Below are 55519 nucleotides of genomic sequence, written 5' to 3'. Positions count from 1 at the left end.
GGGCGGCGCTTTCGATTACATCCGGGCTGCCCAGCAACACCCCGCATATCTCCTGATCGGGGGATAAAGCGGCGGCTTCGAGCAATTCCATCAACAGCGTGCTTGCAATCTGAACCTGCATGCGGCCATGGCTAGGCAATGGAACATCAAGGTGCAAGTGTAGAACATGTCGATATTCATGCAGATTGGGCCGGGTGGCGGCTCGATCGCGCATTGGCGGCGGCGTTGCCTGCTTATTCGCGGGAACGGTTGAAGACGCTGATCTCGTCCGGACAGGTCGAGGAACAAGGCAAGGGCGCGGCCCGCGATCCCGGCCGCAAGGTCAAATTGGGCGATCATTTCGCCGTCCATTTCCCGGCTGCCGTGGCGATGGATCTGGTCGGGCAGGATATCCCGCTCGACGTGGTATATGAGGACGACCATCTGATCGTGATCGACAAGCAGGCGGGGTTGGTGGTCCATCCGGCGGCGGGCAATTATGACGGGACACTCGTCAATGCGCTGTTGCACCATTGCGCCGGGTCTTTATCCGGCATTGGCGGCGTGGCGCGGCCCGGCATCGTGCATCGGATCGACAAGGATACAACCGGACTGATGGTCGCCGCCAAGACCGACAAGGCGCATGAAGGGCTGGCCGCGCAATTTGCCAAGCACAGCATCGAGCGGCGCTATCAGGCCATCGTCGCCGGTATGCCCATGCCCTTATCTGGCCGCATCGATAACTGGATCGGTCGTTCCAGCCAAAATCGCCAGAAAATGGCGGTGCAGGAGGAAGGGCGGGGCCGACATGCCGTCACCCATTATAAGGTCGTGACGCCGCTCAAAAATGCCGCATTGGTTGAATGTCAGCTTGAAACCGGGCGGACGCATCAGGTGCGCGTGCACATGACGAGCATCGGCCATCCGTTGCTGGGCGATCCGGTCTATGGCCGCACGCGGTCGGATCATAAGTCGATTCTGACCGATTTGGGCTTTGCCCGACAGGCGCTGCATGCGGCGGTGTTGGGCTTTATTCATCCGGTGACAAGGGAAACTTTGCGGTTCGAAAGCAAAATGCATCAAGATATGCAGGAATTATTCAGCAAACTGGTGTTATAAGACTGTCTTGAAATGAACGACGGCATATCCATATCGTCTGTCGGTCAGGGAGAAACACGAACAATGGCAAGCGGCAAAAAGATGCCCGCGACAATTCCGGCTCTGGCGACGGATCAGGGGCTTAACCGGTATCTTTCGGAGATTCGGAAGTTCCCGATTCTTGCGCCGGAAGAGGAATATATGCTGGCGAAACGCTTCAACGAGCACGGTGATCCCGATGCGGCGGCGAAGCTCGTGACCTCGCATCTGCGGCTCGTGGCCAAGATTGCGATGGGCTATCGCGGCTATGGCCTGCCGACGTCGGAACTGATTTCCGAGGGCAATATCGGCCTGATGCAGGGCGTGAAGAAATTCGAACCGGATCGCGGTTTCCGCCTCGCGACCTATGCGATGTGGTGGATCAAGGCGTCGATTCAGGAATATATCCTGCGGTCGTGGAGCCTGGTGAAAATGGGCACCACGGCGGCGCAGAAGAAATTGTTCTTCAACCTGCGGCGGATGAAGTCGAAGATCGAGGCGTTGGAAGAGGGCGATCTCAAGCCTGAAGACCTCAAGCGCATCGCGACCGACCTTGGTGTGTCGGAAGAAGAAGTCACCAATATGAACCGGCGCATGTCGATGGGTGGGGATGCCTCGCTCAACGTCATGATCGGCGAAGATGGCGACAGCCAATGGCAGGATAGCCTTGCCGATACCGGCCCGCTGCAAGATGAGCAGATCGCCGATATCGAAGAGCGGACCATGCGTCATGCGATGCTGGTGTCGGCAATGGGCGTGTTGAATGACCGGGAAAAGCATATTCTGGCCGAACGGCGTCTGACCGACGATCCCAAGACGCTGGAAGAATTGTCCGAACAATATGGCATCTCGCGCGAACGCGTCCGCCAGATCGAAGTGCGCGCATTCGAGAAATTGCAAAAGGCGATGATCGAATCGGCGACTGAAAAGATGCTGCTGCCTGCGGATTGATTATTTGACGTAATGACGGATTGGCCTCATGCCAGCCCTCAAATGAGGGCAGGTGTGGGGCCATTTTTGGGTTAACCAGTTTTCAGTCTGGCGCATCTGGTAAATGATCGGTTAACCAGTGTGCATGAAACGCGCGTTGGTCCTTGATAGCGAGCATGACGGCATGTACCGCGCTGCGCCAATTGTCGATGCGACCGGAGAGATGGGTCGTTTCAGCCCCGATAGATCATCGGATATTCGGCTGTTTCTTCTCGCCTTCGGTGCGGGATTTCTGTTCTTTTCAGCCCTGATCGCCTGATGATGCTTTAGTCACAGGCGCGGTGCAGGCGCTGTGCCAGATAGGCGGCGATGAGGCTGGCCGCTGAGACCATCAGCAACGTGCCGCCAATCGAGACCCCGATCTTCATCAAGACGGCGAGCAGTAAGGCGGAAAGCACCATTGCGCCGCTGTTGACGATATTGTTTGCAGCCACCGTCCGCGCCGTTTCCGATTTGGGGACGGTCGTGGTGAGGAACGCATAAAGCGGCACGACGAACATGCCACCCGCCACCGCGACGCCGAACAGGTCGAGCAGCACACGGTCGGCATGGCCGAGGCGGATGAATTCGCCGACCGTCAACAATGCGCCATTGCTTATCGGCCAATGGCTGACGGACCAATAAAGGTCCAGCACGAACAGGCCCATGACAATCGCGGAAATCGGAGAATAACGCGCCGAAACATGGCCGCTCAACAGCCGGTTTACGGCCACCGAGCCAATGGCAACGCCTATCGAGAAGATGCTGAGAAACATGGTGGCGACATTTTCATCGCCGTGAAATTCATTCTTCACTAGCGGCGGGAATTGCGCTGCAAGGATCGCACCCATCGCCCAGAAAAAGCTGATTGCCCAGATCGCAAGGAACAGCCGTGGGATATGCATGGTCGCAGACACAAGGCGGATCGATTGGCGGATCGGATGATGATCGACCGGCAGATTCGGCACTTCCGGATGGGCGGGCGGCACCATGCCGCCAATCCAGCGCCCGACGACTGCCACCGCGATCACCGCCGCGCCGACCGACCAATGGGGGAGGTCGCCGCTATTGACGGCGCCCTGCATCAGTCCACCGAAAATCGTGCCGCCGAGAATCGCGATATAGGTCCCGGCCTCCACCAGCCCGGTGCCGCCCAGCACTTCATCGCTTTCCAGATGTTGCGGCAAAATCGCATATTTGATCGGGCCAAAGAAGGTCGAATGCACGCCCATCGCGAATAAGGCGAGCAGCAGCAACGGCAGATTGCCGAACAATAACCCCACTGCGCCACCGATCATGATGATAATTTCCGCCGTCTTGATGATGCGGATCAGTCGCGCCTTATCGCGGAAATCCGCCAATTGTCCGGCAGAAGCGGACAGCACCAGATAAGGCAGGATGAAGATTGCCCCGGCAAGTGCGCTGAATGCCATTTCCGTCGCCGGATCGGAGTAAATCCGATAGACGACAAGCATGACCATCGCCGATTTGAACAGATTGTCGTTGAATGCGCCCAGTAACTGCGTGGCAAACAACGGCAGAAAACGGCGGCGAGTCAGGAGCCGGAGCGAACTATGCATAATATGAAAATAAGCTCCGCAATTACTGGTTGGTCGCTCTTATAGTGCAGGGTCGGTGGAGAAAAGGGCCAATCACGCTTCCCTGATAAGATCAGATGCGCTGCAACCCCTGACCGACCACACGACGATAAAAGCAGCTTGTGGCACCTGTATGACAGGCCGGGCCGTGCGGCTCGACGATCAACCAGACCGCGTCCTGATCGCAATCGATCCGAATGTCGGCAACGCGCAATATATGGCCGCTGGTTTCGCCTTTTTTCCATAAGGATGCCCGGCTGCGCGACCAGAACCATGCCTCGCCAGAGGAGATGGTAAGGTCCAACGCCTCGCGATTCATATGCGCGAGCATCAACACCTCGCCGGTGTTCTTATCGGTCGCAACGGCGGTAATCAGGCCGTCAGCGTTGAATTTCGGATCGAGTTCCAGTCCGGTTTCCCGGTTATTGTCAGCCATTAAATCATTCCGGTTCGAGAGGCGTAAATCAGGGGAGGACAAATCAGTCTTACCGCTCTATAGGGCTTGCAACTTCGGCGTGCAGCCCCAAATTGCGGCTGTAGCTGCAACTGCGATCAGGCGGGACCATTTGATGTTCACCACTCATCCTTTCGACGATGACAAGCTGCGCGAAGAGTGCGGCGTTTTCGGCGTGTGGGGCTCTGCGCCCGGCGCGGCGGCGATGGTCGCCCTCGGCCTTCATGCGCTTCAACACCGTGGGCAGGAAGCTGCCGGCATCACCAGCTGGGATGGCAAGGAATTCCACAGCCATCGCGCCATGGGCCATGTCGCGGGCAATTTCGACCGTCCGGAAGTGATCGACCGTTTGCCGGGTATGGTTGCGGCGGGCCATGTCCGTTATTCGACCTCGGGCGAAACCGCGCTGCGCAATGTGCAGCCGTTGTATGCCGATTTGTCGTCGGGCGGCTTTGCGATTGCGCATAATGGTAATATTTCGAACGCCATCGCGCTGAAAAGCGAATTGGTGAAGCGCGGGTCGATCTTCCAATCGACCTCCGATACCGAAGTCATCATCCACCTTGTCGCGACCTCCAATTATCGTACGCTGCTTGATCGCTTCGTCGATGCGTTGAAGCGGGTGGAAGGAGCCTATTCACTGATCTGCATGACGCCGGAAGGGATGATCGCCTGTCGTGATCCGCTTGGCATCCGGCCCTTGGTGATGGGTAAATTGGGCGACAGCTATATCTTCGCATCGGAAACTGTCGCGCTGGACGTGGTGGGCGCAAGCTTTATCCGTCAGATCGATCCGGGCGAAATGGTGATCGTGTCCGAAGCGGGCCTGCGTTCGATTCGCCCCTTTGGCGATTTGTCACCGCGCCCGTGCATATTCGAACAGGTCTATTTCTCGCGCCCTGATTCGCTGGTCGACGGTTCCTCGGTCTATTCGGTCCGCAAGAGCATCGGCGCGCAGCTCGCGATTGAAAATCCGGTCGAGGCCGATCTCGTGGTGCCGGTGCCGGATAGCGGCACCCCTGCGGCGATTGGCTATGCCCAGCAATCGGGCATCCCGTTCGAACTCGGCATCATCCGTTCGCATTATGTGGGCCGGACCTTCATCCAGCCGGGCGATCAGGTGCGCCATTTGGGCGTCAAGCTGAAGCATAATGCCAATAAGGCGCTGATCGACGGCAAGCGGATCGTCTTGATTGATGATTCGATTGTGCGCGGTACGACCAGCCTCAAGATCGTGGCGATGCTGCGCGAGGCCGGTGCGCGCGAAATCCATATGCGGATCGCCAGCCCGCCGACCAAGCATAGCTGCTATTATGGCGTCGATACGCCAGAACGCGCGAAATTGCTGGCCGCGCAGATGACGGTCGCTGAGATGGCCGACTATATCAAGGTCGATAGCCTGTCCTTCATCTCGGTCGATGGCCTCTATAAGGCCGCAGGCGTCGCCAGCCGCAACGCCGCGCGTCCGCAATTCTGCGATGCGTGCTTTACCGGCGAATATCCGACGACTTTGACCGATGCCGATGATGTCGGCCCGGCAGATCAATTGTCACTGATCGCGGACGCTGTTCACTGATGGCACTCGCACTAAAGGGCAGGACCGCGATCGTCACCGGCGCTTCACGCGGCATTGGCGCGGCCATCGCGCGTGAACTGGGTCGGGCCGGGGCGCATGTCATTCTGGTCGCGCGCAGCAGCGCCGATCTGGAGCAGGTCGAAACCGATATTCATGCGGCAGGTGGTACGGCGACGATTGCGCCGCTCGATCTGGCGGATGGTGATAGCATCGCCCGTCTGGCGGTGGCGGTGCAGCAGCGCTGGCCGGTGATCGATATGATCGTCCTCAATGCGGCGATGCTCGGCACCTTGACGCCGGTCACGGCGATTGACGGGGCGGAGTTCAACCGCGTGCTGACGCTCAATGTCCTCGCCAACCAGGCGTTGCTGCGGGCATTTGATCCGTTGCTGCGGGCATCCGAACAGGGGCGGGTGATTGCGATTACCTCTTCGGTCGGGCGCAAGCCACGGGCCTATTGGGCGGCTTATGGCGCGTCCAAGGCAGCACTGGAAACGTTGGTTTTGTGCTATGGCGAAGAGGTGAAGAACCTGTCGCCGGTGCGGGTCGCGGTGATCGATCCGGGCGCGACGGCCACCAAGATGCGCGAAAAGGCGTTTCCAGGTGAAGATCCTGCGACCTTGCGTTCGGCAGAGGCGTTGGCAGTAGCGCTGATGAACAATCTTGCGCATGACGCCATCTGGGGCAATGTCACCCGGATTTGAGACCTGAAAACGGGCGTGCCATGTGGACGCCCGTTATTCAATAACTGCGCTGAAGATGCGCGGCGGCAGAGGCAAGCCCGTCTGCGCGTTCATTCTCGACATGGCCATTATGGCCGCGCACCCACACCCATTCGACCTTGTGGCGGGCGACGGCGAGATCAAGTTCCTGCCATAATTCGCCATTTTTCACCGGCTTTTTATCGGCGGTTTTCCAGCCATTGCGTTTCCAGCCGTGAATCCATTTCGTCATGCCATCCAGCACATATTTGCTGTCGGTATGCACCACGACATCGCAAGGGCGGGTGAGGGCTTCCAATGCCTGAATAACCGCCATCATTTCCATGCGGTTGTTGGTTGTTGCCGGTTCGCCGCCCGACATTTCCTTTTCATGCGCACCAAAGCGGATGATCGCGCCCCAGCCGCCGGGGCCGGGATTGCCCTTGCAGGCCCCGTCGGTGAAGATTTCGACGCGTTCGCTCACAGGCCCATCGCTCACAGGCCAAGATCCGCCAGTGTCGCATCCGTGTAAAAATCGAGGCGGCGGAGAAAGGCGAGGGGGTCTTTGCGCGTGACCATTGCATCCGCCGGGGTGTTCAGCCAATCCCACGCCCGCGTCAGCGTAAAGCGCAGCGCCGCGCCGCGCGCGAGCGTCAGGAAATGGGCGCGCTCCTCCTGCGACAGGCCGAAGGTCGCATCATAGCCATCGAGCAAGGCCTGCGAACGCGCCGCATCAAAGCCGGTGCCGTCATTTTCAAAGCACCAAGCGGCATGGGTGACCGCCACATCCCACGCCCGGACTTCCGAACAAGCGAAATAGAAATCGATCAACCCGGTGACCTTGTCGCCCTGCATCAGGACATTGTCCGGGAACAGATCGGCATGAATGACCGAACGCGGCAAATCGCGCGGCCAATAACGGTCGATATAGGCGATTTCATCCTCAATGCGGGTGGCGAGGCCGGGCTGAATCTGATCAAGACTGGCGCCGCATTGGACCGCCAAAGATTTCCAGCCTTCCGGCCCGAGGCTGTTCGGACGTTCCAGATGGAAGCTGCCGACCGCATCATGCATCCGGCCCAGCGCCTCACCCGCCGCGCGTGATTGGGCGACATTTGGATGGGAGAGCGACACGCCGGACAGAAATTCAATCAAACAGGCCGGACGACCCTCGACCGTCTGGATTTGCACCCCGTTGCGGTCCGGAATGAAACGCGGCACTGGCAAGCCTGCGGCGGCGAGATGATCGAGCAGCGCCATGAAAAATGGCAAATCATCGGCATTCACCCGCTTTTCATAGAGCGTGAGGATGAAGCGCTGGCGATCGGTATCGACCAGATAATTGGTGTTTTCGACGCCTTCGGCAATGCCCTTGGCGGATTTCAACTGCCCGGCATTATCATATTGCGCCAGCAGGGCTGACATGGCTTCGGCGGAAACCTGCGTATAAACGGCCATATTCGCTCCTCAGAGTGATTTCGAGGGAAATGGAACATTTCCCGGCTCGGAAATAACGGTAAACATGACAGCCTCTAGGCCTGATCGAGGCCGCGCGGCAGCTTGAACGAAATCGTCTCGCGCGCGGTTGTGATTTCTTGTTCGGTGACATCGAAATATTGGGCCAGATGTTCGACTACTTCGCGCACCAAAATTTCGGGTGCAGATGCCCCGGCGGTAATGCCGAGCGACGTTACCCCATCCAGCCAATCCAGATCGATCTCATCGGCGCGGCGGATGAGGCGCGATTTCACACCTTCGCGCGCCGCGAGTTCGGCAAGTCGCATACTGTTCGATGAATTGGGCGCGCCGATGACGAGAAAGGCCTGACATTGTGGGGCAATCGCCTTGACTGCGGCCTGACGATTGGAGGTGGCGTAGCAAATATCCTCGCCGCGCGGGCCTTGAATATCAGTAAATCGCTGTTGCAACGTCGCGATGATCTGGGCGGTATCATCGACCGACAAGGTCGTTTGCGTCAGAAAACCGAGCGCGTGCGCATCATCCGGAGTGACGTTGCGAGCGTCTTCCTCTGTCTCGATGAGCGTCATCGACCCTTCCGGCACTTGACCGAATGTCCCGATCACTTCCGGATGCCCGGCATGGCCGATAAACAGGATGTGGCGGCCCTGTTCGACCATGCGTTCGGCCTGGCTATGGACCTTGGAGACCAATGGGCAGGTCGCGTCGAAATAGGACAGGCCGCGCGCCTCCGCCTTGGCTGGGACGGCCTTTGGCACCCCATGGGCGGAAAATACAACCGGTACGCCATCCGGCACCGCATCCAGCGTTTCGACAAAGATCGCGCCGCGCGTCTTCAACCCATCGACGACGAATTTATTGTGGACGATTTCATGGCGCACATAGACGGGTGCACCATATTTTTCGATCGCAAGTTCGACGATCCGGATCGCGCGGTCCACGCCCGCACAAAAGCCACGGGGGGCGGCGATCATCAGTTGCAGCGGTTTTTTCTCGACGGCCATGGGCGTTGCCTCTACGCGATTGCTTGCCTGCTTGAAAGCGGCTTCCTATGATGACCGCAAAACAACGCCAAGGATGTTCACGTGCGCCCCACCAAAACTTTAGCCCTGATGCTCTCCCTCACTGCCCTTGCCGGATGCGGCGGCAATGACATGCTGGATGAAACCGGGGGGCTGCGGATTACGCGTTCGGCCTGTCCGGCGGTTGCGATTCCCGCATATACTGGCGATGTAACCTTGTTCAATCCGGCCAACAGCCGCGATAGCCGCGCCATCGATGTGGTCGCGACGATCACGAACGTAAAGTCGACCTGCGTGACCCAAGGCAGCGACCTTGTCGTCACCACCAGCTTTGATGTGCTGGCGCGTCGCACGGATGCAAGCGGTGTGCGGTCGATTACGCTGCCATATTTCGCGACGGTGATGCGTGCTGGCACCAAGATCGTGTCCAAGCATATCGCCAATGTCGAACTGAATTTCCCGGCGGGCGATGAACGCGCGGCGACCACCGGTTCCGCCTCGGCCCATGTCGCAGTGGCGGATGCCAGCCTGCCGCCCGCCATCGAACAGCGGATCAACAAAAAGCGCAAGGCGGGCGATGACGATGCTGCCGTCGATCCGATGTCCGATCCAGAGGTGAAGGCTGTGCTTGCCAATGCCAGCTTTGAACTGCTGGTTGGGTTCCAACTGACGGCTGATCAGTTGAAATATAACGCCACGCGTTGATTCGCATAGTTTGGGTTTCGCCGGATCATTGGCGCATCCCCCAAATGAAGAACGGCCCGGCAGTTTGTGACTGCCGGGCCGTTTTATTGGAGAATGGCGGTTACGCTGCCAATTTCAGCATACCGGCCAGATCCGTCTGGACATTGCCGGTGGGCTTCAGAGCGAAATTATCGCTCAGCACCTGCAGCACCTCTGGGGTCAGGAACTGCGGGAGGGTGGGGCCGAGGTGAATGTTGCGGATGCCGAGCGAAAGCAGGGTCAGCAAGACAGCCGTGGCCTTTTGCTCGAACCAACTGATCGCCATCGACAAAGGCAGGTCATTCACCCCAACATTCAATGCGCCAGCGACTGCCACGGCAATCTGGATGGCGGAATAGGCATCATTGCACTGGCCCACATCAAGCACGCGCGGCACGCCGTTGATGTCACCCAGATCTTCGCGGTTGAAGCGGAACTTGCCGCAGCCGAGCGTCAACACCAGGCTGTCGGACGGCGTCGCCATCGCGAGATCATGGAAATAATTGCGCCCCGGACGCGCCCCGTCGCAACCACCGATCAGGAACAGGTGCTTGACCTCGCCCTTGCCGATCATGTCGAGCAACGTGTCGGCCACGCCCATCACCGTGTTGCGGGCAAAACCGGCGATAACGGTTTCTTCCGAGGCATCGGCCTCAAAACCCGGCAATTCCAGCGCACGCGCAATGGCAGGCGAGAAATCATGATTGGTGAGATGGGGAATGCCTTCCCAACCCACCGGGCCTGCGGTGAAGATGCGGTCGGCATAGCCGCGAATTTCCGGGTTGATCAGGCAGTTGGACGTCATGATGATCGCGCCGGGGAAGGCGGCGAATTCGCGCTGCTGATCCTGCCATGCGCCGCCATAATTCCCCGCGAGATGGGCATATTTCTTCAGGCCCGGATAGGCATTGGCGGGCATCAATTCGCCATGGGTATAGACGTTGATGCCCTTGCCCTTGGTCTGTTCGAGAATGGCTTCGAGATCGCCCATGTCATGGCCGGATACGAGCAGGCATTTGCCGGCTTTCGGCGACATGCGCACATGGGTGATTTCCGGATGGCCGAAACGCCCTGTATTGGCCGCATCAAGCAATTCCATCACCTTGAGGTTCAACTCGCCGACCTTCATCGATTCCGCGACCAATTGGCCGACATCACTTGGGTCACTGGCCAAAAACGCGGCGATGCGATGGAAACCGGCGCTGACGGCGGCTTCTTCATTGCCCAGCACGCGGGCATGTTCGGCATAAGCGGCGGTGCCTTTCAGGCCATAAAGGATGAGCGCGCGCAGGCCCACCACTGTCGGGCCATCACGGTCCATGTCTTTCTGGATAGCGACCATCGGCGCGGCGGCGAGCAGTTCTTCTTCGCTGCGGCCCACGGCCCAAGTGGCGGGCTGGGGGAGGTTGCTGAGGTCAGCCCCCGCTTTTTCAGCCAACGCACGGGCGCGGTCGCGCATGTCCAATGCCTGATTGATCAGGGTTATGAAGCGGGTCCGGTCGAAATTGACGTTGGTGAGGGTCGTGAACCACGCATAAGGCGTAAAGGCATCGACCTCCGCATCACGCGCGCCCTGTTGCGCCGCGCGGTCGGCATAAACCGACACGCCGAGCATTAGGCGGAGCAGAATATCTTGCAGATCGGCAACGTTAGACGTCTTGCCGCAGGAACCGACTTTGACCGCGCAACCACCTTTGTTGCTCTGTTCGCACTGGACGCAATACATGATGGCCTCTCCTTGTTGGTTAAATTTGCATCACAGATGCGGGGTTGCTTAAACATGCATAATGGATGCTTGATATATCCAATTTGGAAAGCTGTATTTGATCTGCATCAAATTGGTGTCTTCACCAACATATGTTATAGGACGCGATAAGATGAGGGACCGTCTATGCAATTAACCCGCCACACCGATTATGCCCTGCGCGTGCTGATCTATCTCGCCACGCATCCGGATCGGCTGTGTTCGATTCATGAGGTCGCCAGCGTCTATCGCATTTCGCAGAATCATTTGATGAAGGTGGTCAACCATCTCTCCCACAGCGGCCTTGTCGAGGCGCTGCGCGGGCGTTCCGGCGGCATCCGCCTCGCGAAATTGCCGGTGGAGATCAATGTCGGCGCGGTGGTGCGTTCGACCGAGGCGCGGTTGGACCTGCTCGATTGCGATGCCTGCCTGATTTCGCCGGTCTGCGTGCTGCAATCGGTGCTGGATGAGGCGATGGCCGCGTTTTTTCGTGTGCTTGATGCGTATACGCTGGAAGATGTGCTGAAAAGCCGTGGGGAAATGCTGAAACTCTTCGCGCGATCCCTGTCTAGCGCACAGGCGGAAGAGGTGTTTGCGATGGATGATACGCCAAACTGATTGCTTTTCACTTTATGCGAGGTTGACTCGAATCGGTCTGACCTCCAATTGACTCAACATCGCTGACCGCGCGGGAGAGTGTGGTATGTTGGTTCGTCCTACATGCCGCCGCCGAAGGAGCAACCGCCCCGGAATCTCTCAGGCACAAGGGACCGCACGGGCAAATGCGATACTCTGGAAAGAGGTTGGGCGGCTGAAAGGCTGCGCTGATCCGCCGAAGGGGTAAGTGATTGGGCGCATGTATTTGCCTCCTGTCATCAAAGCTCTCAGGTTCCGTGACAGAGGGGGCAGGAACTTCGGTTGCCTATCTGGCATCGGGGCTCTTGGACCTGTCATGGAAAGCGATGAAATGAGCGATCAAACACAAAATACGTCCGATGATGACATTGTGGACGAAATTCTCGAACTGCCGCTCGATAGCTGGCATCGGGCCAAGGGCGCGCGGATGGTGCCGTTTGCGGGCTATTCCATGCCGATTCAATATGAAGGCATTATCGCCGAACATCGCTGGACCCGTGAAAATGCGGGCCTATTCGATGTCAGCCATATGGGCCAGTTGATCGTTTCCGGCGAGGGCGAGGATCAGGCTTTGGAAGCCATTCTCCCCGGCGACATCATGGGTCTGGCCGAAGGCAAGATGCGTTATTCGCTGCTGCTGAACGAAGATGGCGGCATTCTCGACGATCTGATGATCACCCGCACGCCCACCGGCTTTTACCTTGTCGTCAATGGTGCGGTGAAATGGGAAGATATCGGCCATTTGCGCGAATATCTGCCGGATGAAATCACGCTCAACCATCTCGATGATCGCGCCTTGCTGGCGTTGCAGGGGCCAAAGGCTGTCGATGCGCTCGAACGCATCGTGCCGGGCGTGCGCCGCTTGTGCTTCATGGAGGCGGATAGCTTCCTCTGGGGTGAAGAGCCTTTGTGGATCAGCCGTTCGGGCTATACCGGCGAAGATGGCTTTGAAATCTCCGTGCCGGCTTCGCATGTCGAGGCGCTGGCTTATGCCCTGTGCGTCCAGCCTGAAGTAAAGCCGATTGGCCTTGGCGCGCGTGATTCGCTGCGGTTGGAGGCAGGTCTGCCGCTTTATGGCCATGATCTGGATGAAGAGATCGACCCAATTTCCGCCGATCTGTCCTTCGCTGTGTCCAAGCGTCGTCGCATGGATGCGGGCTTCCCCGGCGCTGTACCGATCATCAACGCCATCGCCAATGGTCCCAAGACCAAGCGCGTCGGCCTGTTGGTCGAGGGCAAGATGCCGGTGCGCGAAGGCGCATTGCTGTTTGCAGGGGCCGAGCAGATTGGCCGTGTCACCTCCGGCGGCCATAGCCCGACGCTTGATCGCCCGATTGCGATGGGCTTTGTCACCGCCGCTTATGCCAAGATCGGCACGTCATTTGAGGCCGAAGTGCGCGGCAAGCGCGTGCCGGTGCAGGTGACGGCCATGCCATTTGTTCCCCATCATTATGTCCGCAAAGGAGCCGCCAAATGACCCGCTATTTCACCGATGAGCATGAATGGATCGACGTAGACGGCGCGCAGGCGACCGTCGGCATCACCGATTACGCACAGGGCCAGTTGGGCGATATCGTGTTCGTTGAATTGCCCGTCATTGGCGCGACCGTGACCAAGGGTGGCGAAGCCGCCGTGGTGGAATCGGTCAAGGCCGCATCGGATGTGTACGCGCCGGTCAGCGGTACCGTGACGGCGGCCAATGACGCGCTCGGCGATGATCCCGCACTCGTCAACAGCGCACCGGAAGCGGACGGCTGGTTCTTCAAGCTGACGCTCGCCGATGCGGGCGAGTTGGAAGGCCTGATGGATGCGGCTGCATATCAGGCGTTTGTCGCGGCTCTTTAAGGGTTAAGGCCCTCCCATAAGCGGGAGGGAGGAGAAGATTGAATGCGTTATCTGCCACTTACCCCTTCTGATCGCGTCGAAATGCTGGCCAAGGTCGGTGCTGGCTCGATCGATGATCTGTTCATCGATGTGCCGGACGTTGCCCAGCATGACGGCCCGATTGCGGGTCTGCCGCTCCATGCCAGCGAAATGGCGGTCGAACGCCATATGACGAAGCTCGCGCGGCAGAATTTGTCGGCGGCAGAGGTGCCATTCTTTCTTGGTGCAGGCGCATATCGTCACCATGTCCCGGCGAGCGTCGATCATCTGATCCAGCGCGGTGAATTTCTGACGGCCTATACGCCGTATCAGCCGGAAATCGCGCAAGGCACGTTGCAGATGCTGTTCGAATTCCAGACGCAGGTTGCGCGGTTGTTCGGCTGCGATGTGGCGAATGCGTCGATGTATGATGGCTCGACCGCGTGTTGGGAAGCGATCAGCATGGCCCGGCGCGTGACGAAAAAGGCGCGCGCCGTCCTCTCCAACGGCCTGCACCCGCATTATGTATCGGTCGCGCAGACGATGGCGCGTTTCACCGGCGATGAATTGGTGAGCGATGTGCCGGATCTGTCGGCGGAGGCCGATACGGACCGCGTTATTGCGGCGATTGACGATAAGACGAGCTGCGTCGTCGTCCAATATCCCGATATTCTGGGCCGCATCCCCGATTTGCGCCCGATTGCCGATGCCGCCCATGCCAAGGGCGCGTTGTTGATCGCGGTGGTGACGGAGCCGGTGGCACTTGGTCTCATCCGTTCGCCGGGTGAATTGGGTGCGGATATTGTCGTGGGCGAGGGGCAGTCGCTCGGCGTCGGCCTCCAGTTCGGTGGGCCGTATCTCGGCCTGTTCGCCTGTAAGGAAAAATTCGTGCGGCAGATGCCGGGCCGCTTGTGTGGTGAAACCGTCGATGCCGAGGGCAAGCGCGGGTTCGTGCTGACGCTCTCGACCCGCGAACAGCATATCCGCCGCGAAAAGGCGACGAGCAATATCTGCACGAATTCAGGCCTTTGCGCATTGGCCTTCAATATTCATCTCACCTTGCTTGGGGGTGGTGGTTTGGCGAAATTGGCCAAGCTCAATCATGGCCGCGCGATTGCTGCCGCCCAGCGCCTTGCGCAGGTGCCGGGCGTGCGATTGATCAACAGCAATTTCTTCAATGAATTCACACTGGAATTGCCGAAGGAAGCCCGTCCGGTGATCCGCCTGCTCGCAGATCGCGACATTTTGGGTGGTGTCTCCTTGGGACGGCTGTATCCGGGCAATGATCAACTTGGCCAAGGTCTGGTGGTGGCTGTGACCGAAACCGTGTCGGATGAGGATATTGAGGCCTTTGCAGCCGCATTGCAGGAGGTGTTGGCATGACGACGATCAACAAAAGCGGCTGGCGTCCCGAAATAGGCGAACGTAGCGCAGACAGTGTCGCGACCTTCACCGGCAATCGCGCATTGATGCTGGAAGAGCCGTTGCTGTTCGAAATTGGCCGCATTGACTCCACTGGCGTCGATCTGCCGGATACCGTCATTGACGATAACCGCCTTGGTGGCCTGATGCGTGCGGCCCCGGTCGATCTGCCGGGCCTGTCGGAACCGGAAACGGTGCGGCATTATACCCGTCTGAGCCGCCAGAACTATGCTATTGATTTAGGGCTGTTTCCTTTGGGAAGTTGCACGATGAAGCATAACCCGCGCCTCAATGAAAAAATGGCGCGATTGCCCGGTTTTGCCGATCTCCATCCGCTCCAGCCGGTGCAGACGACCCAAGGCGCACTTGCGGTCATTCATGAACTGGCCGAATGGCTGAAAACCCTGACCGGCATGGCCGCCGTCGCGATGAGCCCCAAGGCGGGCGCGCATGGCGAATTATGCGGCCTGTTGGCGATCCGCGCCGCCCATGATGCGGCGGGATCGGAGCGTTCGGTCATTCTCGTGCCGGAAAGCGCGCATGGGACCAATCCGGCGACGGCGGCATTCTGCGGCTATAAGGTCGAAAATATCCCGGCAACGGCAGAAGGCCGCGTCGATCTGGCGGCGCTGATGACGCGGCTCGGGCCGGATGTGGCGGGGGTGATGATCACCAATCCGAACACCTGCGGTTTGTTCGAACGGGATATGAAGAAAATCTCGGATGCCGTTCATAATGCAGGCGGATATGTCTATTGCGATGGCGCGAATTTCAACGCCATCGTCGGGCGGGTGCGTCCGGGCGATCTTGGCATCGATGCGATGCACATCAATCTTCACAAGACATTTTCGACGCCGCATGGCGGCGGCGGTCCGGGTTCCGGGCCGGTCGTATTGTCGGCGGCGCTGGCACCTTTCGCGCCTTTGCCATTCGTCGAGAAACAGGGCGATCATTTCGTCCTGATCGAAGAAGAAACCGCCGAAGACCATCATGCCGAAACCTTTGGCCGCATGGTCGCGTTCCATGGCCAGATGGGCATGTTCACCCGTGCGCTGACCTATATTCTCTCGCATGGCGCGGATGGCCTGCGTCAGGTCGCCGAAGATGCGGTGTTGAACGCGAATTATGTGCTGCGGTCTTTGGACGATGTGCTGGTCGCGCCATTTGGGGCGAGCGGCCCGTGCATGCATGAGGCCTTGTTCTCGGACGATGGCTTTGCGGACGGCTTTTCGACGATTGACCTCGCCAAGGGGCTGATCGACGAGGGCTATCACCCGATGACGGTCTATTTCCCGCTCGTCGTTCATGGCGCGATGCTGATGGAGCCGACGGAAACCGAAAGCAAAGCGGCGCTCGATCAATATATCGGCGCGGTGCGGTCCTTGGCGGAACGTGCGCGGGCGGGCGATCCGGCGTTGAAGGCCGCCCCGATTTTCGCGCCGCGTCGTCGTCTCGATGAAACTTTGGCAGCACGCAAGCCGGTGCTGAACTGGCAAGCGCCGGTCGATGCGATGGCTGCCGAATAATACTGTTCGACCTTTGGCTTAGGCTGTAGTGCGGGGCCGTGACCAAATTTGATTCGTCCCGGCGCCGCACCGCCATTGTCGACATTGGGTCGAATAGCGTCCGTCTCGTCATTTATGACGGTCCGGCGCGCGCGCCCAATACCCTGTTCAACGAAAAAGTGCTGGCTGGCCTTGGCAAGAATATGGGGGCGGACGGCACGCTCGATCCGGCGGCATGGGCGCGGACTATCGGCGCGTTAAAGCGCTTTGTCGCGATTTTGCATGATATAGCGGTGGACGATGTTCAAACGGTCGCCACGGCGGCGGTGCGCGATGCGCTGAACGGTCGCGAGTTGCTCGATGAAATCCGCGCGCTCGGTCTTGATCCCCGCATCCTCTCCGGCAGCGAAGAAGCACGCACGGCGGCGCTCGGCGTTATTGCGGGCATGCCGGATGCCGATGGCATTGTAGGCGATCTGGGCGGCGGCAGTCTCGAACTAGCGCGGGTCCAGAATGGTGAGATCACCGATGTCGTGTCCTTTCCGCTTGGTGTGCTGCGCCTGTCGGCCTTGCGCGAAAAAGACCCGAAATCGGTCGAACATCTGATCCGTCAGGCGATCACCGATGCGGGCTGGGCCGGGCGCGGCAAGGATCTGCCTTTATATCTGGTCGGCGGTTCATGGCGGTCGCTTGCCAAGGCGCACATGTATTTCAACCAATATCCGCTGCCGATCGTTCATGCCTATAGTTTTTCCGCCGAATCCGTGCCGTGGTTGCAGGTGCGCCTCGCGACGATGGACCGGCAGGTCATGCGTCAGGTCGCCAATGTCTCGTCTGCCCGCCTGCGGATGCTGGGTGAGGCGAGTGAGTTGCTGGCACAATTGGTCCGGGCATTGGGGACCAGCCAGTTGATTGCATCGGCCTTTGGCCTGCGCGAGGGGCTGTTATATGCGTCGCTCGATCCCAAAATTCAGGCGATTGATCCGCTGATCGCATTGTGCCGGGAAGAGGCGTTCCGTCAGGGCCGCTATCCGGAACATGGGGCGGTGCTCGACCGCTGGATCGCACCCGCGCTCGAATATGGTCAAACGCCCGATCCCGCGCTGGCGAGGTTGCGGCTGGCGGCCTGCACCCTTGCCGATGTGAGTTGGCGCGCGCATCCGGATTTCCGTCCCGAACGTGGGGTTGAGATTGCGCTGCATGGCAATTTGGTGGGGATTGATGGCGAGGGCAGGGCAGTGCTTGCCGCCATTTTGTACGCCGGGCTTGGCGGCCATCCGAAGCGGCTGGACCCGATCATCACCGAATTGGCATCGGTGACCGAAATCGATGTGGCGCGGCGTGCTGGCATGGCGATCCGGCTGGCGCAACGCTGGAGCGCCGGCACTGCCGCCCCCTTGGCGCGCAGCCGGTTGATGAATAATGGCCGGGAACTGATCCTCTGCTTCGACCCTGCGGATCAGGCACTCTATGGCGAGACGGTGATCAAGCTGCACGAAGCATTGGCCGCGGAACTGTGCCTTGTCGCGGCAACGGCGCCAATGGATGCCGCCCGGGCCTGAATAGCGCCGGGCGCATCACGCAACGGCTTTTATTAAAGGCCCGGTTCTAGCAATTTGTGGAGATGTACAACGACATAGCGCATTTCGGCGTCGTCGACAGTCCTTTGCGCGGCGGAGCGCCATGCCTTTTCGGCGGAGCTGTAATCCGGGAAAATGCCGACGACATCCAGATTGGAAGGGTCGGTAAAATCGAGATCCTGGGGGTCTTTCACGCGACCGCCAAAAACGAGGTGCAATTTACTCAAACTCTATCTCCCGTAGGTGCAGCGATATGACGCAGCGACAAAATATGCCGGTTCAAGCTGCCAATCCCGCGCCTACGGGGACGAATGCTGAGCTTTCAGTCTTTAGCGCGGAGTCTTCATAAACTTGACCAGCGCATCGAAACCGTGACGCTGGATATAGCTATCAAAATCCGCCGATTGAGTCACCGACAAATTGATCCCGCCCACGGTCAGATTGGTGACGCGGTAATTCGCACCCGCGCGCTGAACGGCCCAGATCGAATTGATCGGCTGAGCCGCACCGGGCTGGCGTACCGAGGTCGATACTGCGCCAATATTATTGCGTTCGACCGCGCGAATGATGCGGAAATCAGCCTTGGCAAAGTCGAACAGACGGTCGGCATAGAGGTTCAGCACATAATCCGGGAATGCAGCCTTATAAGCCTGATATTGCGCCGGGGTGATCTTGTTGCGCCAACGGTTGATCAGGCGGTCGCCAATCGCATCGACAGCAAAATGCTGTTGCAGCAAGCGGCGGAATTCCAGCCGTCCAGCCTTGCGATCATTGTTGCGAAGAATGACGAACCCTTCTTGGGCCAAGGTATCGATAAAGGTGCGCGCATCCTTGTTAGCCACAACTTCGGCCATCGCAGGCAAGGGAGCAATAACCATCGACAAAGGCGCAAGCGCAAACAACAGGGCCGATATTTTCGGGAACTTCATTCTCATCTCCAAAAGCAACATCACGGCTATTTCTAGCCAATAGACCTAATGATCATGGCTGATAGTGTGTGAATGGTGCTTTAATCAACCCGTATCCAATAAGTTGAGGCAGGGTTTACGCGCTGGGCGTGTTGTCATCATCCTTGGATACGGTCTTGCGCGCTTGAGCAGCGACATCCTTGATCCCGGCGACCAGGCGGTCGGCCTGCGCCTTGGCATTGTCGCGATTAAAGCCCAACTCATCAAGCTTTGCCTTGCCGCGTTCCGTGGCGACATGGGCCGCTTCGCGCGCCTTGTCAGTGACTTTGCGGCCCAATGGTCCTAATTTCTGCCGCTCTTTCTGTGTCACAGGAAAAACCGCGCCCAATAATGCACCTAATGCCACGCCGCCAATCAATGCGGCGATGGGGTGGTGGTCAATCCGTTCGACGGCGGCCTCCGCCAGACCCGGTTCCTCATTCAGACCATGTTCGTCGGCAATGTCGAGTGGCGTGCCGGGTGTGTCGTTCATTTCAGTCCCTCATCGGTCTCATGTAATTCATGTGCAGTTTCAGATGCGTGTTGATGCACCGCCGTCATTGCCCAAGTGACGATCCGCGCAATGTCTTTGCGGAAAAACCACATCACGCCCGCCACCGCAATCGCGATGAATGTCGGTTTGCGTTCGCGCACATAATCGGCGGCATGCTCGGCGAGCGCACTGCTTTGCGAGCGCATTTTCGCGAACGCGTTATCTGCCAATACTGACGGGTCCAGCCGATGCTGCACTGTGGCCAAAGTTTCCGACAGACGCGCCCGTGCGGCCAAGCGCTCGGCAGCGGCCAATTGGATGCGCGCGTCAATGTCGCTGGTCATGCCGGCTCATCATTTTGGAGTTTGGCATCCTGCAATATCGCCATATCGGCCTTGGCCTGCGCGAACAACAGGCTCACATTAATCCATGCCCGCCGCGCGAGAATGTAACCGGCAAGACAGGCGAGGGAGGCCGTTACAATCGCCGCCACCGGCAAGGGCATATATTCGGCCAGCGACAGGCCCAGCAGCATGATCGTCGCAACCAGCCCAGCCATAGCAATGGCAAGACCGGTCGCGCCCAAGGCGATAAACGGACGGGCTTCATAAATGCGACGAGTCGCGAGCAGGCGGCGATGATCGAGTTCAGCGCGGACGAGATCCGTGCCATCATCGATCAGCCGACCGAACAGTTCCTTTACGCTCTCCTCATCCTCGGGCGTGTTGCCTTCGGCAGGTTGATCGTCGCTATGTTGCCCCATATGTGTGCGTTGCCTATTCGTTTATGATGCAGATCAGGCCGCGCCTGTGTCGCTTGGTTCAGACGCTGCGCCATTGCCCGATTTCACCAGTCGCGCCAGCAGGAAACCAGCTGCTGCGGCAGCGCCAATCGCGACGGCGGGGCGCTTGCGGACGAACTCGCGGGTGTTCTCGACCATCTGATCGACATCCTTGGCGCGCAAATCGACCGCCATCGCGGCCATCTTGCCTGCCATATCGGCGAGATAATCGGGATATTTATCGCCAAAGCGCTCGCGCATCTTGGCGGCGACATCATCGGTGAGGGCGGTCAGATTTTCCAACATGGCGCTCGCTTTGTCCCTGCCGACTTCAGCAAGCTCATGAGCCTTGGCGGTGGCCTGATCGCGCAGGCTGGGCGCGGCATCAGTTTGTTCGGCTGGCTTGGCCGTTTTGGCGGGCTTTTTCACGGCGGGCGCTTTGGCTTTGATCAAAACAGGGGGTGAGGCGGGGCTAGGCGTCGTTGTCGTCGGTTGTTCCATCATCGACCTCCATCGCAAAAATTTGGCATCGCAAATTGGACGGCAATATGCCGCTATGGTTCATGATATGGGCCGTATTCGCGTCAGATGCCAGTGGGCCACCCAAAGATGATGCGAAAAATTATGGCGTTTTGCGACAAAATGCCTATGGAGCGCGATCAAGAGTTTGAACGGGCAAACGCGCCATTAGCATGTGGAGAAATCGAACATGACTGCCATCATCAATATCCATGGTCGCCAGATCATCGACAGCCGCGGTAATCCAACGGTTGAAGTCGATGTATTGCTTGAAGATGGCAGCTTTGGACGTGCCGCTGTGCCATCGGGCGCATCGACCGGCGCGCATGAAGCTGTCGAACTGCGCGATGGCGAAAAGAACCGCTGGCTCGGCAAGGGTGTGACTCAGGCTGTCGCCAATGTGAACGGTGAAATCGCCGATGCAATCACCGGCATGGAAGCCGAAGACCAGAGCGACATCGATTATCGCATGATCGATCTCGATGGCACGCCCAACAAGGGCCGCATCGGCGCGAACGCCATTCTCGGCGTGTCGATGGCGGTGGCCAAGGCTGCTGCCGAAGCGCGCGGCCTGCCGCTCTATCGCTATGTCGGCGGCGTGTCGGCCCATGTGTTGCCGGTGCCGATGATGAACATCATCAATGGCGGCATGCATGCCGACAATCCCATCGATTTCCAGGAATTCATGATCATGCCGGTCGGCGCGCCGACTTTGGCGGAAGGTGTGCGTTGGGGTGCGGAAATCTTCCACACGCTGAAGAAGAAGCTGCACGACAAGGGCCTGTCGACCTCGGTCGGCGATGAAGGCGGGTTTGCGCCGAACCTTGCAAGCGCCCCTGATGCGCTTGATTTCGTGATGCAGTCGATTGAAGCGGCGGGCTATCGTCCGGGCGAAGACATCGTGCTGGCGCTCGATTGCGCATCGACCGAATTCTTCAAGAACGGCGCTTATAATTTCGAAGGCGAAGGCAAGGTTCGCACCCCTGCGGAAATGGCCGATTATCTCGCGGACCTGTGCAAGCGTTACCCGATCCTGTCGATTGAAGACGGCATGAGCGAAGATGATTTCGAAGGCTGGAAGCTGCTGACCGACAAGATCGGTGATAAGGTGCAGCTGGTCGGCGACGATCTGTTCGTGACCAACCCGGCCCGTCTTGCGGACGGCATCAAGGGCGGCCTCGCGAACTCGATCCTGATCAAGGTCAACCAGATCGGCACGCTCACCGAAACGCTCGAAGCCGTCAACATGGCGCATCGTGCGCGTTATACGGCTGTGATGTCGCATCGTTCGGGTGAAACTGAAGATTACACCATTGCCGATCTCGCGGTCGCCACCAATTGCGGTCAGATCAAGACCGGGTCGATGGCCCGTTCGGACCGGTTGGCCAAGTACAACCAGCTGATCCGCATCGAGGAAGAATTGGGCGATGCTGCGCGTTATGCGGGCAAGTCGATTTTCGCGAAATAAGCCTTGAAACTGAGACTCTGGTGTGATTCACTGAACCTATGACGACACCCCGTGAAAAACTCGCTTTGCTGCGCAAGGTTGCCGGTCCCGCACTGGCCTTGCTCGTCATCGCGAATTTCGCGGGGTATGCGTTGCTCGGCTCCAACGGCCTGCTGGCGCTAACCGATTATCATGATCGGATCGCCGCCAAGCAAAAAGAGCTGGTGGTGGTGGAGAAGGAGCGGGCGCATCTCGCCAATCAGGTGCGCTTGTTGAATCCCTCCAACGTCGATCCTGATTTTGCCGATGAACTTGTCCGCAAAAAAACGGGGCAGGTGCGCAAGGATGAATTCATCATGCCGGTCAATTAAGACCGGTTCGATGCACCTTTAAAATTCATTGATATCATCAGATAAACTCCCCGGCCTAAAACCGGGGCGTATCTGTATTTAGAGGGCTTTTTTAGCTGCCCATCGTCAGGAATTTATCCCGACGCTGTTGGCGCAGCTTGGCAGGCGAAACGTTGCCGAGCGATTTCAGCTCATCCGCAATCGCATTCTTCAAATTGTCGATTGCCAATTCGCGGTCGCGATGCGCGCCGCCCACTGGTTCCGCCACGATCCGGTCGATCACGCCAAGCGTTTTCAACTGCGACGCGGTGATCCGCATGGCCTCTGCCGCGTCTGCGGCCTTATCCGCCGTACGCCACAGGATCGACGCGCAGCCTTCCGGCGAAATCACGGCATAGACCGCATGCTCGAACATCAGCACCCGATTGGCCGCCGCCAGCGCCACCGCGCCGCCCGAACCGCCTTCACCGACAATTGCCGCGACCATCGGTACACCAAGCTTGATGCAGGCCTCGGTCGAACGGGCGATGGCTTCGGCTTGGCCACGTTCTTCGGCCTGAATGCCGGGGAAAGCGCCTGCGGTATCGACCAAGGTCACCACCGGAATGCCGAAACGGTCGGCCAATTCCATCAGGCGAATCGCTTTGCGATAACCCTCCGGCTTGGCCATGCCGAAATTGTGGCGCAGGCGGCTGGCAGTATCATCGCCCTTTTCATGGCCGATGACCATGACGCGCTGGCCGTTGATGCGGCCCAGGCCACCCAGAATGGCCTGATCGTCGCCAAAGGCGCGGTCGCCTGCCAGCGGCATGAAATCATCGACCATCCCGGCGACATAATCGCGGAAATGCGGGCGATCCGGGTGACGGGCGACCAGCGCCTTCTGCCACGGGCTCAGTTTCGCATAGAGGTCGGACTGAAGTTTATCAGCCTTGGCCTGAAGCTTCTTGATCTCCGCATCGATATTGATCGAACCGCTTTCGCCGGTTTCGCGCAATTCCTCAATCCGGGCATGAAGTTCCGCCAGCGGCTTTTCAAAGTCGAGATAGCTGATCATGTCTGACCGCTTAAGGTTTGGGGGCTGTCTCGTCAACGAGTGGGTGTCGGCTGTTGACTAGTTCTTCGAGATGCTGCGTCCCGACATGGGTGTAAATCTGGGTCGTCGCGATGTCCGCATGGCCGAGCAGCGTCTGCAACGCACGCAAGTCCGCGCCTCCTTCCAGCAAATGGGTAGCAAAGGCATGGCGCAGGACATGCGGGCTGATGCGTTCGGGCGCGATGCCCGCTTCTGCCGCCAAGGCGCGCACAATCTGAAACAACCGCACCCGGCTGAGAAATGATTTGCCCGATGGGAAGAGATAAGGCGATTCGGGCGGCACCGTTTCCCGCCAGCGGATCACGGCATGACGCGCGCGATCTGAAATCGGCACGAGCCGTTCCTTGCCGCCCTTGCCGCGCAGGATGATGAACGGCTGATCGACGCGCACGGCCTCGCGCGGCAGGCTGACCAATTCGGTCGCGCGCATGCCGGAGCCGTATAAAAGCTCGATCAGCGCCGACAGCCGCAGGTTCGCGACATCCGGGCGTTCGGACAAGCGTTCCGCCAGCCGCTGGAAAATGGCGTTTACATCCTCATGGCTCAATGTGCGGGGCAGGCCGCGCTGTGCGCCGGGGCGGGGCAGGGCTGCCGCCGGATCGTCGGCGCGATGCCCTTCATCGACCAGAAACGCGAAAAAGCGGCGCAAGGCCGATGATTTGCGCGACACGCTCGATGTCGCAAGCTCGGCCCAACTCGCCGCCAGCCGCACGAGATCATCGCGCGTCGCTTCTGCCAGCCTACCGCCCAGCAACGTCGATGCGCTGTTCAGATCGGTGCGATAGGCGAGCAATGTATTAAGCGCACAGCCCCGTTCCGCTGCCAGCATCTCGGCGAATTGATCGATCAGCCGCCGGTCCATCGATGACGCCGGGGCTGCGGCCTCGCTCATGCCCCGCTCATGTCCGGCTAATGGCCTCAACCGCGATCATCCGCGCCGCCGATTCCAGCCCGACCTGATTGAGCGCGCGGACGATGTGGAACAGATGGTTAGCGGGGATGCCTTGCCAGCTTTTCGCCTGCATGCCTGTCGCGGCCAACAAGGCGACCGTGCCGGGCTGGCCACGCTGGGCGGCGAGCGCGATGGCCTTGCTCCATGCGCTGTTCGCGGAAATGTCGAGGCCACTATCGTCAATCGCGGCCTTGACCTCGGATGCGGGCAGGCGTCCCAGACCGACCAATCCGGCGACGAGCATGCGCGACCGGCGGCCATCGCTGCTGTCATCGTCGGAGATGAAGTCCTTGACCCGGTTGATGCGCGTGGTCGTGCCAGTGCGCGGCATCGCCAGCGATAGCGCAGCCCAAGCCATGCTGACCTTGCTGTCTTCCATCTTGGTCAACGGCACCGCCCATTTCGCGGCCTGATTATCAAGACCGGCACTCAGCATCGCAGGGATGATCTGATTGATATCACCTTCAAACGCGACATGGGGCGGCAAATAGGCTGCGGCACGGGCGGTTAGCAACATCGCGGCATAACGCGCCTGATCGTCCTCGGCATCGCCCCAGATCATGCGCAGCGTATCCAGCCGTTCTTCCAAATTGCCGACATAGCAGCGGCGCAAGAGATCGCCGGGGCTATCGACAAATTCCACCGGGTCCATGCCAAGCGCGGCACCCGCATAAAGATCGACCAAATTCTGCGATGAAAACACGCCCATGACGGCGGCCTTGCGCGCGGCCTCCATCTTATTGGCGAACGGCACAAAGGGGGCGCGCGCCTGCCATGCCAAGGCGCGGGGACCGATGGTATCGAACAATGGGGCCGGAATCTCGACCGCGACCGCATTGGCCAAGCCGAAACGCCAGTTCGTCAATTGATCGACCCCGGTCCATTCGATCTTCACCGCGCGGCGACCATTCACGCCTGCGCCGACGACTTTTTCCGCCAGCAAGACATCGATCGAGCCATTGCCCTGTCGCATCTTCTGCCGGTCGATCAGTGCGGTCGCGGTCGCGGCCTCACCGGAAAGGGCGGCGCAAATTGCTTCTGACAATTGCCATTTCGGGTCCTTGCTGACCGCCAATGCAGGCTGAACCAGCGGGCAAAGCGCGGCAGGATCGGCGGTGGCGAGTGCCGTATCCGCGCCGACTTCCAGCAATTTCGGGGTAAAACGATGGACATCGACCGATTGCACCAATGCGCGGGCGGCATCGGCTTCACCCATGCGCAGCAACAAGGCAGCGCGTTCGGCGACCCAATCGGCGGGCTTGACGTCGCGTGGCGTGTTGATCTGGCTTAGCAATGTGCGGCGCAACAGGATCGAGGCCCAGCGCGAGGCAATCGGCGCGTCCATGTCGTGCATCAGCGATATCAGATATTTGCCGTGCAGACCGCCAAAGGCATCTGCATTCAGCCCGCCATTGGCCGGAACCAACCGTCCGATCTTATCGACCCGGCGCAAGGATGACGGCGGCATTTCATAAGTGGCAGGCTTTTCCGCGAGCGTATCTTCGCTGGCCGCCAGATCGCCGGTTTCTTCAATAACGCCCGCAACCGCAGGCGCGCCTTGCGTTTCCGCAGCATTGCTTGGCAGCTTGATATCCGGCAGGCCGGTTGGCTGGGCACGACCGGGCGCTGCTTTCGTTGGCCCGGCAGGTTGCGCGGGGGCTTGCTCTACCGGATCGCCAAAACCTTCGGGCAGCAAGGATTCGGGATTACCCTGACCAATCGCAGGCACACCGAATGCCAAGAGGCTGACCCCCGCGAATGTCGCAAGGGCGATAGGCACGACAGCTTTACGGCGCAAAAAATCAGACCGCATTATTGACCGGCACATTAATTGTCTGGATCGGTTGCTCGGTATTGATGCTCGCAAAATAAAATGCGCCACCGACAATTGCCACCAGCAAAATGAGCCAAACCCAAGATGAACGCATGATGCTGTTCCCTTAAACCGAAATTTTGATCGAGACCCTTTTGCCCCAATCACTCGTCCTGTGTATAGCCCCTACAACATGACGACAGAAGACGCCCCACTGATTGATAGCCGACTGAAAAAGCCGGACCGCCCGATTGCGCTGATCGGGATGATGGGCTGTGGCAAATCGACCATCGGCAAAAGGCTGGCGGCGGCGCTCGACATTCCGTTTATCGATTCGGACCATGCGATTGAAGACGCGGCGGGCTGCACCATCCCGGAAATCTTCGCGCAATATGGCGAGAGCGAATTTCGCGACGGCGAACGCCGCGTGATCGCCCGGTTGGTCGATGGCCAGCCCAAGGTGATCGCGACCGGTGGCGGTGCATTCATGCAGGCGGAAACGCGGCAATTGTTGCTGGATAAGGCGATTGTGATCTGGCTCGATGCCGAATTGGATACATTGGTCGAACGCGTGGGCCGTCGGGCAGGCCGACCGTTGTTGGACGGCAAGAACCCGCGCGATGTGCTGGCAATGCTGCTGAAAGAACGTAACCCGGTCTATGCCCAGGCCCATATCCGTATTCCGAGCAAGCCCGTGCCGCATGAAGCGGCTGTCCGGGCGATTGTAGAGGCCTTAAACCTGTATGATAGTTGAATCCAAGATCGTGCCGGTCGCACTGGGTGGCCGCAGCTATGACATTCATATCGAAGCAGGCGCGATTGATCGTGCGGGCGTGCTGCTGACACCCTTTATCAAACGGGGCCGCGCGATTGTCATCACCGATCGCAATGTCGCTGATCTGTGGCTGGATCGCCTGACGACAGCGCTGGGCACGACAGAGGTCGTGGTCGAGCCGATCATCCTGCCCGCAGGCGAAAGCACCAAAAGCTGGGCACAACTGGAGGCGTTGACCGACCGATTGCTGGCATTGGGGGTCGAACGTTCGGACGCGATCATCGCGCTTGGCGGCGGCGTGATTGGCGATCTCGTCGGTTTTGCGGCGGCGATCCTCAAGCGCGGTTGCGATTTCATCCAGATTCCAACGACCCTGTTGTCGCAGGTCGATAGCAGCGTTGGCGGCAAAACCGCGATCAACAGCAAGGCGGGCAAGAATCTGATCGGCGCATTTCATCAGCCGGTCCATGTCCTGATCGACCCTGATGTGCTGGATAGCCTGCCAATTCGCGAAGTGCGGGCGGGCTATGCCGAGGTCATCAAATATGGCCTGATCGGAGATAAGCAGTTCTTCGATTGGTGCATTGAAAATGGCGCGAAATTGCTGGCGGGCGACGCCCAAGCGCGGATATATGCGATTGCGATGAGCGTGGCGGCCAAGGCGGCGGTGGTGGCCGAAGATGAACGCGAAACGCTGGATCGTCGCGCCTTGCTCAACCTCGGGCATACATTTGGCCATGCGCTGGAAGCGGAAATGGGCTTTTCCAGCCGCTTGCTGCATGGCGAGGCGGTTGCGGTCGGCATGGTGTTGGCCTTGCGTTACAGCGCACGTATCGGGATTGCGACAATGGCGGAGGCGGACCAGCTTGCCGCGCATTTCCGCAGCCTCGACATGGCCTATGACCTCGCCTCATCCGGTGTGCAGGCCAGCGGTGCGACATTGGTCGAACATATGCTGCATGACAAGAAGATGACCGGCGGAAAACTGCCATTCATTCTGTGCCACGGCATTGGCGATGCGCGGGTGGAAAAGGGCGTCGACCTTGCCGATGTCACTGCGTTTCTCGACGCTGAGGCATAAAGTTACAGGCGGCACGCGTTCCAGAGGAGCGCGAGCCAGCCAAGCACCAGCATCACCCCGCCGATTGGTGTGATCGCGCCGAGCCAATGCGGTGCGCCCAGCGCCATTGCATAAAGCGTCCCCGCGAACAGCCAGCCGCCGCCGACAAGCATCGCCAATGTCTTGTGGAGGGGGCGACCGCCCTTTGCTCCCAGCAATACCACCAGCGCCACGGCCAGATGCAGCAGTTGATAAGCTGCGCCCGTTCGCGCCCATTCTGCCGCTTTGCCGCTTAGGCCATGTGCGCCAAATGCCCCGGCAAGGACCGCGAGTGCGCCGGACAGACCGATCAGTCGCAGCCAATTCATTCGGGTCATAGATCATGTCCTTGCAAGGCTTGCACTACGGCCTCTGCCAAGGCCTCGAACGGCAGGCGGATGGAGGGGTGTCGTGCCACATGGGGGCGGGCGGGGGCGAAAATCTTCAACCCCGGCCATGCGCCCGGATCATCACGCTTGCCCGCGAGGAAATCTGCCAGTGCATCGCGCGCGGCCTCAATATCCTGCAATGCCATGCCTATCGCATGTGCGCCCATCAAGGATGCCGCTGCTTGCCCCAAGGCACAGGCGCGGACCTCTTGCCCCAATGCCAAGATACGGCCATCGGGGGCGAGAGACACATCGACGACAATCCGGCTGCCGCACACCGGGGAGCGGCGCTCTGCCGTTGCGTGTGGCGCGGTGAGCCGTTGATGATGCGGGATGTTGGTGGCGAGACGCAAAATGTCCGCATTATAGAGCGGCGCGCTCATAGCAGATCTTTGATCAGGCTCTTTGCAATGTCGCCATTGGACTTGCCCTCGGTGTCCGAGTTTGGCTCACCTTGGGATTTCGTCACGGATTTATCGGACTTGCCCTTGGATTTCGATTTGCCCTCGCTGCCGCCATTGCGGCGATGATCGACAAAGTCGATGATCGCGCGGCTGCTTGCCTGCAACAGCGGGTAGGTCTTGGACGAGGCGATCCATTCGGGGCGTTCTGAATCGCCGCCCCAGATGATGTCGGTGCCAAGATTGCCGACCAGATAGATCAATGTCGCCGCAATCAGCCCTTTGATCGCGCCAAAGCCGACGCCTAGCACCCGATCAAATGGCCCCAACAGGCTTTCCCGCGTCCCTTGGCCGAGTCTGCGGGCGAAATAGCGGCCCAGCCCGCCAATGACGACCACCACTGCCGCAAAGGCCACGACAGATGCCGCGCTGTGATTGGTGCTGCCGACTGCCTCTAATTTATTGGTCAGTGGTTCATGCAGGAATTTCAGCCCGACAATCACCAGCCCCCATGCGGCGAGTGAGAGCGCCTCCTGCACAAAGCCGCGCATAAATCCCATGAAGGCGCCGAAGCCCATCAATAGAATCAGGATCATGTCGAGTGCAGTGAATTTGGTCATCGCGTTTTCTCTATGCCCGTCCCAAAATGCCGTCAACGAGACGATCAAGCCGTCCAACCGCGTCCAATGTCAAGTTTGCACCCTCATTGACGGTGCCGGACGGTAGATAGGCGCGTTCGAATCCGAGCTTGGCCGCTTCCTTCAATCGTAAATTGCCATGGGCCACCGGCCTGATTTCACCCGATAGCGCGACCTCGCCAAAGGCGATGCTGGTCGCGGGCAGGGGGCGCTCTCCCAGCGCCGACACCAAGGCGGCGGCCACCGCGAGATCGGCAGCCGGATCGGTAATGCGATAGCCGCCGGAGATGTTGAGATAGACTTCGCAGGTGGAGAAATTAAGGCCGCAGCGCGATTCCAGCACCGCGAGGATCATCGCCAAACGCCCGCTATCCCAGCCGACGACCGCGCGGCGCGGCGTTGCGCCGCTCGCTAATCGAACGGTAAGTGCCTGAATTTCCACCAGCACGGGTCTGGTCCCTTCCAATGCCGGAAAGACCACCGCGCCCGCGACAGATTCGCCGCGCTGGGTGAGAAAGAGCGAGGAGGGGTTGCCGACCTCATCCAGCCCGCCCTCATTCATTGAGAACACGCCGATTTCTTCGGTCCCGCCAAAGCGGTTCTTGATCGCGCGCAAGATCCGATATTGATGGCTGCGCTCGCCTTCGAACGCGAGCACCGTATCGACCATATGTTCCAACACGCGCGGCCCCGCGATCGTCCCGTCCTTGGTCACATGGCCGACCAGCACCAGCGCCGTGTTGCGTTCCTTGGCAAAGCGGATCAATTCCTGCGCCGAGGCGCGAACCTGGCTGACGGTGCCGGGTGCGCCTTCGATCACATCCGAATGCATGGTCTGAATCGAATCGATAATCAGCAGGTCAGGGGCGGGCGCGGCCTCCAAAGTGGTGAGAATATCGCGTACCGAGGTGGCGCTCGCGAGTTGCACCGGCGCATCGCCAAGACCGAGCCGCATCGCCCGCAGCCGCACCTGATTGCTCGCCTCTTCGCCGCTGATATAGACGACATTGCCGCCTGCGCGGGCAATCCGCGCCGCCGCCTGCAACAATAAGGTGGATTTGCCGATGCCGGGATCGCCGCCGATCAAAATCGCGGACCCTGCAACCAATCCGCCGCCCAATGCTCGGTCGAATTCACCGATGCCGGTCGGGCAGCGTGGGGGCAAGGGGGTTGGCACATCCAGACCGGACATCTGGATTTTCTGCCCACCGGCGCGCAGATGATGCTTGGCGGCAAAGGGGGTAGCAGCGGCGGGCGATTCCTCGCTCAGTGAATTCCACGCGCCGCAATCCGCGCATTGGCCCTGCCAACGGAGCGTGACCGACCCGCATGCAGCGCAAACATAACGTTTTTGAACCTTTGCCATCCATCAGCGATAGCAGAACAATAAGGGAACGAAAAGCCGATTATTTCGCTTTGGCCGCGTCCTTTTTCGCCTGCATCGCCTTGCGGAAACGGGTGGCCCAGCCGCTGTGTTCGCTCTGCTCGCCACGCGCAACCGCCAATGATCCGGCCTCGACATTGCGGGTCAGCACCGACCCCGCGCCAATAATCGCGCCCTCGCCAATATTGACCGGGGCGACCAGCGCGGAGTTTGACCCGATAAACGCATGCTTGCCGATCACGGTCTTATATTTGAAGAAGCCGTCATAATTGCAGGTGATGGTGCCTGCGCCGATATTCGCCTTTTCACCGACGTCCGCATCGCCAATATAGGATAGATGATTGGCCTTTGCGCCCGCGCCGAATGTCGCGTTCTTGACCTCGACAAAATTACCGATCTTGGCTTTTTCCCCGATCTTCGCACCGGGGCGCAGCCGCGCATAAGGGCCGACTTCCGCACCGGCTGCAATCGTCGCGCCCTCGATATGGCTGAAGCCGTGGATCGTGACATTGTCGGCGATGGTCACGCCGGGACCGAAGAACACCTGCGGCTCGATCACCACATCGCGTCCGATCACGGTATCATGGCTGAACCATACGGTTTCCGGCGCAATCAGGGTCGCGCCATCGGCCATCGCCTGTTGGCGGCGGCGATCTTGCCATGCGCGTTCGACAATCGCGAGTTCGGCGCGGCTGTTGATCCCCGCGACCTCATAGGCTGCCGCCTCAATCACCGCCGATGATCGCCCATCCGCCAGCGCGATCATCACGACATCCGGCAGATAATATTCCTTGGCGGCATTATCATTGCCGACGCGATCCAGAAGCGGCCACAGATCATCGGCGCGGAGCGCCATCAGCCCGCTATTGCACAGATTGACCGCGCGTTCGGCGGAGTTCGCATCCTTATATTCGACCATCTTGACGATCCGCCCATCCTCATCGGCGACGATCCGGCCATAGGCCAAGGCATCCTCCGGGCGGAAACCGAGCACGACGACTGCCGGGCTGTCATCGGCATGCAGCCGTTCGATCATCCGCGCCATGGTGTCGGCGCTGACCAGCGGTACATCGCCAAACATGATCAGTACATCGCCGACAAAGTCCTTGAGCGCCGCTTGCGCCTGTTGCACCGCGTGGGCAGTGCCGAGTTGTGGTTCCTGCGTCGCGAAATCTGCGCCGGTCCCGGCCAGCGCTGCCTCCACCTGTTCGCGTCCGGAACCAGTAACGATGATCTTGCGGGCGACATCAAGGCTATCGAGATTGCCGAGCAGATGCGCGACCATCGGATGACCGGCCAGCGGGTGCAGCACCTTGTGCAGGTCGGATTTCATGCGGGTGCCCTTGCCTGCGGCGAGGATAATGGCGGCAAGCGGGTAGTCGACGGACATCGGCAGAACACTTTCTAGATAAGCACAGGCTTGAACGGATATTGTATCACCCCATCTCTGTCATCAAATTCTTGCCAATTCCATCGCTTCCGGGGCATGGGTTTCGTCATGACACAGGCATTTCCTTTTCAGATCGTCGGTTTCGACCTTGATGGCACCTTATTGGACACGAGCGGTGATCTTGCCGCCGCGATGAATCACGCGCTCAATCATGTTGATCGGCCTTCGGTGCCGGTCGATGAGGTGCGCCATTTGGTCGGGCGGGGTGCGAAGGTCATGCTCGAACGCGGGCTGGAACGCACGGGCGGCATGGATGATGCCCTGTTGGCGGTCGCGCTGCCTGCGCTGCTTACTTATTACGAGGCGAATATCTGCGTCGAAACCCATGCGTTCGACGGCATGGAAGCGGCACTGGATCGCCTGACCGCGCGCGGGGTAACGCTCGCGGTCGTGACCAATAAATATGAACGCTTTGCGGTGAAATTGCTGAACGAGATCGGGCTGGCCAGCCGCTTTGCCACGATCATCGGCGGCGATACCATGGGGCCGGGCAAGGCCAAGCCGGACGCCGCGCCGATCCATGAAATGATCGCCCGCTGCGGTGGCGGTCGCACGGCGTTTGTCGGCGATAGTACGGCAGATACGGGCGCGGCCCGTAATGCCGGGATTCCGTCCATTGGGGTGGGCTTCGGGTTCCTCAACGGCACATTGGCCGATTTGCAGGCAGATGCGACCATCGATCATTTCGACGAATTGCACGATTGCCTGATCCGGTTGGGCTAAGCCCAAAAGAAAAACCCCGCCCGGTTGGGAAACCGGACGGGGTCTTTCAGCGATAGGTCTGAAGTTCAGACAACGCCGTGCGCGAGCGCCGCCAACAGCAGCAACGCGACGATGTTGGTGATCTTGATCATCGGATTGACCGCAGGACCTGCGGTATCCTTATAGGGATCACCCACGGTGTCGCCGGTCACCGCCGCTTTGTGCGCGTCGGAACCCTTGCCACCGTGATGGCCGTCTTCGATATATTTCTTGGCATTGTCCCATGCGCCGCCGCCAGATGTCATCGACAGCGCGACGAACAGTCCGCTCACGATCACCCCCAGCAATAATGCGCCAAGGGCAGCAAAGCCATTGGCTTGTCCCGCTACCGCGGTGATAACAAAATACACGACAATCGGCGCCAGCACCGGCAACAATGACGGGATCACCATTTCCTTGATGGCGGCCTTGGTCACGAGATCGACGGTGCGGGCATAATTCGGACGGCTAGTGCCGGCCATGATGCCCTTGTCATTGGCGAACTGGTCGCGCACATCCTTGACCACATCACCGGCGGCACGACCAACGGCGGTCAGCCCCATTGCCCCGAACAGATAGGGGAGCAATGCGCCCAGCAGCAATCCAACGATCACATAGGGGTTTTCAAGGCTGAAATCGACCATCAGCGCCGGGAAGAACGCCTTGAGGTCGATAGTATAGGATGCAAACAGCACCAATGCGGCAAGCCCCGCCGAACCGATGGCATAACCCTTGGTGACGGCCTTGGTGGTGTTGCCGACGGCATCCAGCGCGTCGGTGCGGGTGCGGACTTCGTCATCTAGCCCCGCCATTTCCGCAATGCCACCGGCATTGTCGGTCACCGGCCCATAAGCATCGAGCGCCACGACCATCCCGGCAAGCGCCAGCATCGATGTCGCCGCAAAGGCGATGCCGATCAGCCCGGCCAGTTGATACGCAATGATGATGCCCACGCAGATGACGAGCGTCGGCAGCGCCGTAGCTTCAAGGCTGATTGCCAGACCTTGAATGACATTGGTGCCATGGCCGGTTTCCGAGGCCTTGGCGATGGAACGCACCGGACGATAAGCGGTGCTGGTGTAATATTCGGTAATCCAGACGATTAGCCCGGTAATCGCAAGGCCGAGCAACATGCAATAAAACAGGCTGCGCCCGGTAAAGCCGCCGGTGCCATCAAGATTGGCGCCGATCAGCGTTTCCATGCTGCCCAGCGTGTGGGACGTTGCCCACCAGATCGCCGGAATGGACAAGACAGCCGTGACGATAAAGCCCCGGTACATCGCGCCCATGATCGAGTTGTTGGACCCAAGCTTGACGAAATAGGTGCCAATAATCGACGTCACGATGCACACGCCGCCGACCAGCAATGGCAGGCTCATCAACGGGGCCAGCATATCGCCCGCCGCATTGCCGAGCAGCAACGCAATCAGCACCATGGTCGCACCGACGGTCACGACATAGGTTTCGAACAAATCGGCGGCCATGCCCGCGCAATCGCCGACATTGTCACCGACATTGTCCGCGATCACCGCCGGGTTGCGGGGGTCATCTTCCGGAATGCCAGCTTCGACCTTGCCGACAAGATCCGCGCCGACATCGGCGGCCTTGGTGAAGATCCCGCCGCCCAAACGTGCAAAGATGGAAATGAGCGAAGCGCCAAATGCCAGCGCCACCAGCGCATCAATGACTACCCGATCATTGACGGCATAGCCCTGAATATCCGTCAGATACCAGAAGAACACCGCAATAGCGAGCAGGGCAAGGCCTGCCACCAGCATGCCGGTAATCGCGCCCGCGCGGAATGCGAGCGTCAGACCGGCCTGTAGCCCGGTACTGGCCGCTTGCGCTGTGCGGACATTGGCACGGACCGAGATATTCATCCCGATATAACCGGCCACGCCCGATAATACGGCCCCCAGCACAAAGCCGGTGGCAGATGTCAGGCCCAAGGTCGCAGCCACGATAATCGCCACCACAACGCCGACCATGGCGATGGTACGATATTGCCGCCCGAGATAGGCTTGCGCCCCCTCTTGGATCGCGCCAGCGATCTCTTGCATTTTCGCATTGCCGGCGGGGCTGTTCAGCACCTGCCTACTTGTAAGGACGCCATATGCTACAGCCGTAAGGCCGAAGACGATGGCTAGCATCACTACGCTCATTCAGCTTTCCTTTCCCCTGCTTGTGTCTCGGCGCGGGTTGCAGAAGACCGCGCTGTGGGGCGGAGTATGAAGCGATTATAATTAATTACAAGCGTGTGGGAGTTCGCTGCGATTTCCACGCCGCGAAAGGTGCTATTTCACTCGAAATCGCTCTGGTGCAAATAACCCAACCGATCGGGAAGGGGCAGGTTTTCGCCATGATGCGTCAATTGCAGGCCGTGGCTCTCATGCAATTCGCCTACGCAGCTAATGCCGATACGCGCCGTTTCGGCCAATTCATTCAACATTTGCGTCATTGCTGGCGGGGCGGTGAAGAGCAGTTCATAATCATCGCCCGCCGTTGCTGCCGTCAAACGGGCTTCGCGATCATCGCCTGCCCATTCCAGTAATGGCAAAGAAATCGGCACTGCCTCCAGACGGATCGACAGGCCTAGGCCGCTTGCCGTTGCGATCCGTTCGGCATCGATCAACAGGCCATCCGACACATCCATCATCGCATGCACATGCGGCGCCAGCAACTTACCGAGCCGCAGTCGGGGCATCGGCAGGCGAAACCGTTTCAACAGGGCGCGGGGGCCATCGCAGTTCTGCGCAATCTTAAGGCCCGCACCAGCATCGCCAATGGTGCCGGATACCCATAAAAGGTCGCCCGGCATGGCAGCGCGGCGGTCAGGGGCTTGTCCGGGCAGGACATGACCAAGCGCGGTCAAGGACAAGGCACGCGGCGCGGCGTTGGGCATGCGGACGGTATCCCCCCCCAATAATGGCACGCCGAAATGAGTGAGCGCGCGACCAAGCCCTGCGACAAACTCCCGATCCCAATCATCCGATCCGCTCAGCGCATAGCCGGTCAGCACCCCAAAGGGCGTTGCGCCCTTGGCGGCGAGGTCAGACAAGTTGACGGCTACCAGCTTCCACGCGACGTCGCCGGGCGGGTCTTGGGGGAGGAAATGCACACCTTCGATCATCATGTCCTTGGTCAGGACAAGATCGCGGCCAATGGGGAAGGGGAGAACCGCCGCATCATCTTCCAGCCCGCGTGCGCCGTCATGGGTGGCGAGGGCGCGCAGGGACTCGATCAGGGAAAGCTCGCTTGTCATATCAGCCGCAGCTTAACGACCAAGGCCAATGGGCGGAAGCAATATCCGCCCATAAGCCCAAAGGATCAGGCAATCGCGTCCAGCACCGCCGCGCGCAATTCGGCCATGCCTTGGCTGGTTTCGCTCGATGTCACGATGATATCCGGATGGGCGGCAACATGCTTGCGGGCGATGGCGCGGGTCGCATCCAGCACCGCCTCCAATGCGCTTGGCTTGATCTTGTCGGCCTTGGTCATCACGATCTGATAATTGACCGCCGCCTTGTCCAGCATGTCCATCAGTTCGACATCGACCGGCTTGATCCCGTGACGGCTGTCGATCAGGACCAAGGCGCGCTTCAACACAGCACGGCCACGCAAATAGTCGTTCACGAGGAACTTCCATTTGCGGACGATGTCTTTCGGTGCCTTGGCATAGCCATAGCCCGGCATATCGACGAGGCGAAACTGCGCCGGTTCGCCCACATCGAAATAGTTCAGCTCCTGCGTCCGCCCCGGCGTGACCGAGGTCCGCGCCAGCGAATTGCGGTTGGTCAGTTTATTGAGCAACGACGATTTGCCAACATTCGATCTGCCCGCAAAGGCCACTTCCGGCACCGATGGGTCGGGCAGAAACTCAAGCGCAGGGGCTGATTTCAGGAATGTTACCGGCCCCGAAAAGAGCTTGCGCGCAAATTCGAGGCGGTATTCGTCGGCGTTGTTCAACGCGCTTTCCCTTCGACCGTTTTCTCTGAAGCCGGTTTCTCGGATTCAACCTTGATACCCGGATAACGGGAATAGAGGAATTTCTGCTGGGCGATGGTGAAGACGTTGCTGACCACCCAATAGAGCTGCAACCCGGCCGCAAATGGTGCCATGACGAACATCAGAATCCACGGCATCAGGCTGAATACCTGCTGTTGGACAGGGTCCATCGGCGCGGGGTTCAGTTTGAACTGCAAATACATGGTGATGCCCAACAGGATCGGTAACACGCCCAGCGCCATAAAGGCGGGCGGGGTGAAATCGAGCAGGCCAAACAGGTTGAGCGGGGTCAACGGGTCCGGCGCAGACAAATCATGCAGCCACAATGCAAAAGGCTGGTGCCGCATTTCAATCGTCAGCGTGAGCACCTTGTACAAGGCATAGAACACCGGCACCTGAATGAAGATCGGCATGCAGCCAGCGAAAGGATTGACCTTTTCCTTCTGGTACAGCGCCATCATTTCCTGCTGCAAGGTTGCCTTGTCGTCCTTGAAGCGCTCCTGCAACTGCTTCACCTTCGGTTGCAGCACGCGCATTGCCGCCATCGAGCGGAACTGGCGTTGGGCGACCGGGAACATCAGGCCACGGATGATGAAGGTCAGCACGATAATCGCGACGCCGAAATTGCCGACCATGCGGAACAGCCAATCGAGCGTGTAGAAAATCGGCTTTTCAAACCAATAGAACCAGCCCCAGTCGATCGCTTTGTCAAACTGCGTGACGCCGCCTTCGTTCTGGTAGCTTTCCAACAGGCTGATTTCCTTGGCACCCGCAAAGAAGCGGGTTTCATTGGTCAGCACCTTGCCGGCGCCCAATAATGTCGGGGCGGCAGGGGTGATGTCGGCCTGATAACGTTCCGGACCGCTCAAGGTGAAGCGACCGGCCACATTGGCCTGCTGGTTCGGGATGAGCGCGGTCAGCCAATATTTGTCGGTATAGCCGAGCCAACCGCCGGTTGAATTTTTGCTGAGCGTCTCGCCCTTATCCATTTCCTTATAATCAAGGTCGTAATTGGCCGCGCCATTAAACACGGCCATCGGCCCTGCATGGTGAGTCCAGGTCGATTGATCGGGCGAATGGCCTGCGCGGCTCAATAGCGCAAAGCTGCGAATGGCGATGGTGCCAGCGGACTGGTTGGCGACGCTCTGCTTGAGATCGAACATGAAGTTCTTGTCGATCGAGACGACGATAGAGAATAATTGGCCGGCCCCATTGTCATGGGTCAGCGTAACCGGGCTATCCGGGGTCAGCACCTGCTTGTCCGCCGTCCAGACCGATGTGGAATCAGGGCGTTTGAAGCCTTCGCCGAGCCAGCCGAATTCCGCGAAATAGGCCGACTGCGCGCCAGATGGCGACAAGAGGCGGACATCTGCCGAATCCTTCTTGATCGTTTCCTTATAGTTGCGCAGCACCAGATCATCGATGCGCGCGCCGACAAGGTTGATCGAACCGGCCAGACGCGGGGTGTCAATCTTCACGCGGGGCGTTGCCGCCAACACGACTGTGCGATTACGTAATGTGTCCGATGCAGCCGTCGCAACAGCGCCGGGCAAGGGGGTGGCCTGTGGTGCGGTTACAGGCGCGGAAGCTTGGGGCGCGGCCTTGTGCTGCGGAAACAATTTGTCAGAGGCCATGCCCCAGCCAAACAGCACAAAGGCAGACAGCACGATCGCCAGGATCATGTTGCGCTGATCGTTCACTTTACTTCCCCCAGATCATGGAACGGGATCATAACCGGACCCGCCAAATGGATGACAGCGCAGGATGCGTCGTAACGCCAACCAGCTACCTTTGAACGCCCCATAGCGCGTCCATGCCTCGATTGCATAGGCCGAACATGACGGGGCGAAGCGACAGCTAGGGGGCAGAATGGCCGATGGGCCTTTTTGCCACCCCTTGGCCAATAGAACGAACAGTCGCGTGATCAACGCGATAGCTTGCGCAATGCCTTGCGCAATTCCTGTTCCAGATTGTCGAAATCGCGCTCAATACCGCCCGCGCGACCGATCAGGACATAATCATGTCCGGGCCGTCCGAGTTCGGGCATCAGCGATTGCGCAAGCGCACGAAAACGCCGTCGCATGCGGTTGCGCACGACGGCGTTGCCGATTTTTTTGGTCACCGTCAGGCCAAGCCGGATCGACTGGTCCTGATCGTTGCGGTCACGTGCCAAGAGCACGAAACCCGGCATAGGCGCACGCAGCCCCGAATTGGCGCGGAGAAAGTCCGCGCGCTTCGGGATTGACGCGATGCGGGTCTCGCTCAGGCGGACAGCGACTTGCGGCCACGGGCGCGACGCGCACGCAGGACCTTGCGACCGCCAACAGTAGCCGTGCGGCTGCGGAAGCCGTGACGACGCTTGCGCACGAGGCGGCTCGGTTGGAAGGTACGCTTCATTGGTCAATCCTCGATCAGTAGCAAATAATGCGGGCCACCGCCTTAAGAGGTAGCCGTTGAAGCCGCGCGGATAGGCAAAACCGGTCCCCAAGTCAATCACTCCGGTTCATTTTTATCGCGTAATTGACGCTTAAGCCGCTTTCGCCGTGCTGTTCGGAGCGCCATTTCGGTGAACCGGCCATATCGCGGCCAGCGACGACGGAATCGCACATAGAGTTTGCGGGCACGTCTGGAGCTGCGCAATATCAAGCCAAGACCTAGTGCCAGCACGACGACACCACCCGGACCGGGCAACAGGCCAACCAGCGGCGATGAGATCACCAGCAATATGCCGATCACCACCGCCGCGCGATTACACCAATCATTGCCTGACAAGAACATGACGCTCATTTGGGCGTCCAATATGACATCTACAAGTAAGCGACAGTCCGCCCGGTGCTTTTAATTGCTGCACCAGGCTTCAAGCTTCGATCTTTTCCACCCATTCCGGGAAAAAGCTCGGTTCGCGCGATGACCAGCCATGGGCGGTCGCGGCGGCTTCGCTGATCGACTGCAACAAATCGCGCCGACGTTCGGGGTCGAGATGCGGCATCGCCGCTGCGCCGCAAAAGGCGGATGGCAACCAAGGCCTGACCGCCGCGCCGAGCAGGCGTTCATATAAAAAGCGGAACGCGCCAAATGAATTGATGCGCCCTTGACCAAGGTCGAACGCCGCGAGTTTCAGCATTGCTGCAAAGAACGGGCCATGATGGTCAATCGCTGCATCGGTCGGGATCATGTGCCGCAATTCGGGCAGGTCGCTGTAATAACGAGTCTGCACCTTGATGCTGACCTGTTCGACCATGTCGCGCGACCAGGTTTGAATGGCATCATGGCGTTCGAACGCCACATCGAGCGAGCGACGGATATAGCGCTGGGCCGCAGGCGAAAAGCTTGCGAACTCGCGCAATTCCGAAATCATCAGATTGCCAACGTCCTGTCCTTGATGCTCGCTCATGATCAAAGCCCCTTCTCAAGTGATGCTGCCATTATGACATCAATAAGGTTAGCGTCTGATTAACAACTCTATCGTGCAAGAACCTCCTGCGCTTCGTCAAGCGATGATCTTATAATCTCGATTAACGAGTCGACTTGTTCATGCGAAATGATGAGCGGCGGACACAACACAATCGAATCGCGGATCGCCCGAACCATCAGCCCATTGGCGATGCACAGATCGCGCACGATCGGTCCGGCATTACCTTCTTTTCCGCCAAATCGCGCGCCTGTTTCCTTGTCGGAGACGATTTCCACCGCGCCGATCAACCCCAAGGACCGCGCTTCACCCACCAATGGATGGTCGTTCAGCGTCGCCAGCGCGTTCGCCAGATAAGGCCCGACATCGTCCCGCACCCGTTCGATCAGATGCTCGCGCTCCATGATCTCGATATTACGCAAGGCGACTGCCGCGGCGACCGGATGGCCGGAATAGGTATAGCCATGGACGAAATCGCCGCCGGTTTTCAGCACATCGACGATTTCCTTCGACACGGCATTGGCGGAAATCGGCATATAACCGGAGGACAGCCCCTTCGCCATCGAGATGATGTCCGGGCTGAAACCAAGGGTTTGATGACCAAACCAGTTGCCCGTCCGGCCAAAACCGCAAATCACCTCATCCGCCACCAGCAAGATGCCGTATTTCCGGCAGATCGCCTCGACCGCCTGCCAATAACCGGAGGGCGGGATGATGACCCCGCCTGCGCCTTGCACGGGTTCGCCGATAAAGGCCGCGACATTTTCGGGGCCGACCGCGATGATCCGCTCTTCAATCGCCGAGGCGCAAAGCTGGCCAAAGGCGATGGGGTCCATGTCACGGCCCTCATTGAACCAATAAGGCTGGCGCACATGTTCGACGCCGGGGATCGGCAAATCGCCTTGGGCGTGCATCGCCTTCATCCCGCCAAGGCTGACGCCTGCAACGGTCGAGCCATGATAGGCATTGTGGCGCGAAATGAAGATCGTGCGCTTCGGTTCGCCCTTCAACTTCCAATAATGGCGGACCATGCGAAACACGGTGTCATTGGCTTCCGACCCCGAAGAGTTAAAGAAAATATGGGGCAGGCGGTCGCCTGTCAGGCTCGAAATCTTCGTGGCCAGCAGCACCGCAGGCGGCGTCACCGTTTTGAAGAAGGTATTGTAATATGGCAGCTCGCGCATCTGTTCTGCCGCGACATCCGCCAGCTCCGTCCGGCCATAGCCGATATTGACACACCACAGGCCCGACATGCCGTCCAAGATGCGATTACCATCGCCGTCATGAATGTAGCAGCCATCGGCGCGGGTGATGATCCGGCTACCGCCCATGTCTTCGATCAGCTTGTAATCCTGCTGGGCGGGCAGGTGATGGGCAACGTCCAGACGCTTTAATTCGGCGATATCGTAGTTGCGGCTCATACTGCCCCCTTTGTTAAGCAAGACACATTATTCAACCGGCGCAACACCGGTGCATTCAACTCAATTCATCAATGCTGGCATCATCGAGAGATCCGGGAATAATCATCACCGGGCAACGCAACTGGCCCACATCCGTGCCGGAAAAATGGCTGACCAAAGGTCCGGGCTTGCCCGTCGGCGCAGCGCCCAGCACCAGCGCGCAAATCGCCGGATATTCTTGTAATATACTGTGGATAATGGCGGTCGGTTCACCCTTGCGGACAAGAATTTCCGGTTGCAGCCCGTGGTCGCTCGTCAATTCACCAGCCGCATCTGCCAGCAAGCCCTCGACCCGCTCCACGGCCTCAGCCTCCATTGCGGCCTGTACACCGCCCCATTGCACGAACTCCGGACGCGGGACCATGGCGACGATGATCACATTGCCATTGGTCTTGATCGCGCGCCGCGATGCGAAGCGCAGGGCGACCCGTGCTTCCGGCGTTTCATCAATAACAACGAGATAAGTGCGCATGTTGACCCGTCCTCTAATCGGACGCTGCGGCATAAATTCCGGGTTTGCAAGTGGTGAGGCGTGGAATTTCGATTATCGACGGTGGCGGTGCTTATTCTTCGTCGCACCCGTCATGACGCTTGCGGTCGCAAATCGCATGGCAGACGCGCGGACAATCATCGCTCTTTTCCGCTGGGTCGCGATGGAGTTTGATCGCCATCATCCGCGTTTCCCCACCGGTGCAGATCGTGACCATCATGATATTTGGCATCTGGGCCATGGCAGGCGCAATCGGCGCGAGCGTGAGACTCAACAATGCCAGTGCCTCGGGCGCACGCCACCATTTAGATTCAGATCGCATGGCTGAATTGCATCGTCGTCGCTTGCCGCCATTTATCGAACACCACCGCAATGGTGCGGGCATAGGGGCGGGCTTCCGGCGAGAGGATCAGTTGATCACCTTCCCAACGAATAAGACCCAGCGCTTCATGGCGTTCCAATAAGTGGCGATAGCCCGGCGTATCGCCGAGCGGCGCGATATTCGCCCGGCCAAAGCACAATATCTGTTCGATCACATGGCCACGGCGCTGATCTTCCGGGCTGCGGAGTATGCCTCTCGATGCGGGCAAGCGACCCGCCGATACCAGCATGCGATAACGCCCTGTATTCTTTTCATTTTGGGCGAGAAGGCCCGGAAAGCTGCTGATCGCGGTTGCGCCAATGCCGATCAGGCTATCATGCGGATCGGCGGTAAAGCCTTGGAAGTTACGCCGCAGCGTGCCGTCTTTCTGCGCCAATGCCAAAGGCGACCCGGGCAGAGCATAATGATCGAACCCGACCGGCACATAGCCAGCCTCCAGCAGGAACGCATGGCCCTTTGCCGCCTGATCGAACCGCGCGCGCACATCGGGCAGGGCGGTCGCATCAATCCGACGCTGGCGCGGGATCAGATGGGGGACATGGGCATAGCCGAATAACGAAATGGTCGTTGCCTTCAGCCGCACTGCCTCGCTCAGCGTATCGAGCAGGATCGCATCATCTTGTCCGGGCAGGCCATACATCAGATCGAAATTGATGTTGTCGATCTGCCGCCCACGTAATTGCGCAACGCAATTCTCGATCAGATCGGTCGGCTGCACTCGGCCAATTGCGGCCTGTACTGCTGGCGAAAAGCTTTGCACCCCAAGGCTGACCCGGTTCACCCCGGTCAAGGACAGCACCTGCGCCCATTCAGGCGTAAATCCGCGCGGATCGAGTTCGACCGAGACAATCGGGCGGGCAATGCGAAACGCGGTGACGAGCCGATCTACCAGCCGCACGAAATCGATCGGCTTGATCGCATTCGGACTGCCACCACCAAAGGCGATATGCGACACTTGACCGCGCCCGCCCAATCGTTGCGCGATCAGGCCAATCTCCAGATCCAGCGCTTCGAGATAATGGGCAAGACGCTGTGGACGGTTCGCCACGCCCGTATTGCAGCCGCAATACCAGCAGATTTCCTGACAATATGGAATGTGGACATAAAGCGAGAGCCTGTCCTTTTCCCCTATTAGGCCAAGCGCCCGGCACATCTCATCCGGCCCCACAGCATCGCTGAACTCTGCCGCGGTCGGATAGCTGGTGTAACGGGGGACCGGCTGTTCCAGAAGGTGAGGGTGATAGGTCCACATTCATCGCCAAATGCAGGATTAAGGCCTCCAATATCATTGATCCGGATCAAGAAATAAATTGGCTTAGGTCAAGGAGTGCGCATTCAACCCCGCCTAGAGAGGTCTTCGTCAGGGGCCGCCAGCGCCGATTACCGGGGTTGGCACGCCATATGATCGAAATGCCGATATGTCTCGTTCCGGGAGGAAGAGGCGGCAATATTCGGACATGCGGCGGCAAATGGGGATTTGGCCTTTGCGAAACATGGAGAATGATGTGAATTACGCTTCGAAGGCCCTGTTGGGCGCTGCTGTTGTTCTTGCTTATGCTGCTCCTGCCGCCGCTGCTGCTGGCGATATTCTCGTCCGTGTCCGTGCGATTGATGCCATTTCCAACGAAAAGGGCATTGATGGCGTTGCAGACATCAAGATCGACAATGCGATCACGCCGGAAGTCGACGTGACCTATATGGCGACCAACAACATCGGTTTCGAACTGATCGCCGCCACCACCCGCCACACCGTGGGCGTGACCGGTGCCGATCTGGCCCATGCCAGCCTGTTGCCGCCGACGTTGACCGCGCAATATCATCTCAACCCGGAAGGCAAGGTGCGTCCTTATGTCGGCGCGGGCGTCAACTACACGATCTTCTACAATGAAAAGATGACCGATGTGGGCAAGACGGCGTTGGGCGTCAGCAAGATCGACCTGCACGACAATATCGGTTGGGCTGCACAGGCTGGCGTCGATTTCGACCTGACCAGCAATGTTTTCCTCAACCTCGACGTCAAGTACATCGGTCTCAGCACCAATGCTTATGTCGACGGCGTCAAGCTCGGCAAGGTTGATATCAATCCGGTGATCGTGGGTGTCGGTCTGGGCTTCAAGCTCTAACCCCCCATTCTAACAAGCTCCTCCACCTAACGGGGTCAGGCAACTGACCCCGTTTTTTTATGCGCGGATGAGATGCAGGGCAGGCGTGGAATAAACGCAGGCCATCCGACAAAGCACCCAAGCGACTTATGCCTTGGGTGGAGTGTCCTTGCCGACGGGCTCATCATCCTCATCGATCAGGATACGCAGCGAGGCCCCGTCGAGATCATCGAACTGGCCCGCGCGCAAGGCCCAAAAGAACGCCGCCAGCGCGGCAAGGCCGAGCAGTAATGCCACCGGGATCAGGAATCCGAGGCCGGTCATCGATCAATCCGGTTCAGCCGCAGCGCATTGCCGATCACCAACAGCGACGATCCCGACATCGCCAGCGCGGCAATCAATGGCGTGACCATGCCCGCAATCGCCATCGGTACGGCAATGACATTATAGCCAATCGCGAGCATCAGATTTTCGCGCACGATCTTCATCGTCTTGCGCGCGGCGCGAATGGCGAGCGGAATCGGGGTCAGGCCATCGCCGACAAACACAAGGTCCGCCGCCTGCTGGCCGACATCGCTGGCCGAAGCCGGCGCGATAGAGGCATGGCCCGCCGCAAGGGCAGGGCCGTCGTTGATGCCGTCGCCGACCATCAGCACTTTTTTACCCGCATCCCGCAGCCGCATGATCGCATCGAGTTTTTCCTGCGGATGCAGCCCTGCCATCGCCGTCAGGCCCAAAGCCCGGGCCACCGGTGCCACCGCGTCCATCCGGTCGCCCGAAATAATGCTGCTCTCCAGCCCCAAGTCCTGCAATTGGCTTAAGGTGTCGGCGGCATCGGGGCGCAGCGCATCGGTGAAGCGGATCAGCTTTTCTGCGCCTTCACCAATGATCAGGGCGCTGGCGATGTCGCTGGTAGCGTTGTTGCCGCTTGTCTGTTGTTCAGGACGAACAAGCCGGACCTTTTCCCCCTGCCAGACCGCAAAGACACCTTTGCCCGCCTCTTCGCGCACGTCATCGAGTGACAACGCCGATATGCCGCGCGCATCAATCGCACGGGCGAGGGCATTGGAGAGAACATGGCGGCTGGTCCGCGCAAGGGCGAGGGCGATGCCCAGTTCTTGGGGCGTAAAATCATCGAGATTCTGCGGGGTCGGACGGCCCAAGGTCAATGTGCCGGTCTTGTCGAGCATGACGCAGTCGACCTCTGACAGGCGTTCGAGCGCCGACCCGTCCTTCAGCAATATTCCGCGCTTCATCAAGGCGCCCGCCGACACGATCTGCGCGACCGGCACGGCAAGGCCCAAGGCGCAAGGACAGGTGATGAGCAACACCGCGACGGCGATCAATAAGGCCTGATGCAGGTTCGCCCCCGCGATCAGCCAGCCAATCGCGCTGCCCGCCGCCAAGGTGTGAACGGCAGGCGCATAATAACGCGCCGCCCGATCCGCGAGCCGGACATAACGCGACTTGCCTTGCCCCGCATCCTCCATCATCCGCGCAATATCGGCGATGGTCGTATCATTGCCGACCGCCGTGATTTCGACTTCAATCGGCGCATCGAGGTTGAGCGTGCCGGCCAGCACCTTATCGCCCATGCGATGCGGCTCCGGCGCGAATTCGCCGGTCATCAGGCTCATATCGATCCGGGTGTAGCCCTTGATAATCACGCCATCCGCCGCCAGCCGTTCGCCCAGTGCCACCAGCATGACCATGCCGGGCTGCACATTCGCGGCATCGGTCCAGACCGCGCGGCCATCATTGTCGAGCGTCCACGCCCCGGCGGAACGATGCTGCAGCAACGCCGTCACCCCGTCACGCGCGCGATCCCGCATCACGCTATCGAGCCAGCGCCCGGTCAGCAGGAAAAACAGCAGCATCACCGCGCCATCGAACCACGCATGATGCCCGCCAGTCGCGGTTTCATAAAGGCTCATCAAGGTGGTGAGGCCAACCCCGATGGAAATCGGCACATCCATATTGGTCCGGCCATGACGCAACACCTTGATGGCCGAGTGAAAGAAGGGCTGGCCCGCATAGGCCACGGTCGGAATGGCGATCAGCGCCGATAGCCAGTGGAACATATCGCGGGTCGCGCCCGTGGCACCCGACCAGATCGACACCGACAGCAGCATGATGTTCATCGCGGCAAAACCGGCGACCGCCATTGCCTTTAACAGGGCCGTGCTGTCCTGATCCTGCCTTGTCAGTTCAACCGATAAGGGCTGGCTGTCAAAACCGATCCCGCTCAACGCCGTCTGAATGTCGGGCAGGCTGAGATCGGGCAGGTGATTGATTGTTACCCGTTTGGCGGTGAAATTGACGCGAGCGGTGGCAATGCCATCCATATTCGCCAGCCCGCGCTCGATCTTGGAGATGCAGCCCGCGCACCGCATCCCCGGCACAGACAGGATGGTCTCATCCAATGGTAGATCAGCCGAGAGCGGGCGGGCGATATTCATCCCAGCACCTTTTGAAAGCGGGCGCGGCTATCGGTATGCACGGCCTCGACCCGCACTTCCCATCGACCCTTTGGCAAGGGCTTGGTCGAGCGCCACATATCCTTGCCCACAGGAAACAGCACCAACGTCACCGGGGCCTCGCGGCCCAGCACATGGGTGGCGACTGCCGTCAGGCTCAATGTCGCTTCCGGTCCCTTGGGCCGGGTGAGCAGGGTTGCGACCCGCCGATCCTGATCCAGCGAAATGGTCGCGGCCCAACCGGCCTTGCGTTGCGCGGCGGCGTCATCCAGCCAGCGGTTGAACTCCTGACTGGCGACATAGCTATTATCGACGACCGTCCCGCCAAAGGTGGCAATGGCAAAACGCGCCATCACCATGTTGACCGTGATCACCACCAGAAAGAAGGACACAAGAATGGCCGTCATATGCCATCCGGTAAACTGCCGTTTCACGCTGTTTTCCGTCATCTCATTGTCCTTCAGGCCGGTCGAATGTGACCTTTTCGCTATCGGAGCCGCCCTCCTTGTCAAGCGCGCGAACCGTGAAGGAAAACTCCTCCCGCGCCGGTGATTTGGCCGCGCTCACGGCATAAATCCGTGTCTTGGCGACGCTATCGGGGGGCAGCAGCATCTGGACAGTCCGCTGGGCGGTATCGCGTTCGCCCGGTTCCGCCCAGATTGTCGCGCTATCGATGCCGAGCAGCCCGATTTCAACTTGGCGAGGCCGCGCCTCCATATTTCGAATCTTGACGGTAAAGGCATTGCGGGTCGCCCCATCCGACAAGGTGACGAACACCGGATTGCGATCCTTCAACACGCTGATGTCGATGCGGGTGCGCTCGCCTAGGCTGAACAGCATCGCCGCGCCAATCGCCGTCCAGATGGTGAAATAGATCAAGGTCCGCGGGCGGAACAGCCGCTTGCGGATCGCCATGCGGGGATGGCCCTTGGCTTCCTCTTCGGCATCCAACAGGGTGATATAATCGATCAGTCCGCGCGGCTTGCCGATCTGCACCATGACCTTGTCACAGGCATCAATGCACAAGGCACAGGTGATGCAGCCGATTTGCGGCCCTTCGCGAATGTCGATCCCGGTCGGGCAGACCTGCACACATTGGTTGCAATCGATGCAGTCGCCGGTCTGAAGACCTTCTTCCAGCGCCTTTTTGACGCCGCGACTACGCGGTTCGCCGCGCCAGTCCTTATAGGTCACGGCCAGCGATTTTTCGTCCATCATCGCAGTCTGGATGCGCGGCCACGGGCACATATAAATGCACACCTGTTCGCGCATGATCCCGCCGAATGTGTAGGTCGTCGCGGTCAGCACGCCGACCGTGGCATAAGCGATAAACGGCGCATCGCCCCGGATAAAGCTGTGGAGCAGGGTGGGGGCATCGGCGAAGTAGAAAATCCACGCGCCGCCGGTCATCACCGCAATCAACAGCCAGATGGCATGTTTCAACAGCCGCTTGGCGAGCTTTTCAGGTCCCCAGGACGCGTTGGCGAGCTTGATCTGGGCATTGCGATCGCCATCGATAAAGCGTTCGACATGGATGAACAGATCGGTCCAGACCGTCTGCGGACAGGCATAGCCGCACCATGCGCGCCCCACCGCCGAGGTGAGGAGAAACAGGCCGATCCCGGCCATGATCAACAAACCCGCCACATAATAAAATTCATGCGGCCAGATTTCGATCGAGAACATGAAAAAGCGGCGATGGGCGAGATCGACCAACACCGCCTGATCGGGCGCATAGTGGCCACGATCCCAGCGCAGCCATGGCGTCACATAATAAATCGTCAATGTGACGGCCATGATCAGCCATTTCAGGCGACGGAAAATGCCGTCTACCGCTTTCGGGTAGACGGCTTTTCTTTTGGCATAGAGGTGGAGTTCTTCCTCCACCTCCGGCACCTTATTTTGCTGCGACATTTACTTCCTGCGTATTCCCGGCATCAGCCGTTGATGCAGCAGCCGCTGCGGCATTGGAGGCAGCAGGCAGTGCTTCACCGCCGCCAAGGCTGTGGACATAGGTCGCCAGCATTTTGACCGTGGTCGGATCAAGGCGCGCGCCCCAAGCCGGCATCACGCCATAGCGGCTATTGGTTACGGTCTGGGCAATCGCCGTCGCATCACCGCCATATAGCCAGATCGCATCGGTCAGATTGGGCGCGCCAAAGTCACGATTGCCTTTGCCGTCCGCATTGTGACAGGCGACGCAATTGGCAGCAAAGACAGCGCTGCCGCGCTTGCTGGCGGCATTGGCTGGCTGTTGGCCCGAGATGGTGCGTACATAGGCCGTGACATCATTGATGTCGCCGGGCTGGAGAATACCATCACGCCCGAATGCAGGCATTTGCGAGAAGCGCGTGAGGTCATGCTCCGGCTGACGAATACCATGAGTCAGCGTGTAATGGATCGATGCAATATCGCCACCCCACAACCAATCATCGTCATTCAAATTCGGATAGCCTTTGGAACCAGCGGCACCAGAACCGTGGCACTGGACGCAATGAACCTTGAATGCGGCCTGACCACCGGCAATCGCGGCCTTGAGCAATTCCGGACGGTTGCTCAATTCTTCGATCGGGGTTGCGTCAATCGCCGTGCGGATCGGCGCGGTGCGATCCTGTTCCGCCTTCATTTCCTTGTCGAGCTGACCTCGGCTGCTCCACCCAAAGGTGCCTGCGGTCGCGCTGTTCAGCATCGGCCATGCCGGATACAGAACCGTATAGCCAATCGCCCAAGCGATGCAGATATAGAAAGTCCAAAGCCACCAGCGTGGCATCGGGGTGTCGAGTTCCTCGATCCCATCCCATTCATGGCCGACAGTTTCCGTGCCGGTCGGTTCGTCAATGCGCCTTTGGTCAGCCATTGTCGTGATCCTTGTCGAATATCAAATTGGCGGCATCGTCATGCAGCGCCTTTGCCTGAGGACGCAGGGACCAGCCGATGAGGGTGAGAAAAGTCACCCCCATGAAGACCAGCCCCCAGCTGTCCGCGAAATGACGCAGGGCGTCATAATTGCTCACTTCGCCTGCTCCTGCGCCGCCGCCGCCTGGAAATCGACCAACGTGCCGATCATCTGAAGATAGGCAACCAGCGCATCCATGTCGGTGATCTTCTTGGGATCGCCGTCATAATCGCGGGCCTGCGCCTTCGGATAACGCTTTTGCAGATCTACCGGGCTTGCGTCCGGATCTGCCTGCGCGATGAAGTCCGCGCGCGCATTGGCGATCATGTCCTTGGAATAAGGCACGCCGACGCGGCTATTGGCGATCAGGTCGTTCTCGATGCCTTCTGCCGAAAGCTCGCGCTCGGCCAGAAAGGCATAGCCCGGCATGATCGATACCGGCACCACGCTGCGCGGGTCTTTCAGATGCTGGACATGCCATTCATCCGAATAGCGCCCGCCCACACGGGCCAGATCCGGCCCGGTGCGCTTCGACCCCCATTGGAACGGGTGGTCGTACATGCTTTCAGCCGCAAGGCTGTAATGGCCGTAACGCTCCACTTCATCGCGGAACGGACGGATCATTTGGCTGTGGCAATTATAGCAGCCCTCGCGGATGTAGATGTTCCGGCCCGCCAGTTCGAGCGGGGTATAAGGACGCATGCCCTTCACCTTCTCGATGGTGGAGTCGATCCAGAACAACGGGGCAATTTCCACAATGCCGCCAATGGTAACCACGACAAGCGCAAGGAGACCCAGCAGGCTGACGTTACGTTCCAGTTTTTTATGATCGGAAAAGATGTTCGCCATGATGCTTTCCTTATTCGCCAGCCACAGCAGCAGCCACTGCCGGCACAACCGGACGGTCCTTCGCAGGATCATACGGCGTCTCTGTCATCGGGGCTTCCTCGCGGTATTTGCCCGCGATGGTCATCGCGATATTATAGGCCATGATGAGGGCGCCGCCCAAGTACATCACGCCACCCGCTGCCCGGATCAGATACATCGGGAACATGGCGCTCACGACTTCCGAAAAGGCATAGACGAGATAGCCATCGGCCCCATATTCGCGCCACATCAGGCCCTGCATGATCCCGGCAACCCACATCGAGGATGCGTAAAGGACGATCCCCAAGGTCGCGAGCCAGAAGTGCCAATTGACCATCCGCAGCGAATAGAGCCGGTCGCGATTCCACAGCCGTGGCGTCATATAATAGAGCGCGCCGAAGGTGATCATCCCGTTCCAGCCCAATGCGCCGCTATGCACATGGCCAATGGTCCAGTCGGTATAATGCGACAGGCTGTTGACGGCCTTGATCGACATCATCGGCCCTTCAAAGGTCGACATGCCGTAAAAGGCGAGTGCCATGACCATCATGCGGATGATCGGATCGGTGCGGATCTTGTCCCATGCCCCGTTCAGGGTCATCAGGCCGTTGATCATGCCGCCCCAGCTCGGCATCCACAGCATGATCGAAAAGACCATGCCCAATGTCTGCGCCCAGTCCGGCAGCGCCGTGTAATGCAAATGGTGCGGACCAGCCCAGATATAGAGGAAGATAATCGACCAGAAGTGGATGATCGACAGGCGGTAGGAATAGACCGGACGTTCCGCCTGCTTGGGCACGAAATAATACATCATGCCAAGAAAGCCTGCCGTCAGGAAGAAACCGACCGCATTATGGCCATACCACCATTGGGTGAGGGCGCTCTGCACGCCTGCGAACAGGCTGTAGGATTTCGAGCTGTAGAGCGAAATCGGCATCGACAGATTGTTCACCACATGGAGCATGGCCACGGTGATGATGAACGACAGCAGGAACCAGTTCGCCACATAGATATGCGGTTCGCTGCGCTTGACGATCGTGCCCACGAAAACCGCCAGATAGGCTACCCAAACGACCGTCAACCAGAGATCGACATACCATTCAGGCTCTGCATATTCCTTGCCCTGCGTAATGCCCAAGACATAGCCCGTGGCGGCCAGCAGGATGAAGAACTGATAGCCCCAGAACACAAATCGCGCGAGCGACGGAAACGCCAGCCGCGCCCGGCAGGTGCGCTGCACGATATAATAGCTCGTGGTAATGAGCGCCGTACCGCCAAAGGCGAAAATCACCGCCGATGTATGCAATGGCCGCAAACGGCCAAAAGTCGTGTATTCCAGATTGAGGTTCAGGGCAGGGAATGCCAATTGCGATGCGATGAACAAGCCGACAAGAAAGCCGACACATCCCCAGAAAACGGTCAGAATGACTCCCCAGCGGATCAGATCATCGTCGTAACGACTTTCATCGACAGGTGCTTTGATCCAGCCGTTCAGCACAGCGAGATAATCGGTCTTGGCCATGCCGACCCACATGACCAACAGCGCGGTGACGCCAATGATGGCCATATGCACGGCATAAGCGGGTTCGGTCGTCTGTATGAATGCGACAAGCGCAAGGAGCGCAACGCCGAACCAGGCGCCGGACCTTAATAATAACGATTCCATGTTGTCCCCCGAACAAATTCGCAATTAGCATCGGTTTCCCGTTTGCCCTGCGCTACCTGTCCGGTGGCCGCATTGACCTAGGTCAACACGCACTGGCTAGATTTTGCAGTCGCTCACGATCTTTGATGATGACGCTGCGGCGATCGGGCAAATCGATCATGCCGCTGCTTTTCAATTTGGTCAGTTGGCGGCTCACCGTTTCAATGGTGAGACCCAGCACATCGCCCATTTGTTGGCGGTCGACCGGCAGTTCGAACCGGCTGATAACATTATCGGATTGCTGGCAGCCGCTATCATTCAGTCGGTCGCCCAATTCGAGCAGGAAGGTCGCGATTTTTTCGCTCGCGGTCTTGCGGCCCAGCATCAGCATCCAGCCGCGCGCACGGTCGAGTTCGCTCAGGGTGCGTTGCAGCAATTTATGTTCAAGATCGGGGTGCAAGCGCGCGAAATCATCAAACGATTTGCGCGGGAATACGCACACTTCTGCATCGGTCAGCGCAGTCACGCTGTGTTCGCTCTGCTGGCCAAACGGACGGCCAATAAAGTCGGACGGAAACACCACGCCTACGATCTGTTCGCGGCCATCGGGCATCGAAATGCCGAGCTTCAGAACACCTTTGATGACATTCGCCACCAACAAGGCCTCATCGCCTTCCCAAACGAGCGTTTGACCGCGCGACACCTGCTGTTTGCGCCCCAATTGGGAAAGCACATCCAGTTCGGCAGCTGTCAGCCCGGCACAAATCGCCCTGTTCCGGACGACACATTGCTCGCAGTTGTTCATGTGATACGCGCTATACCTTGATGCAATCGGATGCAACTCCACTTTTGATTATTAAATGGCAATTATGACTGCATGTTTTGCATCTAGGATATTGTGACAATTTGGTGTCGCGGCGATGTGAACGAAAAAGGGCCGGCCTACCTATACGGTAGACCGACCCCTCATGCCTTTACGGCGTATTTCCATTATCAGTCAGCCTGAATGGCTGACCCGATAATATTAGTTCCAGTTCGCCATTTCGGTTTCGAGATTGACGCGAATGGCTTCGAAGAACTGTTCGGTCGTCATCCAAGGCTGATCCGGCCCGATCAGGAGCGCGAGATCCTTGGTCATCGCGCCGCTTTCCACGGTGGCGATGCAGACGCGTTCCAGCGTTTCAGCAAAGCGCGTCACTTCCGGTGTTTCGTCGAAGATGCCGCGATATTTCAGACCGCCGGTCCATGCAAAGATCGACGCAATCGGGTTGGTCGAGGTCTGCTTGCCCTGCTGGTGCATGCGATAATGGCGGGTCACGGTGCCGTGTGCGGCTTCCGCTTCGATCGTCTTGCCATCCGGCGTCATCAGCACGGAAGTCATCAGGCCCAGCGAGCCAAAGCCCTGCGCGACTGTATCCGATTGCACGTCGCCATCATAGTTCTTGCATGCCCAAACGAACTTGCCCGACCATTTGAGCGCGCTTGCAACCATGTCATCGATCAGGCGATGTTCATAGGTGATGCCGATGGCGGCAAATTTGTCCTTGAATTCGGCCTGATAGATTTCTTCGAACAGATCCTTGAAGCGGCCATCATAGGCCTTCAAAATCGTGTTCTTAGTCGACAAATACACCGGCCAGCCACGGGCGAGGCCATAGTTCAACGATGCGCGGGCAAAATCGCGGATCGAATCGTCAAGATTGTACATGCCCATGGCAACACCGGCGGAGGGGTAATTGAACACCTCTTCCTCGATACGTTCGCCATTTTCGCCTTCCCAGACCATCTTCAGCTTGCCAGCGCTTGGCACGAGGAAGTCCGTGGCGCGATATTGATCGCCGAATGCATGGCGACCGACGACAATCGGATCGGTCCAGCCCGGGACCAAGCGGGGAACGTTCTTGATCACGATCGGTTCGCGGAACACCACGCCGCCAAGGATGTTGCGGATCGTGCCGTTTGGCGACTTCCACATTTTCTTGAGCGAGAATTCCTTCACCCGATCTTCGTCCGGGGTGATCGTCGCGCACTTAACGCCGACGCCATATTTCTGAATGGCCTTGGCGGAATCAACGGTGATCTGGTCGTTGGTTTCGTCGCGCTTTTCGATGCTCAGATCA

The 55519-nt window shown here is 59.1% G+C and carries 63 protein-coding genes and 1 riboswitch (2 of these 64 running past the window's edge); of the genes, 18 read left to right on the top strand and 45 right to left on the bottom strand.

Annotated elements, in window-relative coordinates; genetic code table 11:
* Window positions 1–121, bottom strand: the 5' end (the start) of a protein-coding gene (locus K6117_RS01790) for a M67 family metallopeptidase (protein WP_221792054.1). The gene continues 287 nt to the left of window position 1, outside the view; 121 of the gene's 408 nt are visible here — the first part of the coding sequence; the start codon lies at window positions 119–121; its stop codon lies beyond the left edge, outside the window.
* Window positions 122–138: 17 nt separating this feature from the next.
* Between K6117_RS01790 and K6117_RS01785 the strand changes: the two genes are divergently transcribed.
* The 3 genes from K6117_RS01785 to K6117_RS01775 all read left to right on the top strand — a co-directional run bounded on the left by K6117_RS01785 (window position 139) and on the right by K6117_RS01775 (window position 2365).
* On the top strand, window positions 139–1098 hold the full coding sequence (locus K6117_RS01785; protein WP_221792053.1) for an RluA family pseudouridine synthase: 960 nt from the start codon (window positions 139–141) through the stop codon (window positions 1096–1098).
* A 63-nt stretch (window positions 1099–1161) separates the two neighbouring features.
* Complete coding sequence (rpoH, locus tag K6117_RS01780; protein ID WP_221792052.1) at window positions 1162–2067, top strand: RNA polymerase sigma factor RpoH; 906 nt, start codon at window positions 1162–1164, stop codon at window positions 2065–2067.
* A 124-nt stretch (window positions 2068–2191) separates the two neighbouring features.
* On the top strand, window positions 2192–2365 hold the full coding sequence (locus K6117_RS01775) for a hypothetical protein (RefSeq protein WP_221792051.1): 174 nt from the start codon (window positions 2192–2194) through the stop codon (window positions 2363–2365).
* 7 nt (window positions 2366–2372) lie between these two features.
* On the opposite strand, the gene K6117_RS01770 is transcribed toward K6117_RS01775, so the two are convergent.
* Window positions 2373–3665 (bottom strand): MFS transporter, encoded by a 1293-nt coding sequence (locus K6117_RS01770; protein WP_221792050.1) that lies wholly within the window; start codon window positions 3663–3665, stop codon window positions 2373–2375.
* Between the two features lie 91 nt (window positions 3666–3756).
* Complete coding sequence (gene hisI, locus K6117_RS01765; protein WP_221792049.1) at window positions 3757–4119, bottom strand: phosphoribosyl-AMP cyclohydrolase; 363 nt, start codon at window positions 4117–4119, stop codon at window positions 3757–3759.
* A gap of 133 nt (window positions 4120–4252) precedes the next feature.
* Here hisI and purF point away from each other — a divergent pair, with 133 nt between their 5' ends.
* Window positions 4253–5713 (top strand): amidophosphoribosyltransferase, encoded by a 1461-nt coding sequence (gene purF, locus K6117_RS01760; RefSeq protein WP_221792815.1) that lies wholly within the window; start codon window positions 4253–4255, stop codon window positions 5711–5713.
* The gene (locus K6117_RS01755; RefSeq protein ID WP_221792048.1) at window positions 5713–6417 is read left to right on the top strand and encodes an SDR family NAD(P)-dependent oxidoreductase; all 705 of its coding nucleotides are present in this window, start codon (window positions 5713–5715) and stop codon (window positions 6415–6417) included. Before purF ends, K6117_RS01755 begins: the two co-directional genes overlap by 1 nt.
* A 37-nt stretch (window positions 6418–6454) precedes the next feature.
* Here the strand turns inward: K6117_RS01755 and rnhA are convergent, their stop codons facing one another.
* From rnhA to ispH, 3 genes are all read right to left on the bottom strand, one after another.
* Window positions 6455–6913 carry a ribonuclease HI gene (rnhA, locus tag K6117_RS01750; RefSeq protein ID WP_221792047.1) on the bottom strand — a complete coding sequence of 153 codons (459 nt, stop codon included), beginning with the start codon at window positions 6911–6913 and terminating at the stop codon, window positions 6455–6457.
* Window positions 6910–7872, bottom strand: a complete 963-nt coding sequence (gene thrB, locus K6117_RS01745) for a homoserine kinase (protein WP_221792046.1) — start codon at window positions 7870–7872, stop codon at window positions 6910–6912. The genes rnhA and thrB overlap by 4 nt, the downstream gene beginning before the upstream one ends.
* A 74-nt stretch (window positions 7873–7946) precedes the next feature.
* On the bottom strand, window positions 7947–8897 hold the full coding sequence (gene ispH / locus K6117_RS01740; RefSeq protein ID WP_221792045.1) for a 4-hydroxy-3-methylbut-2-enyl diphosphate reductase: 951 nt from the start codon (window positions 8895–8897) through the stop codon (window positions 7947–7949).
* A gap of 81 nt (window positions 8898–8978) precedes the next feature.
* Here ispH and K6117_RS01735 point away from each other — a divergent pair, with 81 nt between their 5' ends.
* Complete coding sequence (locus tag K6117_RS01735) at window positions 8979–9620, top strand: hypothetical protein (protein WP_343211725.1); 642 nt, start codon at window positions 8979–8981, stop codon at window positions 9618–9620.
* 100 nt (window positions 9621–9720) lie between these two features.
* Here K6117_RS01735 and hcp read toward each other — a convergent pair whose 3' ends face one another.
* The gene (gene hcp, locus K6117_RS01730; RefSeq protein ID WP_221792044.1) at window positions 9721–11364 is read right to left on the bottom strand and encodes a hydroxylamine reductase; all 1644 of its coding nucleotides are present in this window, start codon (window positions 11362–11364) and stop codon (window positions 9721–9723) included.
* Between the two features lie 165 nt (window positions 11365–11529).
* On the opposite strand from hcp, the gene K6117_RS01725 reads away from it, so the two are divergent.
* From K6117_RS01725 to K6117_RS01700, 6 genes are all read left to right on the top strand, one after another.
* Entirely contained in the window at window positions 11530–12000 is a 471-nt protein-coding gene (locus K6117_RS01725; RefSeq protein ID WP_221792043.1) for an Rrf2 family transcriptional regulator, read from the top strand.
* A 61-nt stretch (window positions 12001–12061) separates the two neighbouring features.
* A riboswitch (glycine riboswitch) is annotated at window positions 12062–12165 on the top strand.
* 184 nt (window positions 12166–12349) lie between these two features.
* On the top strand, window positions 12350–13495 hold the full coding sequence (gene gcvT, locus K6117_RS01720) for a glycine cleavage system aminomethyltransferase GcvT (RefSeq protein WP_221792042.1): 1146 nt from the start codon (window positions 12350–12352) through the stop codon (window positions 13493–13495).
* Complete coding sequence (gcvH, locus tag K6117_RS01715; RefSeq protein WP_221792041.1) at window positions 13492–13863, top strand: glycine cleavage system protein GcvH; 372 nt, start codon at window positions 13492–13494, stop codon at window positions 13861–13863. The genes gcvT and gcvH overlap by 4 nt, the downstream gene beginning before the upstream one ends.
* A 42-nt stretch (window positions 13864–13905) precedes the next feature.
* Window positions 13906–15264 carry an aminomethyl-transferring glycine dehydrogenase subunit GcvPA gene (gene gcvPA, locus K6117_RS01710; RefSeq protein ID WP_221792040.1) on the top strand — a complete coding sequence of 453 codons (1359 nt, stop codon included), beginning with the start codon at window positions 13906–13908 and terminating at the stop codon, window positions 15262–15264.
* Window positions 15261–16829 carry an aminomethyl-transferring glycine dehydrogenase subunit GcvPB gene (gene gcvPB, locus K6117_RS01705; protein ID WP_221792039.1) on the top strand — a complete coding sequence of 523 codons (1569 nt, stop codon included), beginning with the start codon at window positions 15261–15263 and terminating at the stop codon, window positions 16827–16829. The genes gcvPA and gcvPB overlap by 4 nt, the downstream gene beginning before the upstream one ends.
* 38 nt (window positions 16830–16867) lie before the next feature.
* Window positions 16868–18370: a Ppx/GppA phosphatase family protein gene (locus K6117_RS01700; RefSeq protein WP_221792038.1), complete on the top strand. Its 1503-nt coding sequence runs from the start codon at window positions 16868–16870 to the stop codon at window positions 18368–18370.
* Between the two features lie 32 nt (window positions 18371–18402).
* On the opposite strand, the gene K6117_RS01695 is transcribed toward K6117_RS01700, so the two are convergent.
* From K6117_RS01695 to K6117_RS01670, 6 genes are all read right to left on the bottom strand, one after another.
* Window positions 18403–18615, bottom strand: coding sequence for a DUF4170 domain-containing protein (locus tag K6117_RS01695; RefSeq protein WP_221792037.1), 213 nt, complete (start codon window positions 18613–18615; stop codon window positions 18403–18405).
* Window positions 18616–18717: 102 nt separating this feature from the next.
* On the bottom strand, window positions 18718–19317 hold the full coding sequence (locus tag K6117_RS01690) for an MlaC/ttg2D family ABC transporter substrate-binding protein (RefSeq protein WP_221792036.1): 600 nt from the start codon (window positions 19315–19317) through the stop codon (window positions 18718–18720).
* A gap of 115 nt (window positions 19318–19432) precedes the next feature.
* Window positions 19433–19828 carry a hypothetical protein gene (locus tag K6117_RS01685; protein ID WP_221792035.1) on the bottom strand — a complete coding sequence of 132 codons (396 nt, stop codon included), beginning with the start codon at window positions 19826–19828 and terminating at the stop codon, window positions 19433–19435.
* Entirely contained in the window at window positions 19825–20172 is a 348-nt protein-coding gene (locus tag K6117_RS01680; protein ID WP_221792034.1) for a DUF3618 domain-containing protein, read from the bottom strand. Before K6117_RS01680 ends, K6117_RS01685 begins: the two co-directional genes overlap by 4 nt.
* On the bottom strand, window positions 20169–20591 hold the full coding sequence (locus K6117_RS01675; RefSeq protein ID WP_221792033.1) for a phage holin family protein: 423 nt from the start codon (window positions 20589–20591) through the stop codon (window positions 20169–20171). The genes K6117_RS01680 and K6117_RS01675 overlap by 4 nt, the downstream gene beginning before the upstream one ends.
* A gap of 33 nt (window positions 20592–20624) precedes the next feature.
* A complete protein-coding gene (locus K6117_RS01670) occupies window positions 20625–21038 on the bottom strand; it encodes a hypothetical protein (RefSeq protein ID WP_221792032.1) in 414 nt (137 codons plus the stop codon).
* A gap of 280 nt (window positions 21039–21318) precedes the next feature.
* Between K6117_RS01670 and eno the strand changes: the two genes are divergently transcribed.
* Both eno and K6117_RS01660 read left to right on the top strand, forming a co-directional pair.
* Window positions 21319–22596 carry a phosphopyruvate hydratase gene (eno, locus tag K6117_RS01665; protein WP_221792031.1) on the top strand — a complete coding sequence of 426 codons (1278 nt, stop codon included), beginning with the start codon at window positions 21319–21321 and terminating at the stop codon, window positions 22594–22596.
* Between the two features lie 38 nt (window positions 22597–22634).
* A complete protein-coding gene (locus K6117_RS01660) occupies window positions 22635–22946 on the top strand; it encodes an FtsB family cell division protein (protein ID WP_221792030.1) in 312 nt (103 codons plus the stop codon).
* Window positions 22947–23037: 91 nt separating this feature from the next.
* Here the strand turns inward: K6117_RS01660 and K6117_RS01655 are convergent, their stop codons facing one another.
* From K6117_RS01655 to K6117_RS01640, 4 genes are read right to left on the bottom strand one after another with little or no spacing between them, the layout of a single operon-like run.
* Window positions 23038–23982, bottom strand: coding sequence for an acetyl-CoA carboxylase carboxyltransferase subunit alpha (locus tag K6117_RS01655; protein ID WP_221792029.1), 945 nt, complete (start codon window positions 23980–23982; stop codon window positions 23038–23040).
* Between the two features lie 10 nt (window positions 23983–23992).
* Entirely contained in the window at window positions 23993–24913 is a 921-nt protein-coding gene (locus K6117_RS01650) for a tyrosine recombinase (protein ID WP_221792028.1), read from the bottom strand.
* 7 nt (window positions 24914–24920) lie between these two features.
* Window positions 24921–26771, bottom strand: coding sequence for a hypothetical protein (locus K6117_RS01645; RefSeq protein ID WP_246604754.1), 1851 nt, complete (start codon window positions 26769–26771; stop codon window positions 24921–24923).
* Between the two features lie 4 nt (window positions 26772–26775).
* The gene (locus tag K6117_RS01640; RefSeq protein ID WP_221792027.1) at window positions 26776–26901 is read right to left on the bottom strand and encodes a DUF4748 domain-containing protein; all 126 of its coding nucleotides are present in this window, start codon (window positions 26899–26901) and stop codon (window positions 26776–26778) included.
* A 78-nt stretch (window positions 26902–26979) separates the two neighbouring features.
* Between K6117_RS01640 and K6117_RS01635 the strand changes: the two genes are divergently transcribed.
* Both K6117_RS01635 and aroB read left to right on the top strand, forming a co-directional pair.
* On the top strand, window positions 26980–27540 hold the full coding sequence (locus K6117_RS01635) for a shikimate kinase (RefSeq protein ID WP_221792026.1): 561 nt from the start codon (window positions 26980–26982) through the stop codon (window positions 27538–27540).
* A complete protein-coding gene (gene aroB / locus K6117_RS01630; RefSeq protein WP_221792025.1) occupies window positions 27530–28642 on the top strand; it encodes a 3-dehydroquinate synthase in 1113 nt (370 codons plus the stop codon). The genes K6117_RS01635 and aroB overlap by 11 nt, the downstream gene beginning before the upstream one ends.
* A 2-nt stretch (window positions 28643–28644) precedes the next feature.
* Here aroB and K6117_RS01625 read toward each other — a convergent pair whose 3' ends face one another.
* From K6117_RS01625 to glmU, 5 genes are read right to left on the bottom strand one after another with little or no spacing between them, the layout of a single operon-like run.
* The gene (locus K6117_RS01625; RefSeq protein WP_425514675.1) at window positions 28645–28998 is read right to left on the bottom strand and encodes a DUF423 domain-containing protein; all 354 of its coding nucleotides are present in this window, start codon (window positions 28996–28998) and stop codon (window positions 28645–28647) included.
* The gene (locus tag K6117_RS01620) at window positions 28995–29432 is read right to left on the bottom strand and encodes an iron-sulfur cluster assembly scaffold protein (RefSeq protein WP_221792024.1); all 438 of its coding nucleotides are present in this window, start codon (window positions 29430–29432) and stop codon (window positions 28995–28997) included. The genes K6117_RS01625 and K6117_RS01620 overlap by 4 nt, the downstream gene beginning before the upstream one ends.
* Window positions 29429–30070, bottom strand: a complete 642-nt coding sequence (locus tag K6117_RS01615) for a CvpA family protein (protein ID WP_221792023.1) — start codon at window positions 30068–30070, stop codon at window positions 29429–29431. The genes K6117_RS01620 and K6117_RS01615 overlap by 4 nt, the downstream gene beginning before the upstream one ends.
* A 10-nt stretch (window positions 30071–30080) precedes the next feature.
* Complete coding sequence (gene radA / locus K6117_RS01610) at window positions 30081–31454, bottom strand: DNA repair protein RadA (RefSeq protein WP_221792022.1); 1374 nt, start codon at window positions 31452–31454, stop codon at window positions 30081–30083.
* A 40-nt stretch (window positions 31455–31494) separates the two neighbouring features.
* Window positions 31495–32862 carry a bifunctional UDP-N-acetylglucosamine diphosphorylase/glucosamine-1-phosphate N-acetyltransferase GlmU gene (glmU, locus tag K6117_RS01605; protein ID WP_221792021.1) on the bottom strand — a complete coding sequence of 456 codons (1368 nt, stop codon included), beginning with the start codon at window positions 32860–32862 and terminating at the stop codon, window positions 31495–31497.
* Between the two features lie 108 nt (window positions 32863–32970).
* Between glmU and K6117_RS01600 the strand changes: the two genes are divergently transcribed.
* Window positions 32971–33645, top strand: a complete 675-nt coding sequence (locus K6117_RS01600) for an HAD-IA family hydrolase (RefSeq protein ID WP_221792020.1) — start codon at window positions 32971–32973, stop codon at window positions 33643–33645.
* Window positions 33646–33710: 65 nt separating this feature from the next.
* Here K6117_RS01600 and K6117_RS01595 read toward each other — a convergent pair whose 3' ends face one another.
* The 13 genes from K6117_RS01595 to hemN all read right to left on the bottom strand — a co-directional run bounded on the left by K6117_RS01595 (window position 33711) and on the right by hemN (window position 44664).
* On the bottom strand, window positions 33711–35825 hold the full coding sequence (locus K6117_RS01595) for a sodium-translocating pyrophosphatase (protein WP_221792019.1): 2115 nt from the start codon (window positions 35823–35825) through the stop codon (window positions 33711–33713).
* Between the two features lie 137 nt (window positions 35826–35962).
* Window positions 35963–36925, bottom strand: a complete 963-nt coding sequence (gene thiL, locus K6117_RS01590) for a thiamine-phosphate kinase (protein WP_221792018.1) — start codon at window positions 36923–36925, stop codon at window positions 35963–35965.
* A 65-nt stretch (window positions 36926–36990) separates the two neighbouring features.
* Window positions 36991–37629 (bottom strand): ribosome biogenesis GTP-binding protein YihA/YsxC, encoded by a 639-nt coding sequence (yihA, locus tag K6117_RS01585; RefSeq protein ID WP_221792017.1) that lies wholly within the window; start codon window positions 37627–37629, stop codon window positions 36991–36993.
* Window positions 37626–39368 (bottom strand): membrane protein insertase YidC, encoded by a 1743-nt coding sequence (gene yidC, locus K6117_RS01580; protein WP_221792016.1) that lies wholly within the window; start codon window positions 39366–39368, stop codon window positions 37626–37628. The genes yihA and yidC overlap by 4 nt, the downstream gene beginning before the upstream one ends.
* A 15-nt stretch (window positions 39369–39383) precedes the next feature.
* The gene (gene yidD / locus K6117_RS01575; protein ID WP_221792015.1) at window positions 39384–39596 is read right to left on the bottom strand and encodes a membrane protein insertion efficiency factor YidD; all 213 of its coding nucleotides are present in this window, start codon (window positions 39594–39596) and stop codon (window positions 39384–39386) included.
* Window positions 39593–39910, bottom strand: a complete 318-nt coding sequence (rnpA, locus tag K6117_RS01570; protein WP_221792811.1) for a ribonuclease P protein component — start codon at window positions 39908–39910, stop codon at window positions 39593–39595. The genes yidD and rnpA overlap by 4 nt, the downstream gene beginning before the upstream one ends.
* 20 nt (window positions 39911–39930) lie before the next feature.
* Window positions 39931–40065, bottom strand: coding sequence for a 50S ribosomal protein L34 (gene rpmH, locus K6117_RS01565; protein ID WP_221792810.1), 135 nt, complete (start codon window positions 40063–40065; stop codon window positions 39931–39933).
* Between the two features lie 96 nt (window positions 40066–40161).
* A complete protein-coding gene (locus K6117_RS01560; RefSeq protein ID WP_221792014.1) occupies window positions 40162–40455 on the bottom strand; it encodes a hypothetical protein in 294 nt (97 codons plus the stop codon).
* Window positions 40456–40525: 70 nt separating this feature from the next.
* Window positions 40526–41062 (bottom strand): hypothetical protein, encoded by a 537-nt coding sequence (locus K6117_RS01555; protein WP_221792013.1) that lies wholly within the window; start codon window positions 41060–41062, stop codon window positions 40526–40528.
* A gap of 68 nt (window positions 41063–41130) precedes the next feature.
* Window positions 41131–42501 (bottom strand): aspartate aminotransferase family protein, encoded by a 1371-nt coding sequence (locus K6117_RS01550; RefSeq protein WP_221792012.1) that lies wholly within the window; start codon window positions 42499–42501, stop codon window positions 41131–41133.
* A gap of 55 nt (window positions 42502–42556) precedes the next feature.
* Window positions 42557–43012, bottom strand: a complete 456-nt coding sequence (locus K6117_RS01545; protein WP_221792011.1) for a universal stress protein — start codon at window positions 43010–43012, stop codon at window positions 42557–42559.
* Between the two features lie 91 nt (window positions 43013–43103).
* The gene (locus K6117_RS01540) at window positions 43104–43352 is read right to left on the bottom strand and encodes a hypothetical protein (protein ID WP_221792010.1); all 249 of its coding nucleotides are present in this window, start codon (window positions 43350–43352) and stop codon (window positions 43104–43106) included.
* Window positions 43342–44664, bottom strand: a complete 1323-nt coding sequence (hemN, locus tag K6117_RS01535) for an oxygen-independent coproporphyrinogen III oxidase (RefSeq protein WP_221792009.1) — start codon at window positions 44662–44664, stop codon at window positions 43342–43344. Before hemN ends, K6117_RS01540 begins: the two co-directional genes overlap by 11 nt.
* Window positions 44665–44917: 253 nt before the next feature.
* On the opposite strand from hemN, the gene K6117_RS01530 reads away from it, so the two are divergent.
* Complete coding sequence (locus K6117_RS01530; RefSeq protein WP_343211724.1) at window positions 44918–45535, top strand: OmpW/AlkL family protein; 618 nt, start codon at window positions 44918–44920, stop codon at window positions 45533–45535.
* Between the two features lie 126 nt (window positions 45536–45661).
* Here K6117_RS01530 and ccoS read toward each other — a convergent pair whose 3' ends face one another.
* The 10 genes from ccoS to K6117_RS01480 form a co-directional block, all read right to left on the bottom strand.
* Window positions 45662–45838, bottom strand: coding sequence for a cbb3-type cytochrome oxidase assembly protein CcoS (ccoS, locus tag K6117_RS01525; RefSeq protein WP_221792007.1), 177 nt, complete (start codon window positions 45836–45838; stop codon window positions 45662–45664).
* Window positions 45835–47973 carry a heavy metal translocating P-type ATPase gene (locus K6117_RS01520; RefSeq protein WP_221792006.1) on the bottom strand — a complete coding sequence of 713 codons (2139 nt, stop codon included), beginning with the start codon at window positions 47971–47973 and terminating at the stop codon, window positions 45835–45837. The genes ccoS and K6117_RS01520 overlap by 4 nt, the downstream gene beginning before the upstream one ends.
* A complete protein-coding gene (locus K6117_RS01515; RefSeq protein ID WP_221792005.1) occupies window positions 47970–48440 on the bottom strand; it encodes a FixH family protein in 471 nt (156 codons plus the stop codon). The genes K6117_RS01520 and K6117_RS01515 overlap by 4 nt, the downstream gene beginning before the upstream one ends.
* A 1-nt stretch (window position 48441) precedes the next feature.
* Window positions 48442–49905, bottom strand: a complete 1464-nt coding sequence (gene ccoG / locus K6117_RS01510) for a cytochrome c oxidase accessory protein CcoG (RefSeq protein ID WP_221792004.1) — start codon at window positions 49903–49905, stop codon at window positions 48442–48444.
* On the bottom strand, window positions 49889–50848 hold the full coding sequence (gene ccoP, locus K6117_RS01505; RefSeq protein ID WP_221792003.1) for a cytochrome-c oxidase, cbb3-type subunit III: 960 nt from the start codon (window positions 50846–50848) through the stop codon (window positions 49889–49891). The genes ccoG and ccoP overlap by 17 nt, the downstream gene beginning before the upstream one ends.
* The gene (locus tag K6117_RS01500; protein ID WP_221792002.1) at window positions 50841–51005 is read right to left on the bottom strand and encodes a cbb3-type cytochrome c oxidase subunit 3; all 165 of its coding nucleotides are present in this window, start codon (window positions 51003–51005) and stop codon (window positions 50841–50843) included. The genes ccoP and K6117_RS01500 overlap by 8 nt, the downstream gene beginning before the upstream one ends.
* Window positions 51002–51736, bottom strand: a complete 735-nt coding sequence (gene ccoO / locus K6117_RS01495) for a cytochrome-c oxidase, cbb3-type subunit II (RefSeq protein WP_221792001.1) — start codon at window positions 51734–51736, stop codon at window positions 51002–51004. Before ccoO ends, K6117_RS01500 begins: the two co-directional genes overlap by 4 nt.
* A 10-nt stretch (window positions 51737–51746) precedes the next feature.
* Complete coding sequence (gene ccoN, locus K6117_RS01490; protein ID WP_221792000.1) at window positions 51747–53420, bottom strand: cytochrome-c oxidase, cbb3-type subunit I; 1674 nt, start codon at window positions 53418–53420, stop codon at window positions 51747–51749.
* A gap of 82 nt (window positions 53421–53502) precedes the next feature.
* Window positions 53503–54204, bottom strand: a complete 702-nt coding sequence (locus K6117_RS01485) for a Crp/Fnr family transcriptional regulator (protein WP_221791999.1) — start codon at window positions 54202–54204, stop codon at window positions 53503–53505.
* A 219-nt stretch (window positions 54205–54423) separates the two neighbouring features.
* Window positions 54424–55519 carry the 3' portion of an NADP-dependent isocitrate dehydrogenase gene (locus K6117_RS01480; RefSeq protein ID WP_221791998.1) on the bottom strand. Its footprint extends 125 nt past the window's final position, so 1096 of the gene's 1221 nt are visible here — the last part of the coding sequence; its start codon lies off the right edge, out of view; the stop codon is at window positions 54424–54426.

The sequence above is a fragment of the Alteraquisediminimonas sediminicola genome, assembly GCF_019740335.1.
Lineage (GTDB): Bacteria > Pseudomonadota > Alphaproteobacteria > Sphingomonadales > Sphingomonadaceae > Alteraquisediminimonas > Alteraquisediminimonas sediminicola.
This window is presented reverse-complemented; position numbering and strand designations above follow the sequence as displayed.

What these genes read in the sequence shown, in the direction of transcription:
- hemN (WP_221792009.1), bottom strand. Translation starts at nt 44,664, where the DNA reads ATGTGGACCTATCACCCTCACCTTCTGGAACAGCCGGTCCCCCGTTAC.
- hisI (WP_221792049.1), bottom strand. Translation starts at nt 4,119, where the DNA reads ATGGCTGACAATAACCGGGAAACCGGACTGGAACTCGATCCGAAATTC.
- K6117_RS01555 (WP_221792013.1), bottom strand. Translation starts at nt 41,062, where the DNA reads ATGAGCGAGCATCAAGGACAGGACGTTGGCAATCTGATGATTTCGGAA.
- K6117_RS01550 (WP_221792012.1), bottom strand. Translation starts at nt 42,501, where the DNA reads ATGAGCCGCAACTACGATATCGCCGAATTAAAGCGTCTGGACGTTGCC.
- radA (WP_221792022.1), bottom strand. Translation starts at nt 31,454, where the DNA reads ATGGCAAAGGTTCAAAAACGTTATGTTTGCGCTGCATGCGGGTCGGTC.
- K6117_RS01560 (WP_221792014.1), bottom strand. Translation starts at nt 40,455, where the DNA reads ATGAGCGTCATGTTCTTGTCAGGCAATGATTGGTGTAATCGCGCGGCG.
- K6117_RS01515 (WP_221792005.1), bottom strand. Translation starts at nt 48,440, where the DNA reads ATGACGGAAAACAGCGTGAAACGGCAGTTTACCGGATGGCATATGACG.
- K6117_RS01540 (WP_221792010.1), bottom strand. Translation starts at nt 43,352, where the DNA reads ATGCGATCTGAATCTAAATGGTGGCGTGCGCCCGAGGCACTGGCATTG.
- K6117_RS01635 (WP_221792026.1), top strand. Translation starts at nt 26,980, where the DNA reads ATGACGACAGAAGACGCCCCACTGATTGATAGCCGACTGAAAAAGCCG.
- K6117_RS01545 (WP_221792011.1), bottom strand. Translation starts at nt 43,012, where the DNA reads ATGCGCACTTATCTCGTTGTTATTGATGAAACGCCGGAAGCACGGGTC.
- thiL (WP_221792018.1), bottom strand. Translation starts at nt 36,925, where the DNA reads ATGACAAGCGAGCTTTCCCTGATCGAGTCCCTGCGCGCCCTCGCCACC.
- eno (WP_221792031.1), top strand. Translation starts at nt 21,319, where the DNA reads ATGACTGCCATCATCAATATCCATGGTCGCCAGATCATCGACAGCCGC.
- ccoP (WP_221792003.1), bottom strand. Translation starts at nt 50,848, where the DNA reads ATGGCTGACCAAAGGCGCATTGACGAACCGACCGGCACGGAAACTGTC.
- K6117_RS01775 (WP_221792051.1), top strand. Translation starts at nt 2,192, where the DNA reads ATGAAACGCGCGTTGGTCCTTGATAGCGAGCATGACGGCATGTACCGC.
- ccoN (WP_221792000.1), bottom strand. Translation starts at nt 53,420, where the DNA reads ATGGAATCGTTATTATTAAGGTCCGGCGCCTGGTTCGGCGTTGCGCTC.
- K6117_RS01675 (WP_221792033.1), bottom strand. Translation starts at nt 20,591, where the DNA reads ATGGGGCAACATAGCGACGATCAACCTGCCGAAGGCAACACGCCCGAG.
- K6117_RS01785 (WP_221792053.1), top strand. Translation starts at nt 139, where the DNA reads ATGGAACATCAAGGTGCAAGTGTAGAACATGTCGATATTCATGCAGAT.
- K6117_RS01640 (WP_221792027.1), bottom strand. Translation starts at nt 26,901, where the DNA reads ATGCGTTCATCTTGGGTTTGGCTCATTTTGCTGGTGGCAATTGTCGGT.
- ccoG (WP_221792004.1), bottom strand. Translation starts at nt 49,905, where the DNA reads ATGTCGCAGCAAAATAAGGTGCCGGAGGTGGAGGAAGAACTCCACCTC.
- K6117_RS01615 (WP_221792023.1), bottom strand. Translation starts at nt 30,070, where the DNA reads ATGACCAAATTCACTGCACTCGACATGATCCTGATTCTATTGATGGGC.
- ccoO (WP_221792001.1), bottom strand. Translation starts at nt 51,736, where the DNA reads ATGGCGAACATCTTTTCCGATCATAAAAAACTGGAACGTAACGTCAGC.
- K6117_RS01755 (WP_221792048.1), top strand. Translation starts at nt 5,713, where the DNA reads ATGGCACTCGCACTAAAGGGCAGGACCGCGATCGTCACCGGCGCTTCA.
- K6117_RS01660 (WP_221792030.1), top strand. Translation starts at nt 22,635, where the DNA reads ATGACGACACCCCGTGAAAAACTCGCTTTGCTGCGCAAGGTTGCCGGT.
- K6117_RS01725 (WP_221792043.1), top strand. Translation starts at nt 11,530, where the DNA reads ATGCAATTAACCCGCCACACCGATTATGCCCTGCGCGTGCTGATCTAT.
- K6117_RS01655 (WP_221792029.1), bottom strand. Translation starts at nt 23,982, where the DNA reads ATGATCAGCTATCTCGACTTTGAAAAGCCGCTGGCGGAACTTCATGCC.
- rpoH (WP_221792052.1), top strand. Translation starts at nt 1,162, where the DNA reads ATGGCAAGCGGCAAAAAGATGCCCGCGACAATTCCGGCTCTGGCGACG.
- gcvT (WP_221792042.1), top strand. Translation starts at nt 12,350, where the DNA reads ATGAGCGATCAAACACAAAATACGTCCGATGATGACATTGTGGACGAA.
- thrB (WP_221792046.1), bottom strand. Translation starts at nt 7,872, where the DNA reads ATGGCCGTTTATACGCAGGTTTCCGCCGAAGCCATGTCAGCCCTGCTG.
- K6117_RS01595 (WP_221792019.1), bottom strand. Translation starts at nt 35,825, where the DNA reads ATGAGCGTAGTGATGCTAGCCATCGTCTTCGGCCTTACGGCTGTAGCA.
- glmU (WP_221792021.1), bottom strand. Translation starts at nt 32,862, where the DNA reads ATGTCCGTCGACTACCCGCTTGCCGCCATTATCCTCGCCGCAGGCAAG.
- purF (WP_221792815.1), top strand. Translation starts at nt 4,253, where the DNA reads ATGTTCACCACTCATCCTTTCGACGATGACAAGCTGCGCGAAGAGTGC.
- K6117_RS01625 (WP_425514675.1), bottom strand. Translation starts at nt 28,998, where the DNA reads ATGACCCGAATGAATTGGCTGCGACTGATCGGTCTGTCCGGCGCACTC.
- K6117_RS01690 (WP_221792036.1), bottom strand. Translation starts at nt 19,317, where the DNA reads ATGAAGTTCCCGAAAATATCGGCCCTGTTGTTTGCGCTTGCGCCTTTG.
- K6117_RS01770 (WP_221792050.1), bottom strand. Translation starts at nt 3,665, where the DNA reads ATGCATAGTTCGCTCCGGCTCCTGACTCGCCGCCGTTTTCTGCCGTTG.
- gcvPA (WP_221792040.1), top strand. Translation starts at nt 13,906, where the DNA reads ATGCGTTATCTGCCACTTACCCCTTCTGATCGCGTCGAAATGCTGGCC.
- K6117_RS01600 (WP_221792020.1), top strand. Translation starts at nt 32,971, where the DNA reads ATGACACAGGCATTTCCTTTTCAGATCGTCGGTTTCGACCTTGATGGC.
- gcvPB (WP_221792039.1), top strand. Translation starts at nt 15,261, where the DNA reads ATGACGACGATCAACAAAAGCGGCTGGCGTCCCGAAATAGGCGAACGT.
- aroB (WP_221792025.1), top strand. Translation starts at nt 27,530, where the DNA reads ATGATAGTTGAATCCAAGATCGTGCCGGTCGCACTGGGTGGCCGCAGC.
- K6117_RS01620 (WP_221792024.1), bottom strand. Translation starts at nt 29,432, where the DNA reads ATGAGCGCGCCGCTCTATAATGCGGACATTTTGCGTCTCGCCACCAAC.
- rpmH (WP_221792810.1), bottom strand. Translation starts at nt 40,065, where the DNA reads ATGAAGCGTACCTTCCAACCGAGCCGCCTCGTGCGCAAGCGTCGTCAC.
- K6117_RS01685 (WP_221792035.1), bottom strand. Translation starts at nt 19,828, where the DNA reads ATGAACGACACACCCGGCACGCCACTCGACATTGCCGACGAACATGGT.
- gcvH (WP_221792041.1), top strand. Translation starts at nt 13,492, where the DNA reads ATGACCCGCTATTTCACCGATGAGCATGAATGGATCGACGTAGACGGC.
- ispH (WP_221792045.1), bottom strand. Translation starts at nt 8,897, where the DNA reads ATGGCCGTCGAGAAAAAACCGCTGCAACTGATGATCGCCGCCCCCCGT.
- K6117_RS01650 (WP_221792028.1), bottom strand. Translation starts at nt 24,913, where the DNA reads ATGAGCGAGGCCGCAGCCCCGGCGTCATCGATGGACCGGCGGCTGATC.
- K6117_RS01680 (WP_221792034.1), bottom strand. Translation starts at nt 20,172, where the DNA reads ATGACCAGCGACATTGACGCGCGCATCCAATTGGCCGCTGCCGAGCGC.
- ccoS (WP_221792007.1), bottom strand. Translation starts at nt 45,838, where the DNA reads ATGACCGGCCTCGGATTCCTGATCCCGGTGGCATTACTGCTCGGCCTT.
- K6117_RS01485 (WP_221791999.1), bottom strand. Translation starts at nt 54,204, where the DNA reads ATGAACAACTGCGAGCAATGTGTCGTCCGGAACAGGGCGATTTGTGCC.
- K6117_RS01520 (WP_221792006.1), bottom strand. Translation starts at nt 47,973, where the DNA reads ATGAATATCGCCCGCCCGCTCTCGGCTGATCTACCATTGGATGAGACC.
- hcp (WP_221792044.1), bottom strand. Translation starts at nt 11,364, where the DNA reads ATGTATTGCGTCCAGTGCGAACAGAGCAACAAAGGTGGTTGCGCGGTC.